52 protein-coding genes and 2 tRNA genes (2 of these 54 running past the window's edge) are annotated in these 56507 nt (G+C 62.8%); 15 read left to right on the top strand and 39 right to left on the bottom strand.

All coding sequences use genetic code 11. The features are described 5' to 3' along the window. The 3 genes from NKJ75_RS09920 to NKJ75_RS09910 form a co-directional block, all read right to left on the bottom strand. Positions 1-744: the start of an SPOR domain-containing protein gene (locus tag NKJ75_RS09920; protein ID WP_352499613.1), read on the bottom strand. 2634 nt of this gene lie to the left of the window's left edge; 744 of the gene's 3378 nt are visible here — the first part of the coding sequence; its start codon is at positions 742-744; its stop codon lies beyond the left edge, outside the window. A 103-nt stretch (positions 745-847) separates the two neighbouring features. Further along, positions 848-2611: an arginine--tRNA ligase gene (argS, locus tag NKJ75_RS09915; protein WP_023833793.1), complete on the bottom strand. Its 1764-nt coding sequence runs from the start codon at positions 2609-2611 to the stop codon at positions 848-850. A 62-nt stretch (positions 2612-2673) separates the two neighbouring features. Further along, positions 2674-3888, bottom strand: coding sequence for a deoxyguanosinetriphosphate triphosphohydrolase (locus tag NKJ75_RS09910; RefSeq protein WP_352499612.1), 1215 nt, complete (start codon positions 3886-3888; stop codon positions 2674-2676). 76 nt (positions 3889-3964) lie between these two features. Here NKJ75_RS09910 and erpA point away from each other — a divergent pair, with 76 nt between their 5' ends. From erpA to NKJ75_RS09890, 4 genes are all read left to right on the top strand, one after another. Continuing rightward, positions 3965-4312 (top strand): iron-sulfur cluster insertion protein ErpA, encoded by a 348-nt coding sequence (gene erpA / locus NKJ75_RS09905; RefSeq protein ID WP_352499611.1) that lies wholly within the window; start codon positions 3965-3967, stop codon positions 4310-4312. Positions 4313-4316: 4 nt separating this feature from the next. Next, the gene (locus NKJ75_RS09900) at positions 4317-4709 is read left to right on the top strand and encodes a VOC family protein (protein ID WP_023681658.1); all 393 of its coding nucleotides are present in this window, start codon (positions 4317-4319) and stop codon (positions 4707-4709) included. An 8-nt stretch (positions 4710-4717) separates the two neighbouring features. Continuing rightward, positions 4718-5512 carry an exodeoxyribonuclease III gene (gene xth / locus NKJ75_RS09895; protein WP_023667698.1) on the top strand — a complete coding sequence of 265 codons (795 nt, stop codon included), beginning with the start codon at positions 4718-4720 and terminating at the stop codon, positions 5510-5512. 114 nt (positions 5513-5626) lie between these two features. Next, a complete protein-coding gene (locus NKJ75_RS09890) occupies positions 5627-5881 on the top strand; it encodes a hypothetical protein (RefSeq protein WP_245259994.1) in 255 nt (84 codons plus the stop codon). A gap of 45 nt (positions 5882-5926) precedes the next feature. Here NKJ75_RS09890 and NKJ75_RS09885 read toward each other — a convergent pair whose 3' ends face one another. The 5 genes from NKJ75_RS09885 to NKJ75_RS09865 form a co-directional block, all read right to left on the bottom strand. Further along, positions 5927-6751 carry a tetratricopeptide repeat protein gene (locus tag NKJ75_RS09885; RefSeq protein ID WP_023714413.1) on the bottom strand — a complete coding sequence of 275 codons (825 nt, stop codon included), beginning with the start codon at positions 6749-6751 and terminating at the stop codon, positions 5927-5929. Further along, positions 6738-8462, bottom strand: coding sequence for a dihydroxy-acid dehydratase (ilvD, locus tag NKJ75_RS09880; RefSeq protein WP_023706010.1), 1725 nt, complete (start codon positions 8460-8462; stop codon positions 6738-6740). The genes NKJ75_RS09885 and ilvD overlap by 14 nt, the downstream gene beginning before the upstream one ends. 289 nt (positions 8463-8751) lie before the next feature. Beyond that, complete coding sequence (locus NKJ75_RS09875) at positions 8752-9966, bottom strand: OmpP1/FadL family transporter (protein WP_023701680.1); 1215 nt, start codon at positions 9964-9966, stop codon at positions 8752-8754. Positions 9967-10326: 360 nt separating this feature from the next. Next, positions 10327-13110: a valine--tRNA ligase gene (locus tag NKJ75_RS09870; RefSeq protein ID WP_352499610.1), complete on the bottom strand. Its 2784-nt coding sequence runs from the start codon at positions 13108-13110 to the stop codon at positions 10327-10329. A 266-nt stretch (positions 13111-13376) separates the two neighbouring features. Further along, positions 13377-14258, bottom strand: coding sequence for a PopZ family protein (locus NKJ75_RS09865; RefSeq protein WP_023833794.1), 882 nt, complete (start codon positions 14256-14258; stop codon positions 13377-13379). Between NKJ75_RS09865 and NKJ75_RS09860 the strand changes: the two genes are divergently transcribed. Further along, positions 14200-14439: a hypothetical protein gene (locus NKJ75_RS09860; protein WP_196814986.1), complete on the top strand. Its 240-nt coding sequence runs from the start codon at positions 14200-14202 to the stop codon at positions 14437-14439. The genes NKJ75_RS09865 and NKJ75_RS09860 overlap by 59 nt on opposite strands. 146 nt (positions 14440-14585) lie before the next feature. Here the strand turns inward: NKJ75_RS09860 and NKJ75_RS09855 are convergent, their stop codons facing one another. The 4 genes from NKJ75_RS09855 to NKJ75_RS09840 all read right to left on the bottom strand — a co-directional run bounded on the left by NKJ75_RS09855 (position 14586) and on the right by NKJ75_RS09840 (position 17611). Further along, positions 14586-15971 (bottom strand): TolC family outer membrane protein, encoded by a 1386-nt coding sequence (locus NKJ75_RS09855; RefSeq protein WP_023667706.1) that lies wholly within the window; start codon positions 15969-15971, stop codon positions 14586-14588. 184 nt (positions 15972-16155) lie between these two features. Further along, positions 16156-16830, bottom strand: coding sequence for a protein-L-isoaspartate O-methyltransferase family protein (locus tag NKJ75_RS09850; protein WP_023744773.1), 675 nt, complete (start codon positions 16828-16830; stop codon positions 16156-16158). 110 nt (positions 16831-16940) lie between these two features. Beyond that, positions 16941-17014 (bottom strand) — tRNA-Cys (locus NKJ75_RS09845). A gap of 336 nt (positions 17015-17350) precedes the next feature. Further along, a complete protein-coding gene (locus NKJ75_RS09840) occupies positions 17351-17611 on the bottom strand; it encodes a PGPGW domain-containing protein (RefSeq protein ID WP_031203994.1) in 261 nt (86 codons plus the stop codon). A gap of 234 nt (positions 17612-17845) precedes the next feature. Here NKJ75_RS09840 and NKJ75_RS09835 point away from each other — a divergent pair. The 3 genes from NKJ75_RS09835 to dhaL all read left to right on the top strand — a co-directional run bounded on the left by NKJ75_RS09835 (position 17846) and on the right by dhaL (position 19801). Continuing rightward, positions 17846-17920 (top strand) — tRNA-Asn (locus NKJ75_RS09835). 207 nt (positions 17921-18127) lie between these two features. Next, positions 18128-19135 (top strand): dihydroxyacetone kinase subunit DhaK, encoded by a 1008-nt coding sequence (locus NKJ75_RS09830; protein WP_023667709.1) that lies wholly within the window; start codon positions 18128-18130, stop codon positions 19133-19135. A gap of 24 nt (positions 19136-19159) precedes the next feature. Further along, positions 19160-19801: a dihydroxyacetone kinase subunit DhaL gene (dhaL, locus tag NKJ75_RS09825; RefSeq protein WP_023744772.1), complete on the top strand. Its 642-nt coding sequence runs from the start codon at positions 19160-19162 to the stop codon at positions 19799-19801. Positions 19802-19816: 15 nt separating this feature from the next. On the opposite strand, the gene derI is transcribed toward dhaL, so the two are convergent. The 15 genes from derI to oiaX form a co-directional block, all read right to left on the bottom strand. After that, on the bottom strand, positions 19817-20254 hold the full coding sequence (gene derI, locus NKJ75_RS09820; RefSeq protein WP_023672592.1) for a D-erythrulose-4-phosphate isomerase: 438 nt from the start codon (positions 20252-20254) through the stop codon (positions 19817-19819). Between the two features lie 26 nt (positions 20255-20280). After that, positions 20281-21048, bottom strand: a complete 768-nt coding sequence (locus tag NKJ75_RS09815; RefSeq protein WP_023744771.1) for a triose-phosphate isomerase — start codon at positions 21046-21048, stop codon at positions 20281-20283. A 78-nt stretch (positions 21049-21126) separates the two neighbouring features. Further along, entirely contained in the window at positions 21127-22065 is a 939-nt protein-coding gene (locus NKJ75_RS09810) for a sugar phosphate isomerase/epimerase family protein (RefSeq protein WP_023744770.1), read from the bottom strand. Then, positions 22065-23582 (bottom strand): glycerol-3-phosphate dehydrogenase, encoded by a 1518-nt coding sequence (locus tag NKJ75_RS09805; protein ID WP_023744769.1) that lies wholly within the window; start codon positions 23580-23582, stop codon positions 22065-22067. Before NKJ75_RS09805 ends, NKJ75_RS09810 begins: the two co-directional genes overlap by 1 nt. Next, positions 23579-25138 carry an FGGY-family carbohydrate kinase gene (locus NKJ75_RS09800; RefSeq protein ID WP_023744768.1) on the bottom strand — a complete coding sequence of 520 codons (1560 nt, stop codon included), beginning with the start codon at positions 25136-25138 and terminating at the stop codon, positions 23579-23581. Before NKJ75_RS09800 ends, NKJ75_RS09805 begins: the two co-directional genes overlap by 4 nt. Before the next feature lie 109 nt (positions 25139-25247). Next, a complete protein-coding gene (locus NKJ75_RS09795) occupies positions 25248-26189 on the bottom strand; it encodes a D-ribose ABC transporter substrate-binding protein (protein ID WP_081725422.1) in 942 nt (313 codons plus the stop codon). Positions 26190-26226: 37 nt separating this feature from the next. After that, positions 26227-27360: an ABC transporter permease gene (locus tag NKJ75_RS09790; RefSeq protein ID WP_023751559.1), complete on the bottom strand. Its 1134-nt coding sequence runs from the start codon at positions 27358-27360 to the stop codon at positions 26227-26229. 23 nt (positions 27361-27383) lie between these two features. Beyond that, positions 27384-28922, bottom strand: coding sequence for a sugar ABC transporter ATP-binding protein (locus NKJ75_RS09785; protein ID WP_352499609.1), 1539 nt, complete (start codon positions 28920-28922; stop codon positions 27384-27386). Beyond that, on the bottom strand, positions 28919-29566 hold the full coding sequence (locus NKJ75_RS09780) for a DUF2291 family protein (RefSeq protein WP_502903849.1): 648 nt from the start codon (positions 29564-29566) through the stop codon (positions 28919-28921). Before NKJ75_RS09780 ends, NKJ75_RS09785 begins: the two co-directional genes overlap by 4 nt. Positions 29567-29599: 33 nt before the next feature. Continuing rightward, entirely contained in the window at positions 29600-30664 is a 1065-nt protein-coding gene (locus NKJ75_RS09775; RefSeq protein ID WP_245263962.1) for a sugar-binding transcriptional regulator, read from the bottom strand. 273 nt (positions 30665-30937) lie between these two features. Next, positions 30938-32650 carry a glycerol-3-phosphate dehydrogenase/oxidase gene (locus NKJ75_RS09770; RefSeq protein WP_023815456.1) on the bottom strand — a complete coding sequence of 571 codons (1713 nt, stop codon included), beginning with the start codon at positions 32648-32650 and terminating at the stop codon, positions 30938-30940. Then, positions 32647-33423: a DeoR/GlpR family DNA-binding transcription regulator gene (locus tag NKJ75_RS09765; RefSeq protein ID WP_023672603.1), complete on the bottom strand. Its 777-nt coding sequence runs from the start codon at positions 33421-33423 to the stop codon at positions 32647-32649. The genes NKJ75_RS09770 and NKJ75_RS09765 overlap by 4 nt, the downstream gene beginning before the upstream one ends. Beyond that, a complete protein-coding gene (locus NKJ75_RS09760; RefSeq protein WP_352499668.1) occupies positions 33420-34937 on the bottom strand; it encodes an FGGY-family carbohydrate kinase in 1518 nt (505 codons plus the stop codon). Before NKJ75_RS09760 ends, NKJ75_RS09765 begins: the two co-directional genes overlap by 4 nt. A 234-nt stretch (positions 34938-35171) precedes the next feature. Further along, positions 35172-36506 (bottom strand): four-carbon acid sugar kinase family protein, encoded by a 1335-nt coding sequence (locus tag NKJ75_RS09755; protein WP_023725663.1) that lies wholly within the window; start codon positions 36504-36506, stop codon positions 35172-35174. A gap of 4 nt (positions 36507-36510) precedes the next feature. Then, positions 36511-37761 (bottom strand): 3-oxo-isoapionate-4-phosphate decarboxylase OiaX, encoded by a 1251-nt coding sequence (oiaX, locus tag NKJ75_RS09750; protein WP_023688192.1) that lies wholly within the window; start codon positions 37759-37761, stop codon positions 36511-36513. Between the two features lie 188 nt (positions 37762-37949). On the opposite strand from oiaX, the gene NKJ75_RS09745 reads away from it, so the two are divergent. Next, positions 37950-38663: a transcriptional regulator NanR gene (locus tag NKJ75_RS09745; protein ID WP_352499608.1), complete on the top strand. Its 714-nt coding sequence runs from the start codon at positions 37950-37952 to the stop codon at positions 38661-38663. A gap of 2 nt (positions 38664-38665) precedes the next feature. Here NKJ75_RS09745 and apnL read toward each other — a convergent pair whose 3' ends face one another. From apnL to NKJ75_RS09705, 8 genes are all read right to left on the bottom strand, one after another. After that, entirely contained in the window at positions 38666-40504 is a 1839-nt protein-coding gene (gene apnL, locus NKJ75_RS09740; RefSeq protein WP_023725662.1) for a D-apionate lactonase, read from the bottom strand. Continuing rightward, entirely contained in the window at positions 40501-41535 is a 1035-nt protein-coding gene (locus NKJ75_RS09735; protein ID WP_023681700.1) for a Gfo/Idh/MocA family protein, read from the bottom strand. Before NKJ75_RS09735 ends, apnL begins: the two co-directional genes overlap by 4 nt. A 2-nt stretch (positions 41536-41537) precedes the next feature. After that, complete coding sequence (locus NKJ75_RS09730) at positions 41538-42602, bottom strand: ABC transporter permease (protein ID WP_023688190.1); 1065 nt, start codon at positions 42600-42602, stop codon at positions 41538-41540. Continuing rightward, complete coding sequence (locus NKJ75_RS09725; RefSeq protein WP_023744758.1) at positions 42595-44151, bottom strand: sugar ABC transporter ATP-binding protein; 1557 nt, start codon at positions 44149-44151, stop codon at positions 42595-42597. The genes NKJ75_RS09730 and NKJ75_RS09725 overlap by 8 nt, the downstream gene beginning before the upstream one ends. Further along, complete coding sequence (locus NKJ75_RS09720) at positions 44148-44792, bottom strand: DUF2291 family protein (protein ID WP_352499607.1); 645 nt, start codon at positions 44790-44792, stop codon at positions 44148-44150. The genes NKJ75_RS09725 and NKJ75_RS09720 overlap by 4 nt, the downstream gene beginning before the upstream one ends. 95 nt (positions 44793-44887) lie before the next feature. Then, positions 44888-45829: a D-ribose ABC transporter substrate-binding protein gene (locus NKJ75_RS09715; protein ID WP_023823037.1), complete on the bottom strand. Its 942-nt coding sequence runs from the start codon at positions 45827-45829 to the stop codon at positions 44888-44890. Between the two features lie 324 nt (positions 45830-46153). Further along, a complete protein-coding gene (locus tag NKJ75_RS09710; RefSeq protein ID WP_352499606.1) occupies positions 46154-46981 on the bottom strand; it encodes a phosphogluconate dehydrogenase C-terminal domain-containing protein in 828 nt (275 codons plus the stop codon). A gap of 219 nt (positions 46982-47200) precedes the next feature. Further along, the gene (locus tag NKJ75_RS09705; protein WP_023681706.1) at positions 47201-47428 is read right to left on the bottom strand and encodes a KTSC domain-containing protein; all 228 of its coding nucleotides are present in this window, start codon (positions 47426-47428) and stop codon (positions 47201-47203) included. 151 nt (positions 47429-47579) lie between these two features. Here NKJ75_RS09705 and NKJ75_RS09700 point away from each other — a divergent pair, with 151 nt between their 5' ends. The 5 genes from NKJ75_RS09700 (at position 47580) to NKJ75_RS09680 (ending at position 50525) form a co-directional block, all read left to right on the top strand. Then, entirely contained in the window at positions 47580-48176 is a 597-nt protein-coding gene (locus NKJ75_RS09700; protein ID WP_352499605.1) for an alpha-ketoglutarate-dependent dioxygenase AlkB, read from the top strand. A gap of 64 nt (positions 48177-48240) precedes the next feature. After that, on the top strand, positions 48241-48627 hold the full coding sequence (locus NKJ75_RS09695) for a hypothetical protein (RefSeq protein WP_352499604.1): 387 nt from the start codon (positions 48241-48243) through the stop codon (positions 48625-48627). Between the two features lie 77 nt (positions 48628-48704). Beyond that, positions 48705-49139 (top strand): cupin domain-containing protein, encoded by a 435-nt coding sequence (locus NKJ75_RS09690; RefSeq protein WP_352499603.1) that lies wholly within the window; start codon positions 48705-48707, stop codon positions 49137-49139. A 109-nt stretch (positions 49140-49248) separates the two neighbouring features. Beyond that, positions 49249-50019 carry a copper homeostasis protein CutC gene (locus NKJ75_RS09685; RefSeq protein WP_488377191.1) on the top strand — a complete coding sequence of 257 codons (771 nt, stop codon included), beginning with the start codon at positions 49249-49251 and terminating at the stop codon, positions 50017-50019. After that, a complete protein-coding gene (locus NKJ75_RS09680; RefSeq protein ID WP_352499667.1) occupies positions 50019-50525 on the top strand; it encodes a GNAT family N-acetyltransferase in 507 nt (168 codons plus the stop codon). Before NKJ75_RS09685 ends, NKJ75_RS09680 begins: the two co-directional genes overlap by 1 nt. Before the next feature lie 66 nt (positions 50526-50591). Here the strand turns inward: NKJ75_RS09680 and NKJ75_RS09675 are convergent, their stop codons facing one another. From NKJ75_RS09675 to NKJ75_RS09660, 4 genes are all read right to left on the bottom strand, one after another. Further along, complete coding sequence (locus tag NKJ75_RS09675; protein ID WP_023710723.1) at positions 50592-51614, bottom strand: acyltransferase family protein; 1023 nt, start codon at positions 51612-51614, stop codon at positions 50592-50594. A 205-nt stretch (positions 51615-51819) separates the two neighbouring features. Then, entirely contained in the window at positions 51820-52617 is a 798-nt protein-coding gene (locus NKJ75_RS09670; protein WP_023710724.1) for an FAD binding domain-containing protein, read from the bottom strand. A gap of 98 nt (positions 52618-52715) precedes the next feature. Next, positions 52716-55061, bottom strand: coding sequence for a xanthine dehydrogenase family protein molybdopterin-binding subunit (locus tag NKJ75_RS09665; RefSeq protein ID WP_023829891.1), 2346 nt, complete (start codon positions 55059-55061; stop codon positions 52716-52718). A gap of 122 nt (positions 55062-55183) precedes the next feature. After that, complete coding sequence (locus NKJ75_RS09660) at positions 55184-55684, bottom strand: (2Fe-2S)-binding protein (RefSeq protein WP_023672624.1); 501 nt, start codon at positions 55682-55684, stop codon at positions 55184-55186. A 248-nt stretch (positions 55685-55932) separates the two neighbouring features. Here NKJ75_RS09660 and NKJ75_RS09655 point away from each other — a divergent pair, with 248 nt between their 5' ends. Continuing rightward, positions 55933-56507 carry the beginning of an FIST N-terminal domain-containing protein gene (locus NKJ75_RS09655; RefSeq protein ID WP_348524292.1) on the top strand. The gene runs 610 nt beyond the window's last position, so 575 of the gene's 1185 nt are visible here — the first part of the coding sequence; the start codon lies at positions 55933-55935; its stop codon lies beyond the right edge, outside the window.

Raw genomic sequence — 56507 nt, 5'->3', positions numbered from 1 at the left:
GGCATACTGGTCCTGCGCCGGCGCAGGACCGTCCAGCGTCAGCTCGTCTTCCAGCGACATCGAGACGGCATTGTCGAAATCATCGTCGAACGCGAGATCGTCGGCAGGCGCAGCAGCAACCTGCGCGACATCTGCGGCATGGGCGACGGTCGCGCCGTCATCGAGCAGCAACCCCTGCTCGAGCGAAGCGGCAAGGTCGTCATCCATCGGCAGGTCGTCTTCGAGCGGCGATACGTTTTCCAGCGAGCTGGCGACGGCATTGTCGAAATCATCGTCGAATGCAGCTTCGTCGAATGCGGGCTCGGCAAACGAAGGTTCGGCAAACGAGGGTTCAACGGGAGCAGCCGCAGCCTGCGGGGCAGCGCCGAAATCCAGATCGGCGGCATCGTCGAAGACGAAATCATATTCCAGCGAAGCAGCCAGCGCATCGTCCATCGCGGCATCGGTGGTTTCCGGCTCGCGAATCTCGGCAGCAGGTTCGTAGGGCTCAGCGGCAGGCTGGTGAACCTCGGGAGCTGGCTGGCTGGCCTCCATGGAACCGACTTCATCGCCGAATTCGCCCATCAACTCCTTCTCGAGGTCGATGTCGAAATCGCCCTCGTCCGCAGCCGTCTCGACGGCTGGCGCCTGCGGCTTGACCGGCTGGCGCGGATCGAAACCCATGATCCTGGTCAGTTCAGCGAACGGATCATCTTCGGCGATGTCGTTGTTGTCGGCTACTCTCAGCTGGGTTCTGTCTGCCATTATTGTTCCCGAACTCGCACTCATTCGGACGCCATGGACGTCGCGTAGGGTTGGCCCTTACCAGCGCAATGTGGGCAAATGGTGACAGGTGTTTTAGTTAAACCTAACGCATCTCAGTGGGCGCATCAGCCCCAATCAGCGTCAGGCCGGAGGTCAAAACATCCGAAACAGCCTGCACCAGCCCTAGTCTGGCATGAGTCAATTGTCGGTCGTTAACCTTAACAAAACGTAAGTCGGCATTCTCGGTGCCCCGATTCCAGTGTCCATGGAAGGTGGAAGCCAGATCGTAGAGGTAGAATGCCAGCCGGTGCGGCTCCAGCGCAAGGGCCGCGGATTCGATCAGCCTTGGATATTCAGCCAGCTTCCGGATCAGGCCAATCTCGCCCTCATCGGTGAGCGACGCCGAGGCCGCGGCCAGGCTGTTGCGGTCGAAATTGGCCTCGCCCAGTTGCTCGCTCGCCTGCCGGAACACCGAATGACAGCGCGCCGAAGCGTACTGCACGTAGAACACGGGATTGTCCTTGGACTGTTCGGTGACCTTGGCGAAATCGAAGTCGAGCGGCGCGTCGCTCTTGCGGTAGAGCATCATGAAGCGGATCGCATCGCGGCCCACCTCCTCCACCGCTTCGCGCAAGGTCACGAAGTCGCCCGACCGCTTCGACATCCGAACCGGTTCGCCATCGCGAAACAGCTTCACCAGATTGCACAGCAGCACCGTGAGTTGCAGCTTCAGATCATCGCCTGCAATCGCCCGCGCCAGCGCTTCCAGCCGCTTGACGTAGCCGCCATGGTCGGCGCCCAGGACATAGATCAGGCCGACGAAACCGCGGTCGACCTTGTCCTTGAGATAGGCGACGTCGGCGGCGAAATAGGTGAACGAGCCGTCGGACTTGACCAGCGCCCGGTCCATGTCGTCGCCGACCGCCGTCGAGCGAAACAGCGTCTGCTCGCGGTCTTCCCAGTCGTCCGGCTTCTCGCCCTTGGGCGGCGGTAGCTTGCCCTTGTAGATATGGCCTTTCAGCGTCAGATCGTTGATCGCCGAGCGGATTTTTTTGGCATTGTCGGCATGCAGCGTGCGCTCGGAGAAGAAAACGTCGTGATGCACATTGAGCAACGCCAGATCCTCGCGGATCATCACCATCATGGCGTCGATCGTGCGGTCCTTGACGATTGCCAGCGACTCATCGTCGGGCATCTGCAAGAGCTTGCGGCCAAATTCGGCAGCCAGCGCCTGACCGACCGGCACAAGGTAATCGCCGGGATAGAGGCCGGCCGGTATCTCGCCAATGTCGTCGCCCAGCGCTTCGCGGTAGCGCAGGAAGGCCGAACGCCCGAGCACGTCGATCTGCGCGCCGGCGTCGTTGATGATGTATTCCTTGGTGACGTCATAGCCGGCGAAGGCCATCAGATTGGCGAGCGTGTCGCCGACAACCGCGCCCCGGCAATGGCCGACATGCATCGGCCCGGTCGGATTGGCCGAGACATATTCGACATTGGTCTTCTTGCCGCCACCAATGGTCGAGCGGCCGTAGTTTTGCCCCTCGCCGAGCACCGCGGTCAGATGTGCCTGCCAGAAAGCGTCCTTGAGCCGGAGATTGACGAAGCCGGGACCGGCGACGTCGGCTTCGGCAACATCGGCGTCGCTGCGCAGCACTTCCACCAGCCGCTCGGCCAGCGCCCGCGGGTTGTGCCCTGTCGGCTTGGCCAGTACCATCGCCGCATTGGTGGCGAGATCGCCATGGCTGGCGTCGCGCGGCGGCTCGACGGCGATGCGCGACAGGTCGGGCGAAACGCCATTACTGTCTTTCAAATCAAGCGCTTCGACGGCTTTTGTGATTCGCGCGCTGAAATCGGCGAAGATGTTCATGGGTCTTGCTCTGGCGGACTGTGCAGGGGAACCGGCTCATTCGCCGGCAAATCGCGCCCGCCCTAGCTTAAATCGGGCGTATGGTCAAACAGACGGCGGTGTTCCTTCAAGGCGTAGGTATCCGTCATCCCCGCGAGGAAATCGGCGACGCTGCGCGCCCTGATGCGGTCCTCCGCCCGGTCGAGCCCCTCCCGCCAGCCGTCCGGCATGGCGCGCGGATCGGCGTAGTAGACATCGAACAGGTCGCGCACGATCTGCTCGGCCTGAGTGCGCACGCGCATCACCTCGTCATGCCGGTAGAGATGCTTGTAGAGAAAGGTCTTCAATTCCTTCTCGGTCGCCGCCACGTCAGCGGAAAAGGTCACCATCGTTTCGCCCGCCGCCCGCACCGCTTCGGCGCTGTCAGGCTTGATGCGCTCAAGATTGGCGCTGGTGGAAACAATGACATCCTCGACCATCATCGTGATCTGCCGGCGCATCAGCTCATGGCCGGTGCGCACATCGTCCAGGCCCGGATAGCGCGCGCGCACGCTTGCCAGGATCGATCCCGGCAGCGCCACCGTTTCCAGCATGTCCAAGGTCAGGAAGCCGGAGCGCAGGCCGTCGTCGATGTCATGGGTGTTGTAGGCGATATCGTCGGCGATCGCAGCACATTGCGCCTCGATGCCGGCGAAATGGTCGAGTTCGAGGTCGTGCAGCTCGGAATAGTCGCGGATCGCCTGCGGCACCGGGCCTTTGAGCCCTTTTCCCTTGGCATCTGTCAGCGGCCCATTGTGCTTGACCAGCCCTTCCAGCGTTTCCCAGGTCAGGTTTAGCCCGTCGAACTCGGCATAGCGCCGCTCCAGCCGCGTCACCACGCGCAGCGACTGCGCATTGTGGTCGAAGCCGCCCCATTGGGCCATCCGCTCGTTCAGCGCGTCCTCGCCGGTATGGCCGAACGGCGTGTGACCGAAATCGTGCACCAAGGCGACCGCCTCGGCCAGATCCTCGTCGCCGCGCAGCGCTCGCGCCAGAGCCCGCGCAATCTGCGCCACCTCGATCGAATGCGTCAGCCGGGTGCGGTAGTGATCTCCTTCATGGGCGACGAACACCTGCGTCTTGTGCTTCAGGCGGCGGAAGGCAGTCGAATGAATGATACGGTCGCGGTCGCGCTGGAATGGCGTGCGAGTCGGGCTCTCGACCTCGTCATAGAGCCGCCCGCGCGACCTGGCTGGGTCGCTGGCATAGGCCGCGCGCGGCCGATAGCCGAACCCAATGTCGCCAAGCTCATTTGTCATGGCTGATGCCGCCGCAGTTGACTTGCCCCTTCCCGCTTCATACCTATCATGTGAAACCGAAAGCAAGGTGACGCCCATGGGCGCTGATGCCAAGACTGCCATGAAAGTCGAGATGACCGGCGCCGCCGCCAAGCGGATTGCGAAAATCGTCTCTGGCGAGGCCGGCAAGACGGCGCTGCGCGTCTCCGTAGAGGGCGGCGGCTGCTCCGGCTTTTCCTACAAGTTCGACCTGGTCGATACGCGCAATGACGACGACGTCGCCATCGAAAAGGACGGCGCCACCGTGCTGATCGACGATTTGTCGCTGGTCTATATGGGCGGCTCGGTGATCGACTTCGTCGACGATCTGATGGGCCAGTCGTTCCAGATCCGCAACCCCAATGCAGTCGCCTCCTGCGGCTGCGGCACCAGTTTCTCCATCTAGGCAGATGTCCGGCGTCGGCGCGGTCCGTCAGGTCGCACTGTCGGCCGGGCGCGACCTCGACGTCACGCTAGCCTTCTGGCACGATGTGCTCGGCCTCAGCGTTCATGCCCGCTACGATCCGCCGGGCATCGCCTTCATCATGGCCGGTGATATCAGGTTGCTGTTCACCGATGGCGTTCCGGCCGGCACCGTCTATCTCGATATAGCCGGGCTCGAAGCCTTCCACGCCGAGGCGAAAGCGTCCGGCGTTCCCTTCACCGCACCGCCGGCGCTCGTCCACAACGACACCGAAGGCACGTTCGGAACGGCAGGGGAAAGCGAGTGGATGGCCTTTCTAAAGGACCCGGCAGGCAATACGATCGGGCTTGTCGAACGTCTTTCGCCCGAACATCCCTGAGGCCGCCCATGAAAATCGTTACCTGGAACATAAACGGCATTCGCGCCCGCATAGGCAACCTCACCCACTGGCTGAGCGAAAGCCAGCCCGACATCGTCTGCCTGCAGGAGATCAAGTCGGTCGACGAGCAGTTCCCGCGCGCCGAGATCGAGGCGCTTGGCTACAACGTGGAAACCCATGGCCAGAAGGGCTTTAACGGCGTCGCCCTACTGTCGAAACTTCCGTTCGACGAGGTTATCAGAGGCCTGCCCGGTGATGACGCCGACGAGCAGGCGCGCTTCATCGAGGGCGTGTTCTCGACCGACCAGGGCGCGCTGCGCGTCGCCTCGCTCTATCTGCCCAACGGCAATCCCATCGATGACGAGAAGAAATTTCCTTACAAGCTGGCCTGGATGGAGCGGCTGCATCGCTGGGCCGAGCAGCGGCTGCTTCTGGAGGAGGCGCTGGTGCTGGCCGGCGACTACAATGTCATCCCCGAGCCGGTCGATGCGCGCTTCCCCGAGAACTGGCTTGGCGATGCGCTGTTCCAGCCGCAGACCCGGCAGGCCTTCCGGCGACTGAAGAATCTCGGCTTTACCGAGGCGGTGCGCGCCGTCACCGATGCGGCCGATGTCTATACCTTCTGGGATTACCAGGCCGGCGCCTGGCAGAAGAACAACGGCATCCGCATCGACCATCTGCTGCTGTCGCCCGAAGCGGCCAACCGCTTTTCCTCGGCCTCGATCGAAAAGCATGTGCGCGCCTGGGAAAAACCTTCCGACCACGTGCCGGTGGCGATCGATCTGGCGCTGCTGCCGGCTTGATCAGCCGAAACCCTGATATCGCCACAATCGCGCCATTCAGTCAGAGATCAGCATGGCGGCTGGGGTTCCATGGCACTACGATTCCTCCTTTGTCCAATCGGCCTGGCATTTGCCATGGCCTCCCCTGCAGCGGCACTTGCCGACCAGCAGTGCCTGGCCAATGGCAAGTCCTACCAAGTCGGCCAGGTCACCTGCCTGACGGTTTCAGACAAGAGCCATATGGCCCGCTGCGACCTGGTGCTCAACAACACCTCATGGACCAAGATCGGCGATACCTGTCCCGACAGCACGATTAAGCCGCATCTGCACGTCACGCCGATCTCGATGCCGGTACACAGAGCGGTGCCGGCGGAACTCACCGAGAACTGATGGATGTGAGCTAATCTCCCCCCTCAAGGGGGGAGATTGGCAATTTCACTGGTCGTCACCACCCTTGGTGAGAAGATCGTCGGCAAGCGAAATCGCCGTGCGGCGGTCGGCTTCGCCGGCGGCGGCAAATGCCTCTTCCTGCATGCCGCGGATCCACGGCTGGTCGCTCGGCGAGGCGCGTTCGAGCGCGGCGGTCATCATGGCCAGCCCGCGCACGATCTTGCCGCTCTGGAACAGAAGATTGCCGAGCGTCGCCTGGGCGCCGGCATGGCCTTTTTCGGCGGCGAGTTGGAACCAGCGGCCGGCCTGCTTGACGCTGGCCTTGACGCCGCCCTCGCCCTTCAAAAACATCTGGCCCATCTCGAACTGGGCGTTCGGGTTGCGGTAGTTGGCGGCCGCGCGCATGTAATATTCCTGCGCCGCGACCTCGTTTTCCTCGACCGGGCTGCCGGGGATACCTGTCCGGAGATAGTCGCCCAGCGCCACCAGCGCGTCGGAGACATAGCTTTCCTCCGGCGATCCCGGCTCGACATCCTGATCGACGATCTCGGAGAAGAATTTGAAGGCCGCATAGTCGTCGCGCGTCACGCCGTCGCCTTCGGCGTACATGCGCGCGAGCTTCCAGGTGGCGCCGATCTGGCCGTTCTCGGCGGCGTATTTATAGGCCTCGACCGCCTGTTCCTTGTGGCCGCTCTTGTAAGCGGAGAAGCCGAACTGGAACACGGCCCATGGGCTCGATTGCGGCTTCACGCCGGTCTTGTCGTCGAACACCTTGTCGTCGAAGGCCATGGCCTGGCCCACGGCGCCAAAGATCGCAACAGCGACCAGTGCCGGAAGGACAGACGACCTCAACAACTCAGATATCCGCATAGCAATGTGTTTCTTTGGCACCGCCCGGATGGGTGACCGCGCCGTCGCGGGCAGGCCCTACCGTTTGTGCGTATTTCCAGATCGCGCCCGACTGATAGTCGGTCGTGCGCGCCTTCCAGGCCTTCGCCCGCGTTGCCAGTTCGGCCTCGGACAGGTCGACCTCGATCGTGCCTTTGGTTGCATCGATCGAAATCACATCGCCGTCTTTCAAGAGCCCGATCGGGCCGCCAACGGCAGCTTCGGGCCCGACATGACCGATGCAGAAACCGCGCGTCGCGCCCGAGAAACGACCGTCGGTGATGAGAGCGACCTTGCCGCCCATGCCCTGGCCGTAGAGCGCCGCCGTCGTCGACAGCATCTCGCGCATGCCCGGGCCGCCGCGCGGACCTTCGTAACGGATGACGAGAACCTCGCCTTCCCGGTAGTTGCGGTGCGTGACCGCCTCGAAACATTCCTCTTCCGAATCGAAACACCGTGCCGGACCTGAGAATTTCAGCTCCGTCATGCCCGCGACCTTCACGATCGCGCCTTCGGGGGCAAGGTTGCCCTTCAAGCCCACGACACCGCCGGTTTGGGTGATTGGTCGGTTGGCGGGACGGACCACATCCTGGCTATCATTCCAGGCAACATGCTCCATGTTTTCGGCCAAAGTACGGCCAGTCACGGTCATGCAGTCGCCATGGAGATAGCCGTGGTCGAGCAGCGTCTTCATCAACAGCGGAATGCCGCCGGCCTCGAACATGTCCTTGGCGACATATTTGCCGCCCGGCTTGAGGTCGGCGATGTAGGGCGTCTTCTCGAAAATCGCGGCAACGTCGAACAGGTCGAACTTGATGCCTGCCTCATGCGCGATCGCCGGCAGGTGCAAAGCCGCATTGGTCGAGCCGCCGGTGGCCGAGACCACGGTCGCCGCATTCTCCAGCGCCTTCAGCGTGACGACGTCGCGCGGCCGGATGTTCTTGGCGATCAGCTCCATGATCTTTTCGCCGGAGGCGAAATTGAAGCGGTCGCGCATCTCGTAGGGCGCCGGCGCGCCGCAGGAGTACGGCAGCGCCAGGCCGATCGCCTCGGCGACGGTGGCCATAGTGTTGGCTGTGAACTGGGCCCCGCAGGAGCCGGCGGACGGACACGCCGCCTGCTCGATCTCGAGCAGTTCGGCATCGCTGACCGTGCCGACCGAATGCTGGCCGACCGCCTCGAACACGTCCTGCACGGTGATCTGGCGGCCGCGATAGGAGCCCGGCAGGATCGAGCCGCCATAGATGAAGATCGACGGCACGTTGAGCCGCACCATGGCCATCATCATGCCGGGCAGCGACTTGTCGCAGCCGGCAAGGCCGACCAGCGCATCGTAGCAATGTCCGCGCATGGTGAGTTCGACCGAATCGGCGATGACATCGCGCGACACCAGCGACGACTTCATGCCCTGGTGGCCCATGGCGATGCCGTCGGTGACGGTGATGGTGCAGAATTCGCGCGGCGTGCCGTTGGCGGCCGCGACGCCTTTCTTGACCACTTGCGCCTGGCGCATCAGCGAGATGTTGCAAGGCGCCGCCTCGTTCCAGCAGGAGGCAACGCCGACCAGCGGCTGCGCGATCTCGGCGGCAGACAGGCCCATGGCATAGAGATACGAACGGTGCGGCGCACGCGCCGGACCGACGGTCACATGGCGGCTAGGCAGCTTGGCCTTGGAAATGACTTTGGCGTCCATTCTCTTCCTTGCCGCGGGCGGTGCGGCCTGCCTCATCGCCGAGCCTTGTGGCGCGTGTCCCGAGACGAATTCGAGGTGCGCCGGGTTTATGGCGGGAAATGGGCAATTTCTTCGGGCGAGGCTGTAGCGCGGGGGTTGGTCGGGAACTGTTGCCAAAACGTCACAATTGCGAGAGGTGAAAGTGATGCGACGGATTTGCAATACCAAGTTTTCCGTCATCGCTCGATGGTCCACCCACAAAACAAAAAGGCCGGGCTATACCCGGCCTTTCGTTATAATTTTCAGAGCCTTAGAACTTGATCTTGACGCCGCCCGAAATTGCCGTGACCAGATCGTTGCCGAAGTCGTAGCTGACGTCGGTACCGGCCTCATAGCCATTCTCGTCAGTCAACGTGCCTGAGTGACCACTGGTCAGTACACCAACCGCGCCGGCCAACCGCACTTCGATGTTGGCGGTTGGCGTGTAAGCGACGCCGCCACCGAGCGTCCAGGTATCGGTCTGCGAGCCAACACCGTGCGACGTGCCGCGATCCCAAGATAGCTGGGCGGCACCACTCCACTGCTCATTGAACTTGTGGCCGATGCCGGAGGTCACCGTCCAGCCATCGCGGTACATCAGGTCGAGCGAGGTTAGCCTAACTGGAAATGGGGAAATCGTCGTGCAAGGTGCAAGGCCCTTGGTTGCTTGCGAGCAGATCGGAATGCTCTGCAGCACACTCCAGTTGACCCATTTGATCGAGCCGAAAGCGAGCCAGCCAGGCGCGATGCCTGACTGAAGCTTCAATTCCACCGAATCCGGCATAGACGCGGAACCGTAGATGTCAGGTTTACCCTGGCCGACTTGCGATAGGTCGAGCGTACCCTCAAGATTGTCCAACTTGACCTGCGAGTTATAAACGAGGCTGGCACGCAGCGCGATTTCGGGGATCTCATAAGCAAGGCCGGCGCGCCAGCCCCAGCCGGTACCCTTTAGGTCAACGCGGCCAACGGCGCCAGGCGCCAGCGGCGTGATGAAGCTTTCCTTGAAACCATAGACTTCTTGGTAAAAGACACCGCCGATAAAACGTAGCTGGCCCTTGCCGGCATCCATTTTGTAGGAGCAGGTGGCTGCGTAATTATTGCTCTTGATATCGGTTTCGATGTTGGAGAAAGAGCCGTTCCAGATGCCAGGATTCGTATGCGCGCCCCAAGGCTGCGAATAGTCAGCCATGCAGTCGACGTCTTTAACCACCTCGGCCTTGAAGCCTATGCGCGGCACCCAGTAGCCTTCGCTGTCATCAGCTGTGCTTTTGAAGTTGAGCGTCGCGTTGCCGTCGACGGCATTCTTGAGCTTGCGCTCAGGCATCACGTAGGTCGCCTCGGCTTCGGTGGCGAAGCGCGCCGGATCGAACAGAAGGTCGATGTCGTAGCCACCGCGCTCGATGCCGCCGGCATGTACGGAACCGATCAAGCCCAGCGAAAAACACCCCGCCCCCAGCAGTGTTTTAAAACGCAGATTGTTCATGGATATCCTCCCCGAAATACTAGTGGGTCAAGCTAGAACCAATTCGGGTTAACGGCGCAACAATGAATTCACATAGCGTACATGTACACCTGAGGCGGCTGCCTTTCCGGCACAGCGGCTGGTTCCGAAGCAAGGCCGAAAAACGACTTTCCGGGGGCAGATCAGCGAAAGAATTCTGTGAAACCCGTCACAAAAACCTCAAAAACAAGCCCTTTCGGAGCTATTTGGCCCGATTGTTACATTATGGCAACAATGGGGCTGAAACTTTCCGTTTACGTCAATATTAACCTTACGGAATGCCTGTTGTTCGAGCAAAAGAACCGCCGCCAAGCACTTGCCGGCGCCTTGCGAATCCAGCGCTCAACCAGCGTCGCGCACCCTGGTCAACGCCACCGAAAGCTTCTCCTGCTGATCGCGGTATTCGTCGAGTTTTTCGCGCTCGGCCGCGACGATCTCTTCCGGCGCGCTGGCGACGAACCGTTCATTCGACAGCTTCTTGTGCAACCGCGCGATTTCCTCGGTCACCTTGGCCAGTTCTTTCTGCAGCCGCGCCGCCTCGGCGGAGAGATCGATCAGGCTGCCGAGCGGCAGGCAGACCGTCGCCTCGTTGACCACGATCTGGGCCGAGCCCTTGGGTGCCGCGTCCTCCAGCGAGATATCGCCGACCCGCGCCAGCCGCTTGATGGCGGACGCATGGCGGTCGAGCCTCTGCCGGGTCTCGACGCTGGCGCCAACCACCACCAACGGTGCGATCGCCGCCGGCGGCACGTTCATTTCGGAGCGCACGGAGCGGATGCCGGACACCAGATCGACCAGCCAGTTGATGTCGGCGGCCGCGTCCGCGTCCTCGAAGTCCGGCGACGGCCAGGCGGCGTGGCAAAGCAGCGTTGCGCGCGTCCGGCCCTCGCCCGCCGTCTGCGCCCACAACTCCTCGGTCATGAACGGCATCATCGGGTGAAGCAGCTTGTAGATCTCGTCGAGCACGAAGGCGACGCAGGCGCGGCTTTCGGCTTTGGCCGCCTCGTCAGTGCCCATGAACACCGGCTTGAGCAGTTCGAGATACCAGTCGCAAAACAGGTTCCAGACGAAGCGGTAGGCAGCCCCTGCCGCCTCGTTGAAGCGGTATGAGGTGATGCCCTCGGTGATCGCGTGCGACGCCCGGGTCAATTCGGTCAGGATCCAGCGGTTGACCGGCAACTTGGCGTCGTTCAGCCAAAAATCGTCATTGCGCGCGACCTCGTTCATCTCGGCAAAGCGTGTCGCGTTCCACAGCTTGGTGCCGAAATTGCGGTAGCCGGCGATGCGCGCCGGATCGAGTTTTACGTTGCGCCCCTGCGCCGCCATCACCGTCAGCGTGAAGCGCAGTGCGTCAGCACCAAACTCGTCGATGAGGTCGAGCGGATCGATGACGTTGCCTTTCGACTTCGACATCTTCTGCCCGTTCTTGTCGCGCACCAGCGCATGCACATAGACGGTGTGGAACGGCTCCTCGTGCATGAAATGCAGGCCCATCATCATCATCCGGGCGACCCAGAAGAAGATGATGTCGAAACCGGTCACCAGCACGTCGGTCTGGTAATAGGTTTTCAGCTCCGGCGTGTGATCCGGCCAGCCCAGTGTCGAGAACGGCCAAAGCGCCGACGAGAACCAGGTGTCGAGCACGTCCTCGTCGCGGCTCAGGATCTCGCCCGGCTTGAAGGTCTCGAGCTTGTCCTCGACCCAGGCCTTCCATGGACCTTCCAGCGCCAGATAATATTCGATCGCGGCGCCCAGCGCCTCTTCCTCGGTCTTCTCGACGAAGACCCGGCCGTCCGGCCCGTACCAGGCCGGGATCTGGTGACCCCACCATAGCTGGCGTGAAATACACCAGGGCTGGATGTTCTCCATCCAGTCGAAATAGGTCTTTTCCCAGTTCTTGGGCACGAAGTTGCTACGGCCTTCGCGCACCGATGCGATCGCCGGCTTGGCCAGCTCGGCGGCGTTTGCATACCACTGCTCGGTCAGAAACGGCTCGATCGGCACGCCGCCGCGGTCGCCATGCGGCACGGCGTGGCGATGCGGCTCGATCTTGTCGAGGAAGCCGCCGGCCTCCATCAGCTCGACGATTTTCTTGCGCGCGACGAAACGGTCGAGACCGTCGAGCTCGTCCCAGACGGCCTGGCGCTCCGGCGTCACGTCGAGCCCGGCGAGAAAATCCTCGTTATCCCTGAGCGTTATTGCCGCCTCGATGGTCAGGATGTTGATCGCCGGCAGCTTGTGGCGCTTGCCAACCTCGAAATCGTTGAAGTCGTGCGCCGGCGTGATCTTGACGGCGCCGGAACCCTTTTCCGGGTCGGAATACTCGTCAGCCACAACCGGAATTTTCCGGCCGACGATCGGCAACACGACATTCTTGCCGACCAGATGCCGGTAGCGCTCGTCGTCCGGGTGCACGGCGACTGCCGTATCGCCCAGCATCGTCTCGGGCCGTGTCGTCGCCACGGTGATGAATGTCCCAGGATTTTCCGGATCGAAAATCTCGCCCTCGATCGGATAGCGGAAGTGCCAGAGATTGCCATTGACCTCCTGCGGCTCGACCTCCAGGTCGGAGATCGCCGTCAACAGCTTCGGGTCCCAGTTCACAAGGCGCTTGTCCTTGTAGATCAGCCCTTCCTTGTAGAGGCTGACAAAAACTTCGAGCACGGCCTTGGACAGGCCTTCATCCATGGTGAAGCGTTCGCGCGACCAGTCCGCCGAGGCGCCGAGCCGCTTCAGCTGGTTGAAAATGGCGCCGCCGGACTCGGCCTTCCACTCCCAGACCTTGTCGATGAACTGTTCGCGGGTGAGATCGCGGCGATGTATCTGCTTTTCCATCAGCTGGCGTTCGACCACCATCTGCGTGGCGATGCCGGCATGATCCATGCCGGGCTGCCACAGCACGTTTTTGCCGCGCATGCGCTCGAAGCGCACGAGTATGTCCTGCAGCGTGTTGTTGAGTGCATGGCCCATATGCAGCGAGCCGGTGACGTTGGGCGGCGGGATGACGATGGTGAAGGCCTCCGCCCCCTCCTCGGCGCCGGCGCCGGCGCGAAATGCGTCCGCCTCTTCCCAGATTTTGGCGATCCTGGGCTCGACGGTCTTGGCGTCGTAGGTCTTTTCAAGCATGGGAAAATGGTCCGCGCGGTCGGGAGTTTTGCTGACCCGGTGTAAATCGGAAGGTTTTGGCCAAGTCAACCGCGAGGGCGGCCTCAGTCCTTCAACGCAAATAGGCGGGGCCCTGGTCATTTCAACGGGAAGGCCATGCCTGCACCTTCATCGTCAGCGATCCCGACGGTAACCTGATCGTGTTCGCGACATCGGCCGGAAGCTGACCTGCAGCGAAAGCGTCGCCCGAAGGCGGCGCCTTAATCCGGAACGGGCTATGGTGATGTCTACTGCGCGCCGCGCGCGACGCGCTCGATTTCTTCGCGTACCAGGCGCTCGACCAGCGTCGGCAGATTGTTGTCCAGCCAGTCCTGCAACATCGGCCGCAGCATCTCCTCGGCCATCTCGTCGACGGTCTTCTTGCTGCGGCTGGCGAAGGCGTCGGAGAGCTCGCCGAAGGCGGCTGCGACCTGCCGTCCCGTATGTTCCGAAACGATCGCCGACCGAACCGGAGTTGTATCGGCCGGGCGCGCGTGCTCGCTGCGCGAAGGATGAGCCTCGAAAGCCGGCTCGGCAGCGAGATCGTCTTCGAAAGCCTCGACCTCCGCGATTGCTGCCTGCCGATTTTCAGTCTCTGGCTGCCTGATCTCCGGCTGCCGTACTGTCTCAGCCGGTTTTGTCTGATTGCCAACCGCCGCGATTTCGCGGCGCCAATCAGTGACGATCGAGTCGGTGGTTTCCGCCTTTGCCCGCACTGCAGCTTCTGCCCTGACGGCGGGAGCAGGCTCGCTGGCTATCCTGGCGCTCACTTCCGCCAGGGTCATCGGAGCATGCGCGGGTGGCGCGGCGGTCGTGGCATTTGCCGCAATGGCAGGCTTCACTGGCGACGGCTCGGAGCGCGGCTCCGGCCGCGCAACCACCGGCTCGGCCAGTTGGGCCTGCACCTCGGCCAGCGTCACCGGCTTCTTGCTTTCGGTCGAGCTGTGCAATTCGCTGCGGAATGCCTCGACATCCGAAACAGGCCCGGCGGCCGGCACAAGGTCCTGGCGCAACTCATCGGCGTCGCCCGGCAGCTTGCGGCCGGTGTCGCTGTCTTCGATGATCCTCCTGATGGAAGCCAGTATTTCTTCCATGGAAGGTTCGCGCTGTGCGCTGCTTGCCGTCGCCATCGTCACATCCGCCGCCCCCGCGCATGATCCCGAAAATCGATTTTCGATTTTCGAAGAGGATCAGGCGCAAATCAAAGTTCTACAGCGTCCTTTGCGCATCCATCGGACGCGTGGCGCTGTAGTGACCCGTTCCTGGATTCCTGTCCGGCAAAGCCGGATACGAATCATGGCGACAGCGTAGCCGACGGATCGCCATCCGAGAATCCCCAATCTCGGAAGACGCCGGATTTCAACAATTTAGGCTACAAAAGACAAACGCCGCGCATCCATGGGAAGCGCGGCGTGAAATGCTTCAACCCTGGCGGGATTTGAGCCGCCCAGGTGGGCTCAACGACCGTCCGGCGTACGCAGCCCGATCCATTTGTCCTTGACGGCTCTGTAGTGCTCTTCAGGCTTGTACTTCACCACATTCAACGCCAGGCGATCGGCCGACAGGCGGCCCATGGCCGACAGGATGGCGTAGCTGGCTACAACCACATCGCGCTCGGAGCTGGCGAGGTCGATCTTTGCCGAGATGACGGCGTTCTGGGCATTCAACACGTCGAGCGTGGTGCGCTGTCCGACATTGCGCTCCTCGATGACGCCGTTGAGCGCCAACTGTGCGGCCGCGATCACCTGCCGATTAGCGTCGACGCTTTCCCGCGCTGCGATGTATTGCGTCCATGCCGAGGTCACGGCCTGGCGCACCGAGTCACGGCTGACATCCACCTCGATGCGAGCCTGGCTGAGCGATTCCTTCGACTGACGAACGAGTGCGGAGGTACGGCCGCCCGAATAGATCGGAACGGTCAGCGTCGCGCCGACCGTGGCGGCATTGGAGTCGCCGTCCGAATTCCCCGCGCCAGGTACAGTATTTTGATAGGCATGGGAAAGGCCGGCACTGGCAGTCAACTGCGGCAGCAACGCACCTTCCTGCGTCTTTACATCAAATCCCGCTGCATCGACGGAATGTAGGGCGGCCAGGATGGCCGGATGCTCGTTCGATGCAATGCCGATCGCCGCCTCGAGACTCCTCGGCAACAGCTTCGCCAACGGCGACGCGGCCTTGAGCTTGCCCGGCTCGTCACCGACGATCTGATGATAGGTTGCCGCACTGGCCAGAGCCTGCGCACGGGCAGCACTCAATTGCGCCACCGCGGCCGAACGAGACGCGTCGGCCTGCGCCACATCGGTGCGCGTGCCCTCGCCGACCTCGAAGCGCGAGCGTGCCGCGCGCGCCTGCTCGGTCAGGAACTGCAGATTCTGTTCGGTCAGCACCGCCACCTGGCGGTCGCGAATCACGTCCATATAGGCGCTCGCCGCGTTGAACAGCGTGTTCTCTTCGGTGTTGCGCAGGCCCTCGACCGAGGCCCTCACCTGTGCAGCGGCCGACGCGACCCTGTTCTTGGTCTGGAAGCCGTCGAACAGCGTCTGGTCAATCCGAACGCCGAAGCTGCCGGTGGTCAATGCCAGGCTCGCGTTCCTGCCGTTTAGGTGCCTGGAGGTGTAATCGATGTCAGCCGAACCAGTGATCACCGGGCGATAGCCCGACTTGGCGATCGCCACGCCCTCATCGGTGACGCGCACGCCGGCACGGGCCGAATTCAGCGAGGAATTGTTCTGGTAGGCCTTGGAAAGCGCGCCGAGAATGGTTTCCGCCGAGGCGGCTATCGGCGAAAGCGCTGTCGCGGAAATGAGGACGGTAACAAACAGACTCTTGGCTAAGGACGGCACTTTATATCCCTCATTCGTTTTGCACGGGAACCACGCCACGCCAGCCCATCCCTAGGGATCGGCCAGCGCCGCGTCGATCTATCGTTCCCCCGCTGACAGCTCCCGAAACCCCGGTTAACCAATCAGCAACGATTGTTCAATCGTAAGCCAACATGACAGAGTCTTTGCTGCAAGGCAAAATCACTTAGAACTCGAAGGCATGAATGCGTTCAAATCCGGGTAGTGGCTTAATTGCCGCATTAAATGCCCGTCTTCCGGTTACAACCCCCCCTGCGTTGAAAAAGAGCCGGGCTACGCCCGCATTGCCCTGCCCTTCCACAGCCACCAGCCGGCCGCCTTCGGCAAGCTGGTCAAGCAGCGCCGCAGGCACTTTCTCGACGCTGCCGCCGATGAGAATCACATTGTAGGGCGCCTTGGCGGCATGACCTTGCGGCAGTGGGCCGGTGACCACCGTGACGTTATCGCAGCCCTGCGCCGAAAGCGCCGCTTTGGCTGCTTCCGCCAGTGCTGTATCGCTTTCCAGCGCCACGACGGATTTGGCCAACCTGGACAGCAGCGCCGCGGAATACCCGGTGCCGCAGCCGACATCGAGCACCGAATCGCCAGCGTCGATCTCGGCCAACTGCAAAAGCTTGGCCAATGGCGACGGCTCCATGAGGTAGCGCGCACCGCTGCCATTGGTGCCGTCGGAGATGCGGATATCCTCGTCAATATAGGCGAGAGCCTGTTGGCCGGCCCCGACAAAGGCCTCGCGCGGCACGGCAAGCATGGCATCGAGCAATGCTGCGTCGGTCACATCCGTGGTGCGGACCTGGCCGTCGACCATCTTGACGCGAAGTTCGGAAAAATCAGCGCTCATGTCCCAACCAATCCGTCAAAAAGCCAATGCGCTGAAATGCGCTTGTCGCGCCGACACTGCGGCGCATTCGCCCGGAACTCAAGCCCCCGACATGCGGGAGCTGAAGCGACTGGAGGCCTCGCCCGGAATCGAACCGGGGTGCAAGGATTTGCAGTCCTCTGCGTAACCACTCCGCCACGAGGCCTCATCGCTCCCGGCGAGCGAACTCAATATGGTGGCAGCGAAAGGTCGTCAAGCGTCCGCGCGGCATTCCGGCGCGCTTTCCTCATCAGCCGCCGCAACGTGGTTCCCGAGCGATTTCAGCGCTTGGCGCACCGGCATATTGGCCGCTCGTCAAGCATGGCTGCGCGACCGGCGAAACTCGAACCCGCAGCTTTACGCAGCGGGTGCAAACCGGCTTTCACCGCATATCGCGCGCGGCTGGCACCAGCAGTTGCCGTTCTCAAGGAGATCTTGAGGGGGAAATCTGCGACGGGCTGGAAAAGCGAAGCGGCCGCTCCGGGATCGCGCGCCATCGCTTTCAACTTGGCCGGCGACGCCGTTCCCACCAGACGACGAACCGGCGCCGCAGGCGGCGCACCGCGGCAAATTCGTAGGAAAGCACCAAAAGGCCGAGCGGAATCATCCAAAAGCCGAGAATCGGCAGGAAGCCGAGAAGGCCGAAAAACACCAGAACGATACCGATGGCGATCCTCAGCCCGCGCGAGCGCGGCATGGTGAACTCGCGCCCGAACACCGAGATTTTCCGCGCCGGTGCCTGGTTTTCGTCTGCTGCAGTCATGTCGAAAGTCGATCCGGTTGCCTTCGATAAAGCCATATGCGCTAAAGGCTGCAATCGCCGTTCAGGTTCCGCCGACCAAGGTCCGACGGCGCCCAAGACGGCTCATATGTGGTGTCATCCGGCGATTGCCCCCAGAAACCATTGGGTGAAAATGCGCTAAAAAATGCGAAATGCTTCTTTGCAAAGCCGAAAAGGGTTTGCTATAGGCTGCGCCACTCACATGAGAGCCTCTATTCCCCGGTAGCTCAGTGGTAGAGCAACCGGCTGTTAACCGGTTGGTCGCTGGTTCGAATCCGGCCCGGGGAGCCACCGCCTTTTCTAAGCCGTGGTGCGATCTTGTACACTACAGCGCCATTGTCCGCGCACTTCGGTCCGCTTAGCTTCTGCCAGAACGGCTGGTAACAGCTACGAAGCCGATCGAGGCAGTTTGGTGGGCATCGCGCCCCTGCCCTCGCCCGAAGGCAGCCTGATAACGCCCGGTATCACCTATGAAAATACCAAATCGGGAGGACGTTGGTGCAAACCAAGAAGATCATCAATGACGGCAATCGGGCCGTCGACGAGATGCTGGAAGGCATCCTGGCTGCGCATCCCCGCCATCTCAAAGCCGTTGACGGAAGCCCGCGCTCGATCATCGCCCGCGATGGACCGCGCCAAGGCAAGGTAGGCCTCGTCATTGGTGGCGGCTCGGGCCACGAGCCGAGTTTTCTCGGCTTCGTCGGCAAGGGGCTGGCCGACGCGGCGGCGATCGGCAATGTCTTCGCCTCTCCGCCGCCCGACCCGATCCTCGAATGCGCCAAGGCGGCGAGCGGCGGCGCCGGTGTGCTGTTCATGTACGGCAACTATGCCGGCGACGTCATGAATTTCGACATGGCGGCCGAGATGGCCGCGATGGACGACATCGAGGTGCGCACGGTGCTGAGCACCGACGACGTCGCTTCCGCGCCCGTTGGTGACAGGCACAAGCGGCGCGGTGTCGCAGGGAACTTCTTCATCTTCAAGGCGGCAGGCGCCGCCTGCGACCGCATGTTGTCTTTCGATGAATGCGAACGCATTGCCGGGAAAGCCAACGACCACACCTTTACCATGGGCGTCGCATTGGCGCCCTGTTCGTTGCCGCAAACCCGCCGGCCGAATTTCGAAATCGGACCCGACGAGATGGAGATCGGCATGGGCATCCATGGCGAACCCGGCATCGCACGCGGAAAACTCAAAACGGCCGACGAGATCACCGACGAAATGTTGGACAGGATTCTCGCCGAGATGGCGCCGGCACGCGGCGAGAAGGTCGCCGTGCTGGTCAATTCGCTGGGTTCGACACCGCTGATGGAACTCTACATCATGAACCGGCGCGTGAAGCAGCGGCTTGACGATATCGGTGTATCCATTCACGCAAGCTGGGTCGGCAATTACTGCACCTCGCTCGAAATGGCCGGCGCTTCGATCACGCTGCACCACCTCGACGACGAGTTGCAAACGATGCTCGACCACCCTTGCGACTGCGCCATGTTTCGCGCCGGGTAAACTGGGGACGGCAAGGAACAACAGATGACAACAATCGACACCACCCGCCTTGCCGCGATGTTCGTTGCCATCGCCGACGCCATGTCAGCCGACCGGGACCGGTTGTGCGCGCTTGACGGGGTGATCGGCGATGCCGACCACGGCATTGCCATGGAGTTGGGATTTGCCGCGGCACGCGACGCGGTGGCCGCATTGGACGACGGGACCACCGATCCGACCATCTTGCTGAACACGGCGGCGAAGTCGTTCCTCAACGCCGTCGGCGCCTCCTCGGGCCCGCTCTATGCCACGGCATTCATGCGCGGCGCGGCCGCCGTCAAGGGCAAGGCGACGCTCGACGACGCCGACGCGGTCGCTATGTTCCAAGCGATGGCCAGAGGCATTCAGGATCGCGGCAAGGCCGAGCCTGGGGAAAAGACGATGATCGATGCGTGGGCGCCGGCCGCGACGGCTGCGGGCGAGGCACTGGCCGCCGGCAAGGGGCTGGCCGGCAGCCTCGCGGCTGCAGCCGAGGCGGCAAAGGCCGGCGCGGAGGCGACCAAGGCGATGATCGCCACCAAGGGCCGGGCCTCCCGCCTCGGCGAACGCTCGCTTGGCCATATGGATCCAGGCGCGGCGTCCGCCGTAACCGTCATCGAGGCGATGCGGATCGCCTTGACCGGCTAGGTCGGGAGCGGATCCTCAGCGCTTCGCGTCGAGCTTGTCGACAGCCTGCACGTTGGCGGCAGAGGGACCGTTCGGATCGAACTCCGAGGCCAGCCAGGCGTCGGCGATCGATTTGGCCAGTTCGGGGCCGATGACGCGCGCACCCATGGTGATGATCTGGGCATTGTTGGATTTCGCAGCGCGTTCCGCCGAATAGGTGTCGTGGGTTAGCGCGGCACGGATTCCGGGCACCTTGTTGGCCGAGATGCTGACGCCGATGCCGGTGCCGCAAAACAGGATGGCGCGGTCGTAATTGCCGTCGACAATTTCGTGGCCGACCGCAGCGGCAATATCGGCGTAGAATCCGGCCTGGCTGAGATCGACGACCTGCAGTTCTGGCTTGGTGGCGAGATGCTTGGCGATGACATCGAGCAGCGGCTTGCCGGCGCTGTCGGCTCCGAGTGCGATCTTCATGGCAATGAACTCCTTCGTTTTCGTGGTCAGCGCGCGATGGCGGCCGACGCCTTTTTGAGAATGTCGATATAGCCTTCCGCTTGCCATGCCGAGCGGCCGATGAACAGCCCATCGATACGCGGCTGGCCAATCAGTTCAGCCGCGTTGCCGGGATTGACGCTGCCGCCGTAGAGCACAAGCGGGGCGGTCGGCAACCGGGTTGCTGCGACCTGCTTGATCAGCGCCTGCTGCTTGTCGGCATAGTCGGCGCTGGCCGGAATGCCTTTCTCGCCGATCGCCCACACCGGTTCATAGGCAAAGAGTATCTCTGCCGACAACTCATTGTTTGCGAGACCCTGCAGCGCGCCCAAGACCTGCGCGGTCAGAATTGTGTCGGCGCGGCCGCCCTCGCGCTCGGCCAGCGTCTCGCCGACACAAATCAAGGGTACGAAGCCGTGCTTGACTGCCGCTGCGGTTTTCAGTCCCACGGTCTTGTCCGTTTCGCCAAAATGCTCACGACGCTCGCTATGGCCGAGTTCGATCAGGTCGAGCCCGCAATCCCTCAGCATCACCGGCGAAATCTCGCCCGTCCAGGCACCGGCATCGGCCCAATGCATGTTCTGGGCGCCAACCTTGACGCGGGTGTTGGCGAGCGCCGCCTTGACCTGCCGCACCGCGGTGAAGGGCGGAATGACGAAAGGCTGTATCGCCGGATCGAAGCCCGGCACGAACGCCGCCAATGCCTCGGCGAACTGCAGCGCCTCCGCCAGCGTCTTGTTCATCTTCCAGCTCGTGCCGACCCAATACGGGGCCATTCTTCTCTCCTTCGATCCGAAATTCGGATGATGCGTGTTTCCGGGTCTACGCGCCGGCCTTCGGGCCGACGCTTTCCCTCAAGCGCGAGGCGTGAGACTTTCGCGGCCGCTGTCGATGTAAGGCGCCCAGAAATCCACCGACTCGCGGATCATTGCAATAACCTGATGATCGACCGGCTCCCTCTCCCGGAAGGAAAGTTCGAGGCAAATCTCATTGTCGGTTCCGCCACCCGCCCGCACTGCATCGAGCAGCTTCTGCGGGATGATGCGGCCATCCTTGTTGTATGCGGCCGTGAACGGCCAGTGCCCGCCCTTGTTCATCGACGACTGCTTGATGTGGATGATCGGCGATCGCAACGGGAACGCTTTCGCCCAGGCATAGGGATCGGTGTCGTCAGGATTGGGCGAGGTCACGTCGCCATGGTCGATGTCGACCATCATCTGCATCGGGATCGGCAGCTTGGCCGTATCGATGGCGCCCTGCAATTCGACGCAGCTTTCGATCGTGTGGCCGAACTCCCGCCCCACCGACATCGGTTCCCAGAACAAATAGGTCAGGCCCGCCGCCTTGGCGTGCTCGGCCACTTCGCGCCAGCATTCGAGCGCGATGTCGAGAAGCGCCGCGCGCCGCTGCGGATCGTCAAAATCCTTGTAGGTGAATATGGCGAACTGCGTGCCCATGCCCGACGCGCCAAGCTCGGCGGAAATGTCGGCAAAGGTCTTGAACCAGTCGACATAATAGCGGCGCACATCCGCGTCCGGATGGCCGAAATGGTTGAGCCGGCCATAGGGACCGGTCATGCCGGAGGTGATCCGCACGCCAGTCCGCGCCAGCGCGCTGTTGAACAGGCGAACGAACTTGACGATCGTTGCCGCCGGCCAACCCGGATTGACGAATTCATGCGTCAGCTGCACGTCGCGGATGCCGATGCCATAGGCAATGGCGTCGATCAGATCGTCGGGATCGGCGAAGCGATTGACCAGCGGGTTGGTGTTCAGCGAAAGCGTGAAGGCCATCAGTTCACCGCCGCCATGGTCTTTGTGCACCAGTCTTCGAATGTCTTCCGCTCGGCCGCATTGATATGCAGCCCGTGTTTGGTCCGGCGTTCGAGAACGTCGGCGGCGGTCATCGCCCATTCGGTCTCGAACAGGAAGACAACTTCCCGCTCATAGAAATCCGGGCCGAAACGCCGGCCGAGATCGGCTTCGCCTTTTACCCCTTTCAGCAGAGCGCGCGTGCGCGTGCCGTAGCTTCGAGCATAGTGCTTCACCAGCGACGGGCTAAGCCACGAGAACTCGGCATGCAGATCGCCCAGGAACTGCTCGAAATCCGCGTTGGGCAGGTCGCCTCCCGGCAGGGGAATTTTGGCCGTCCAGGCCTTCTTCATGGTCGGAAAGAAGGGCTGGATCTTTTCCAGCGCATGTTCGGACAGTTTGCGGAAGGTGGTGATCTTGCCGCCGAACACAGAAAGCAGCGGCGCGCCACCGTTCGGGGCGTCGAGTTCGAAGATGTAGTCGCGCGTCACCGCGCTTGGATTGTCGGCATTGTCGTCATAGAGCGGACGCACGCCCGAGAAGCTGTAGACCACGTCTTGCGCGGTGAGCTGTCGCTTGAAGTAGCGATTGACCACCTTGATCAGATAATCGATTTCGCTGGCCTCGGCCGCCACTTCTTCGGGCCGGCCCTCGTAGGGAATGTCCGTCGTGCCGATCAGCGCCAGATCGTTCTCATACGGGTTGACGAAGATCACCCGCTTGTCGTTGTTCTGGATAAGATAGGCCTGCCGCCCCTCCCAGAATTTCGGCACGACGATATGGCTGCCCTTCACCAGGCGAACGTTGCGGGTGGAATTCTGCCCGGCGACGCGGCTGACGATGTCATTCACCCACGGCCCAGCCGCATTGACCAGCCCGCATGCGCGGACCTTCGTCACCGCACCGGTGCGGCCATCCTGCATGTGGATCGACCACATGCCGCCTTCGCGCCGGGCAGCAATACAGGCGGTGCGGGTGAAGACTTTTGCGCCGCGCTGACTGGCATCGAGCGCATTGAGCAACACCAGCCTGGCGTCATCGACCCAGCAGTCGGAATATTCGAAGCCGCGCTTGAATTCGTCCTTGATCGGCGCCCCTTCCGGCGCTGTTCTCAAGTTCAGCGTCCTCGTTCCCGGCAGCCGCTCGCGGCCGCCAAGATGGTCGTAGAGAAACAGCCCGAGCCGGACCAGCCATGCCGGCCTGTCCTCGGGGCTGTGCGGCAGCACGAAGCGCATCGGCCAGATGATGTGCGGCGCCGCCTCAAGCAGCACCTCGCGTTCGATCAGCGCTTCGCGCACCAGCCGGAACTCGTAATATTCGAGGTAGCGCAGACCGCCATGCACCAGCTTGCCGGAACGCGAGCTGGTGCCTTGCGCCAGATCGTCCTTCTCGCACAGGATGACCGACAGCCCACGGCCGGCGGCATCGCGCGCTATACCGGCGCCGTTGACGCCGCCGCCGATCACGAAGAGATCGACAATATCCGTTGTATCGCTCAAGACTTAGCTCCTGTGCGGTGCGCCATCGATTTCCACACCGGATGCAGCGCCTGACGCGCCGCGACAAAAGACGGAAACAGCGCATCGTAGGTTTGCGAAAGCGCCTCGTCATAGGCGTCGCATTCGCCCAGCAGCGGCGTCACCCACTCGGCGCAGCAATCATCCATCGAGCGATAGACGCCAAGCCCGACTGCGGCCATCATCGCCGCACCCGCGGCGCCGGCTTCCTGGCGGCTGCTGGTCCTGACTTGCGCGCGGGTCGCCGCAGCGATGATACCGCGCAGCGACGGGCTGCGCGCGGCGCCGCCAGACAGGCGGATTTCGCCGGGCACGCTGCCCATTGCCTGGTAGCAATCGCGGGCCGCGAAGGCCAATCCTTCAAGAACCGCGCGTGCCAGATCGCCAAAACCGTGCTTGACGGAAAGCCCGATGAAGCCGGCGCGCGCGTCTGGATCGACGAACGGGCCGCGTTCGCCGGCAAGCGAGATATAAGGCTGATAGACCAGCGACCCCGGTTCCGATCCTTCGACCCAGACATCGAGCGCTTTCAGCAATTCGTCGCCCGAAGGTTTTGCGCCGCTGGCGGTCAGCAAGTCGCGCGCCAGGCCGAGCAGCCAGTCGATGTTGAGCGTCGCCGCCATATTGGATTGCAGTTGCGCATAGGCGCCGGGAACCGGCATGGCGATCGTGTAGCCGGACGCGTTGTCGTTGAGGATGACATCGTCGGCTGTGCGCGCCAGGCGCGTGTGGATGCCGGTCGAGCCGATGACCGTGCAGCCAACATTGCCGCTTGGATCATAGAGGCCGGCGCCGAGCGCGGTGCTGACCATGTCGACGTAGCCCAGCACCACCGGCGTGCCCGCAAGCAGGCCGGTCTCGCCTGCTGCCGACGCAGAAAGCGGATGATGGTCGGTCGTGCCTTCGAGCATGGGGGGCAGCAGGCGGCGGTGCGACGTCAGATCGAGAATGTCGAGCACCTCGTCGGAATAGCTGCGCGAGCGGAAATCGCCGAAGGTGAATGTTCCCTCCGAAGGATCGGTGGCGCGCTTGCCGGTCATCTTGAAATAGAGCCAATCCTTGCAGTGAAAGGCATTGGCGGCGCGCTCCAGGATTTCCGGGCTGTTTTTCTTCAGCCAGCTGAGCTGAGCGCCCTGCTGGCAGGCGTTGAGCCCGGTGCCGGTGATCGCGAACCGCGTGCGATCCCGGGGATCGCCGCGCATCTCGTCCACCAGATGTCCGGCGCGCGCATCGAGCCAGAGCCAGGCGCGCCCGACCGGCATGCCGTCGCCATCGATCAGCCAGGTGCCGTCGCCCTGCCCGGTGACCGCGACGGCCGCGGTTCGCCGCGCGAGGTCTGGAATTTTCGTCGCCAGATCGAGGACGGTCAGCACCATGTCGCGCCAGGTCTGATTAAGGTCCTGCTCGGCGCCGCCGCCTTCCAGCGTGACGAAGCTGTTGGTCACCGACGCCATGGCAAGCTGCCGCCCCGACAGATCGAAAGCGACCGATTTGATCACGGACGTTCCCGCGTCGATCCCGATCAGCAGGTCTTTCATGCCGCACGTTCCGGATGGTTATGAAGGCAATTCACAAGGAGCAGTCTTTATTGTCTGGAGCCGTGGAAGAGCCAGGGAGTGTCCGCAAAGGACACCCCCTGAGCACGTTTTATTCCGACAGCACGAAGGGTGCGGTGTACTTGTCCACATTGTCCTTGGTGATGAGCAGGCAATCGAACAGCTGCTTCTCGCTGGTGGCGCCGGTAGCGCCCGACTTGATGAACGAGTCGGCCTGCTGCACAGCCTTGGCCGAGAAGATGGCCACCGGCTGAAGCACGGTGTACTGCAGTTCGCCGGACTTGATGGCCGCAACCGCATCCGGGGAACCGTCAAAGCCGCCGACCTTGATGCCGGCGAGCTTGCCAGCTTCCTTCAGCGCCGCAACCGCGCCAAGCGCCATTTCATCGTTGCCGCTGATCACCGCGATGATGTCGGGATTGGCCTGCAGCATGCTCTGCATCTTGTCATGGCCCTGGGTACGATCCCAGTTGGCGACCTGCGAAGCGGCCTTTTCGAGATCCGGATACTGGCTGAGCACAGTCGCGTAGCCGTTCGAGCGCGTGGCGGCGTTGTTGTCCGACGGGGCGCCGAGCAGTTCGACATACTTGCCCTTTTCACCGACCGCCTGCACCCACTGCTGGGCACCGAGAGCCGCACCCTGGGCGTTGTTGGAGACGAGCTGTCCCTTGGCAAGACCTTCCTGGTTGATCTCGGCATTGACGAGGAAAACCGGGATGTTGGCGGCAATCGCCTTCTTCACCGCGCCGACCGAACCATCGGCATTGGCCGGGTCGAGGATGATCGCCACCGACTTGTTGGTGATGGCGGTGTCGATCAGATTGCTTTCGGTATTGGTGTCGCCCTTGTGGGCGGCGACGTTGGCTGTATAGCCAAGCTTTTCGGCTTCGGCCTTGGCAACGTTGCCTTCGGTCAGCCAGTAGGGGTTGGCCGGATCGTTGACGATGATCGAGATCAGGCCCGCGGCCGATGCGGCTGCGCTAAACCCGACCACCATCGCGGCGGCAAGCAAACTTCTAAGCACGATTTTCATGTACATTCCTCCAATGATTACGCGGTGTTGCTGCCAGTCAGCTGGCAGTCTTCCCTTGGGCAGGATTGGCCGGTTCGGCCTTCCCCCGTTTCTGAGAAGTCGGTTGGCCGCCCGTCGAAGCTGGAAGCTTGCTACGGCGGCGATACTGAACGGCATTGAGGAGCACGGCGAGCACGATGACGGCGCCGGTGAACACTGTTTGCCAGTAGGATGAGATGCCGATGATCACCAGACCATCCGACAGGAAGCCGATGACGAAGGCCCCGAGCAATGTGCCGCGGATGTTGCCGCGTCCGCCGGTCAATGCCGCGCCGCCGATGACGACGGCGGCGATGGCCGTCAATTCGTAAGTGGTGCCGGCGGTCGGTCCGGCCGAAGTAAGCTGCGATGACAGGATCAGGCCGGCAATGGCGGCGCAGATACCGGAAAGCACATAGACCGAAATCTGCACGGTCTTGACCGGAACGCCGGAGAGTTCGGCGGCGCGCTCATTGCCGCCGGAGGCGTAGAGCCAGCGCCCGAAAGCGGTGCGGTTCAACACGATGCTGCCTATCAGCGCGATCACCGCCAGCACCACTACGCCGGTCGGCACGCCGAACAGGCGGTTGAAGCCGAGCGCGTCGAAACCGGTGTTGCCCAGCTCCGGCTTGCCGCCGAGATTGTTGTAGGTCAGGCCGCTGGTCATCAGCAACGCCAGGCCGCGCGCCATGTACATCACGCCGAGCGTGGCGACGAAAGCCGGAACCTTGAACCGCGCGATCAACACGCCGTTGACCAGACCGACAGCGGCGCCCAGCATGCAGGCCAGCACCGCCACCACCCAGACCGGCGGGTAGAGAACGACGCCCAGCCAGGTCAGCGTCACGCCCTGCATCAGAAAACCGGCGACGACGCCCGCAAGCCCGAGCGTGGAGCCGACCGACAGATCGATGCCGCCATTGAGGATGACGAGCAGCATGCCGACGGCGAGAATCCCGAAGATGGCGACATGCGAGGCCATGGTCAGGAAATTCGCCACCGAAAGGTAGTAGGGCGACAGGATCGAGAAGACGACGATGATGACGATCAGGGCAAAGAAGGCCCGGCCTTCGAGCAGCAGCTTGGCCACGTCGAAGCCCTCGCCGCCCGCATTGGGGCTGGACTGTTTGCTGGCCTGGCTGACATCGCTCATGATCGGGGCTCCGGAATCTATGATCAGGCGACCACGGCTTCGCCGGAGGCGGCCATGATCTGCTCTTTGGTGGCGTTGGCGCCGAATTCGGCGGAAATCTTGCCGCGCCGCATGACGACGATGCGGTGAGCGATGCTGAGGCACTCATTGACCTCCGAGGTCGAGAAGACGACCGCCAGGCCTTGCGCGGCACGCTCGCTGAGCAAGCGAAAGACTTCGGCCTTGGCGCCGACATCGATGCCGCGGCTCGGCTCGTCGAGAAGGATGACCTTGGGATCTGTCGTCAGCATCTTGCCGATGACGACCTTCTGCTGGTTGCCGCCCGACAGCGATCCGATCATGGCGTTGCCGCCCGCGGTCTTGATGGTCACCTTGCGGATCGAATCGTCGATCAGTGCGCGCTCCCTCTGCCGGGAGAGGAAGAGCCCCTTGGCGAATGCCTCGATGCTGGCAAGCGACAGGTTGCGGCCGACGGTCATGGTCTGAACCAGGCCGTCGCGCTGGCGATCCTCGGGGACCAGAACCAGACCTCGGGCGATGCGCTGGGCAATGGTCAGTCCCGAAACGTCCTCACCCTCCAGCAGCGCCCGCCCGTCCGCCATGGGCACACGGCCGGCGACGGCCTCCAGCAATTCCGTGCGGCCCGCGCCCATCAGCCCATAGATGCAGACGATCTCGCCCGCTTTGACATCCAGCGACAGATGATCGACGACGTAGCCTGAACCCGAAGCGTCGGTGACGCTGACATCCTCGATCGACAGCGCCACCGCGCCGAACTCGTGGCCGGTCGGCGGCGAGCCGAGATCGAAATTCTCGCCCACCATGTTGCGGACGATCCATTCGAGGTCGATGTCCTTGGCCTCGGCCGTCGCCGTGATCGCCCCGTCACGCAGCACGACGGCGTAGTCGGTGATCTGCAGCGCCTCTTCGAGGTGATGCGAGATGTAGACGATGGAGACGCCGCGGCTGGTCAGGTCGCGGATCACCTTGAACAGCACTTCGACCTCCGTGGCGCTCAGCGCGGAGGTCGGCTCGTCCATGATCAGGATGCGGGAATCGACCGACAGCGCGCGTGCGATCTCGACGATCTGCTGCTGCCCCAGGCGCAGGTCCTCGACCAGGGTCATCGGATCGATGTCTTCTTCGAGGTCGGCCATCAGCGCCCGCGCCTGGCGCGACTCCTCGGCGAAGTCGAGGCCGGTTCTGGTGCGCAGTTCGCGGCCCATGAAGATGTTGTCGCGAACGCTGAGGTTCGGCGCCAGGCTGAGCTCCTGGTGGATGATCGAAATGCCGCGATCGCGCGCGTCCGAAGACGAGGCAAAGCTGACGAGATTGCCGTCGAGCACGATGTCGCCGGATGTCGGCGTCACCACGCCGGACAGGATCTTCATCAGCGTCGATTTGCCGGCGCCATTCTCTCCGAACAGGGTGGTGACCTTGCCGCGATGGATGTCGAAGTTGACGCCCTTGAGCGCGTGAACGCCGCCATACGACATGACGACATTGCGCGCCGAAAGCACGGCGTCGCCAGCTGCGGGTTCTGTGCCGAAAGCCGAATTCATTTGACCTCCAGCCTCACCGGCGTGACCAGCCAGCTCTTCGGATTGACCAGCTTGAAAGCGCCAACCACCGCTATTGTCTTGCCGGTCAAGGCACTGGTATCGACTTTCGCCAGCACCTCCTTCTTCATCTCGTTGTTCAGCGCCGAGCCGGCGTCCTGATACTCGATCTGGTTGGTGAACTGACCAAAGGTGATCTTGCCGGTGGCGTCGCGAAGCTCGGTTCCGTTGATCGCCGGCCCAGTCTGCACGCGGACCGTCAACGTGTCCGGCAAACCGTCGACGGCGACCTTGTAGATGCCCGATTTTCCCTCGCCGACGACGCCGGTGAACTTGACCGAGATGACCGGTCCGACACCCGCCGGCACGCCATATTCCTTTTCGGCCGTCGCCCTGTCCTTGGCGATCGCCGTCGCCACCGTCACGGCGTCCGCGGCACGCGCTTCGACATCGGCTTGCACCTTGGGGAATTCAGATTTGCCGTAGTCGGCCGCCGAAAACACGGCGTTGCGAACATCGCCGGCAGAGCCGATCTTGATCACCTTGGTATCGAGCGCCATGGCGCCGAGCAGAACCACAACCGCAGCGCCGGCAAGCACCCGGCGCAGGCCGGGCGAAGCTTGCCGGGCGGTGGCCTTCGCGCTCATGATGCAACCACCAGCGGTGCGGATTGTCCGTTGTCACGCATTCGAAGTTCCTCCGTTCACGCAGCGCTTCGCGGTCCCGGCTGCATCGTCGAGCTCGACCAGCGCGCGGGCCGTGCATTCGTCGGTGATCAGGCCGCTGAGATAACGGCTTTCGAGTACTGCCTTGATGGCGCGCACCTTCACCTTGCCGCCGGCGACGGCAACGATCCTGCGGCCCTTCAACTGATCGCGCGGAAGCGCCAGTATTCTTTCCGACAGCGCCGTTTCGACCGGACGCCCCTTGTCGTCGAAGAAATGCGCCAGCAATTCACCAACGCCGCCGTCACGCTTGACCTCGTCGATTTCGGAAGGCTCGATCATGCCGGTGGCGACCAGCGACGCCTCCCGCTCGGCCGTGCCTATTCCGACGAACATCAGGTCGGACCGGCTGGCGAGAGCGAACACATCGCTGATGCCGCGCTGGCCAAGCAGCACTTCGCGGTCCTCGGCGGTATTGGCGACAAAAGGCACCGGCATGACGAAAGCCTGCGCGCCGGTCCGCTCTGCCAGGCGATGCATGACGTCGTGCGGGTTGGCGGCGAATTTGCGCGTCACGCCGCCAAGCAGCGAGACGAAACGGATGTGAGCAGCAGTTGCGCGCGTCAGATATTCGACGCTGGCGGCAAGCGTGCGGCCATGGCCGACGCCGATCAGCATGTCTTCGCCGCGATCGATTTCGCGCTTCAGGAACTGGGCGCCGGCAATGCCCAGCCCCTTGAGCGGCAGTTCGTCCTGATCGAGATCGGGAACCACCTCGCAATAGTGGAGCCCATAGGCGGCGATCAGGCGCTGTTCCAGGTCGACGCATTCGGCGACGTCGCCGTCGATGAAGACCCTGACCAGACCTTCCTGGTTGGCCTTGGTGATCAGCCTATGCGCCTTGAGGCTGGTCAGGCCAAGCCGCTTGGCCACCTGGGCCTGGGTCAGACCACCGGCATAGTGCAGCCAGGCCGCGCGCGTGGCGAGGCTGGATTCATGGTCGCGGTTTGCGCTTCCGCCGGAATTCAAGCCATCCCTCCCCAGGGTGATAATATTATCTTTGTGTGCAAAAATTTTCATACCTTTGCACCGCTGTCAATCCCTCCGCAGATGGTTGCCTCAGCCGACGTTCGGCAGCCAACGCGAGCCTATTAGAAGGTAAGCATACAATATGACCATACGGTAGTGTTAATTTAACGTCAATTTGTGTTACCGTATCCAGTGACGGCATGAGCCCGTAGGCGCCGGCAAATCCCAATCCGGGTGCAAAATGGGAAGGTTGATGCACAGGGCGCAACAAGGGCAAATCGATCGGATTGCCTCAGGAAAAGCTAGGCGTCGGCGATCAAGCGATCAGTCCAGCCGCATCAGGTTCCTGCCTTCGAGCTCGACAACAGCGGCTTCGACCTCCCGCGTGAGGCGCTCGGTGCTCCACCCCAACGCCCGCCCCGCGATCGCGGCAATCTCCTGCAGGTCGCGGCTCGTCAGCGAGCCGCCTATCGCCAACGTGCTGCGGCGCATAACGACATCGGCCAGATGTTCGACGAACTCGTTGCGCGCGATGTAGTCGATTTCCGCCTTGCCGTAGCCGCCGGAGTCCGGCAGGCAACCCTCATCATCCGACCCGTGCCTGGCGATCTCAACGGCTCTGGTCCCGTAGCGCGACAGCAATTGATCAAGGCGCCCTTCCCCGGCGCCCGTTGCCTGCTGTGCCTCAGCCAGCCAGTCCGCGCGCGCGGCGGCATTGGCCGGAAAATCCCGCCCACCGCCGATCGGCATCGACTGAGTCGACATCTTGCGGCTGCGCTGCAAGCGCTTGAGTACGGTATCAGTGACTTCCTCGGCAAAGCCGCGGAACGTCGTCCATTTGCCGCCGACCAGCGAAATGACTGCAAAGGGCCTGTTGCCGTCCGGCTCGGCAACGGGCGCCGAATGATCGCGGCTGATCAGTCCGGGCGTCGCTGCTTCAGACGTCGGCAGCGGCCGGATGCCGCTATAGGCGTAGACGATCTGGTCGCGCTCGAACGCCATGCCCGGCAGCAGCGTTCGCACGCTGTCGAGCAGATAGTCGACTTCTTCGGGTTCGCAGCGGACCGCGTCCGGATTGTCGGCCTTGATGTCGGTCGAGCCGACCAGCGCCAGGCCGAGATAGTCGTAGACCAGGCAGATGCGGCCGTCATCGGCCTCGAAATAGAGCATGCGCCCGGCGAGGCTTTTGACCAGTTCGTCATGCCTTAACAGGATATGCGAGCCCTTGGTGCCGCCGATCATCTTCGATGGAGCACCAAGCAGCGCGTTGACGTCGTCGATCCACGGACCGGCGGCGTTCACCACCAGCTTCGGCCGCACCGAAAAGGCCGCGCCGTTTTCCGGCTGGAAGGTGAGCACGCCATTGGCTGAAGCCGCCAGTGTCGTGTAGTTGGCACCGGCAGACGCCGCGTGAGCCTGCAAGCCGTCGAGGATCAGTTCCAGCACCAGCCTTTCCGGGTGACTTATCTTGGCGTCGTAGTAGGTGCCGGTGGCGACGATCGCCGGATTGAGCGCCGGCATCTCAACAAGCGCCTGCCGCCGCCCGACCATGCGGTGGCGCGGCATGACCTGGTTTCGTGAACCGTAGAAATCGTAGATCATCAAGCCGATCTTGATCAGTATGGCGCCGCGGCTGCGCGGCGCGCTGGTCGAGCCGAACAGCGTTCGCAACGCCGCGAGCATGCCCTTGCTCCACGAGAAGATCGGGATGACGGTCGGCAGCGGGCTGACATAGTGCGGCGCGTTTTGAAGAAGCAGATTGCGTTCGAGCGTCGACTGCGCCACCAGCCCGAACTCGCCGGTCTCGAGATATTTCAAGCCGCCGTGGATGAGCCGCGACGGCGCGGCACTGGTGCCCGAGCCGAAATCGGCCTTTTCGACGATCAGGCAGCTGACACCTTGCGCGCACAGATCGCGAAACAGCCCAGCCCCGTTGATGCCGGCGCCAAGAATGACGACGTCGACTTCGCCGGTCCCGGCCATCGCGGCGAGACGCCCGGCGGGATTGTCCGCCCCGGCTCCATCTGCTGGGTTCATGGCGCCTTCGTCTTGACGATGCGCAACTTCACCCCCGCCCGTTCGAGGCTCTGCGCCTGCGCATCGCCGAGGCCCTCGGTCACCAGCACGGCGTCGAAACTGGTCAGATCGTCGAAGACATGCAGCGCGATCCGGTCGAATTTTGCGTGGTCGACCAAAAGGATGCGCTTCACGGAGGCGGTCATCATCGCCTGCTTGACCCGCACGACATTCGGATCCTGGATGAAAGCAGTGGTTCCGGTGACGGCCGAAGCCGAACAGATCAGCACATTGGCGCGCAACTGCGCCACGGCGTTCTCGCAGACAATGCCGATATAGGCATTGTAAGTGGGATGATACTGGCCGCCGAGGCAGATGAAATCGATATCGTCCACATTGATCAATTGGCCCGCCGTCGAGACGCTGTTGGAAATGACGGTCAGCGGCTTGACGTCGAGCAGCAGCGTCGCGACCGCGTTTGCCGTCGATGAATCGTCCAGCATCACCACCTGGCCGGCCTCGATATAATCCAGTGCCGCCCGCGCCAGTGCATCCTTCTCGGCTCGATTGACGGTCACCCGGTAGCGGAAAGCGCTCTCGTAGAGGCCGGAAGGCTGGACCGTCACCGCACCGTGCAGCTTGCGCAGCACGCCCTGCTGCGCCAGCCGGTCGATATGCCGGTGGATGGTCATGCGCGACACGCCGAAATGCTCGACCAGATCATCGATGCGCACCTGGCCGAGCTTGATCACATAATCGGCGATCTCTTCGCGTCGTTCGTCGGCCTTGATCATGCGTTTACCCCCGCCAGCCTTTCGATATCAGGCCAATGCGACTTCAGCTGCTCGGCTATGCGGCAGTAGAGCGAAAACCGCTCATTGAACACAGCACTGGAGGCGGGCACGGGTTGATACGTCCGCTCCGTCATCCCGACCTGCCTGGCGCCCTGTTGCGGCGTCGCGAAGATCCCGACCGCGGCACCTGCGCAAAGCGCGGCACCGAGGGCCGCGGTCTCATCCGTCGAGGTGACGGTGACCGGGGCGTTCAGCACGTCGGCAAACATCTGGACGAAGGCAGGATTGCGCGAACCGCCGCCGGTCAGGCGGATCTCGCTGACGGCAAAGCCGTCGCGCAAAGCCTCGACATGGGTGCGGTGATTGAAGGCGATGCCTTCCAGAACCGCCTTCAGCATGTCGCCGCGATTGTGCCAGCCATGCAGGCCGACAAAGCTGCCGCTGGCCAAATCGCCATAGGGAGAGCCGAACAGATAGGGATGAAACAGGATGGTCGAAGGCTTCTTCAACGCCGCGTCGATCTCTCCCGCCAGCAATTCGTGGAGGGAGCCGCCATCCGTCCTGTCCTGCTCCGCGCGGCAAAACGTGTCGAGAAACCAGTCGTAGTTCGCGGTCGAGGCCGGCGAGATCGACATGTTGTTCCAACGGCCCGCGTCGATGGCGTTGCGGCAGAACCAACGCCGGTCGACGCGCGGTTGCGAAGAGACGACTTCATTGATGGAATAGGTGCCGGCGACGATGGCGAGCACGCCGTCTTCATGGCCGCCCATGCCAAGCGCCGAGGCGGCCACGTCGTGCAGGCCGCAGGCGACCGGTGTTCCCTTGCGAAGGCCGGTCTTTTCGGCGGCATCGGCTGTGACTTGACCGGCGATGTCAGCGGAATGCGCCACCGGCGGCAGCGCGTTGAACAGATCCTCCAACCCGAAGATGCGCAGCGCTTCAGGCGCATAGGCTTGCGTGCGAAAATCCGTGAATGAGGTGCTTGCCTCCGTGCGGTCGGTCCCGATCGTGCCGGTCAGGCAAAAGCGCAGCCAGTCCTTGCAGGCCAGCACATGGCCGATGCGGCCATAGCGATCAGGATCGTTCTGCTTAAGCCACGCCAGCAGCGCCGACGGCGCCGAAACATGCGGCGTCTGGCCTGTCGTCGCCAGCGCATCGGTGAAAACGGTAGCGGCGGACCACCTTTCGACAATGTCGCCGGCGCGGCTGTCGAGCGACAGGATGCCTGGTCCCAAAGGCTGACGATCATGATCGAGCAGATAGAGACCATCGCCATGCGCGGTCGCCGCCACCGCCTTGATGTCTTCCGCCGGCCTGCCGGAGAGCGCGATCGCCTCCTTGATGGCGTCGGCTGTTGCTTGCCACAGGCCTGACATGTCGCGCTCCACCCAGCGCGCGTGGGGCATCGATTGCGGCACCCGGCGACGCGCCACGGACAATTGCGTGCCGTCGGCATCGAAGATGACCGCCTTGGTGACCGTGAGGCCGTTATCGATTCCGAGCAGGCTGGGCATGATCACCGCCTCTTTCAGCATTGGCGATTGCTACAGGGCGATCCTGCAGTCTGATGCAAGGGCGAAACACATGGCGACAACCCCGATAGAGCAAGGGGGACAAACGGCAAAAGCACCTCGCCGCAACAAAGAACTCATATCTTTATGTGAATTTAACGTCAACATGCGCGACAAAACCGCCACGGCGCCGTTAGAGGGCATGAATGGATCTCGCCGTTGCCAGGCGACGCGTAATCAGCTGCTAAGGCCGTCACGGATGGCGCTGAAATAGCGGTCGGTTCCAACCTGCCCGCCCTTGAGTGCCACCTCCAGCCCATCGATCGCCTTGACGCGCGAGTGAGCGACGCAAAGCGGCGAGCCCGGCGACGCCGGCAACGGCATCCGCACGGTCAGCGCATCGACACCCATCTGGCCGAGCGCGTGGCTCGACGTATCGCCGCCGGCAACGACCACGCGCTGCAACTTCTGCTCGATGGTCAGCGCGCGAAGCAGTTCGCCGAGGCCCCGCCCGAGCTTGTGGCGGGCGCCTTCCTGGCGGTCGATTTCGCCCCCCCTATCGGCCGCGGGTCCAAGGGCCGTGTAGAGAACGACGCTGCGCCCGGCTTCCAGACTGGCGCGACCGGCTGCCGTCGCGCGTGCGATCGCATCTCCGGAAGCTTCGGAGATCAGTTCGACGGGATCGACCTCGATGCCGTCGAAGCCGTCAGTCAAAGCGTGACGGATCTGTCGTTCGGTCGTCGGCGAACAACTGCCCGAGACGACCGCGATCCGGTCGGCGGCACCCGGCGGCGAAAATTCTGGTTCAGCTCTGACCGTCCCGTTAGACACCCATTCGGCCAGCAGCGCATATTCGATCCCCGACGAGCCGACGACGAACGAACCGCCCGGCTTGCGGACGCGCCATATCTCCTTGCCGGCAAGCGCCTGCGTCTCGCGGCTGTCGACATCGACAAGTACGATGTCGGTGCCCTCTGCGAGCAAGCGGTCGAAGGCCTCCGAGCGCGCCACCGACTGCAACGTCGCGAGGTCGACCAGCCCCGATGTGAGCTCCGTCTGCCGCGACAGATGGATGAGCAGGTCGGATTCATCCATCGGCGTCGTCGGGTGGCGGCTCATCACCGGATGGCGGTCGATGCGGAAATACTTTTCACGATAGGCCGCGAACAAATGACCGAAGGCCGTGTAACGCTTGAGCTGCGGCGCCCCGACCAGCAGCGGCACGCTGTCCTGCGCGAAGACCGAGCGGCCGATCTCGATGGCGCGACCGATGCTGCCGATCGTCGGACTGGAATCGAAGGTCGAGCAGACCTTGTAGTGACAGATCGCGGCATTCAGCGTCTTCAGCCAAGCGAAGGCATCGCTCAGATGCGTGTCCATCCATTGTGGCGTCTCGCTGCGGCTGGTGCCGGCCAATCCAATGGCGCGGCAGTGGCTGAACTGCGCAAGCATGGCCGCGTCCGGCTGGCGCATGAACAGCACGGTCGGCACGCCGCCGAGTTCGAGCGCTTCCATGGCGTCGGTCGAGCCGGTGAGGTCGTCGCCATAATAGCTGAGAAGCAGGTCTTGCATTGCTTCAGGCCGCTTTGCCGTCGCCGAATTTTTCGATCGACCGCGCCAGCTCCGGATGGCTCAAGGCGAAATCCGCCAGCGGAATGCCGTCGACCGCCGCCTGCCAGGCTTGCTGCACGGCACGCACCCCGGCGCCCGGTCCATCCGGATGGCTGACGATGCCGCCGCCGCACAGATAGAGCAGATCGACCGTCCGGCCGGTCCGTTCATAGGTCTCGGGTGCTTGCCCGCCCCATTGGCCGGAGCCCGCCACAGGCAAGGCGCAATCCTCAGGCGCAAAAATCGGCGTCGTCACCGCCTTGAAGGACTCGACGAAAGACGCGTCCGGCTCCCAGTATTTCGATTGGATGCCGTTGATCTGGAACTGGTCGACGCCGAGCAGCCGCCAGAACTGTTGCCAGACCTTGAAGTTCATACCGAGGCCGGGATGGCGGGTGAGGATGTCCCAGCCGTTGCGATGAGCGTGAAGCACCAGGCTGGAGCGTTTTCTCAAGAAGGCCAGGCCACCGAAACCGACGGAGTTGATGTTGACCACCGCGCAATTGCCGCCGGCCTTGGCCACCAGATCGTGTTTGCGCATCATCTCGTCCGGGTCGGCATGCGAGATGCCGAAGGCATACATCACCTTCTTGCCGGTCCTCTGCTCGTGGTCGAGGATCAGCGGCATGATTGCCTTTACCCGCTCCGCCAGCGGCGAATAGGCTGGGCTCATCAGCTTCTCATCGTCCTTGATGAAATCGACACCGGCGGCGATCAGCTCGCCCACCATCGCGGCGGTCTCGGGGGGCCGCAGCCCCAGCGCCGGCTTGACGATGGTGCCGATGATCGGCCGATCCGTGACACCTGTCAGCCTGCGGCTGCCGGCGACGCCGAATTGCGGACCTGGATGCGCGCCGCGGAATTGCTCCGGCAGCTTCATGTCGACAACGCGAATGCCGGACAGGCCCTTGATCGAATAGGCGCCGCCGATGGCAATGGTCATCAGAGCCGACAGGTCGTGGCCGATGGCATCGAATGGAAAGGCGATGTCGACATCCGCGCGCTTGAACGGCCCGTTACCGGCCTCGGGAATGGAGGGGCGAAGTGCGTCCGGCAGGTGCCGAATGGCCAGGACACGCGCGGCCACCCGGGCTTTCAGTTCCTCGGTCTCGCCGGGCAGCGCGACGAAGGTTCCAGTCGACTGGTCGCTGGCGATCTTGGCTGCCAGCCTCTCGATGCTGCCTGATGTCTCGATGCGGTAGGTGAACGTGATCATGGTTCGTTGTCTGAGGCCGCAGGGGGTTCGAAAAGAGTTCCTTGATCGTCGAAACCTGGTATAATGAGTACATAAGCTTTGCAAGTGATATCCTGTCTGGCGGGGTACGGTCGAGCGGTCAGACAGGCGTTCCGAAAATCGCGGTGGCAGTGCTAGATAGACACAGGTCAAGGGAGTGATTCGCGACGATGAACCGTTCGGAGCCGATCGTCCGGCGCAAACTTTCCGACGAAGTGTTTTTGCGGCTGAAGCGCCTGATCACCAGCGGAGAATTGACGCCGGGCGACGACATGCCGTCGGAGCGCGAGTTGATGGAGCGCTTCGAGGTCGGCCGTCCCGCGATCCGCGAGGCGATGCAGGCGCTGAGCAATATGGGCCTCGTCGCGATCTCGCATGGGGAACGCGCCAAGGTGCTGCAGCTGACCGCCAAGTCGATCATCAAGCAGGTCGATGGCGCAGCCAAGATCATCCTGTCGTCGTCGAAGGACACGTTGGAACACCTGAAAACGGCGCGCATCTTCTTCGAGCGCGGTATGGTCAGGGAAGCCGCCGAAAACGCCACTGCCGAGGACGTTGAGCAGCTGCGGGCCACAATTGCCGAACAGCGTGGCTTTCGCGGCGATTCCGAGGCTTTCATTTCAGCCGACATGAAGTTTCACACCCAGATCGCGGCCATTTCAGGCAACCCGATCTATGTCGCCGTCAGCGAGGCGATGCTCGGTTGGCTGAAGGAATATCACACCGAAATGCTGATCTGGACCGGCAAGGAACAGTTCACGCTGACCGAGCATGAAGAGATCATCGGCCGCATCGAGAAGAAGGATGCCGACGGCGCCGAGAAGGCGATGATCAAGCACCTCGAGCGCTCGCGCGCGCTTTATGTGATGAACTCCGGCAACTGATTTCAGCTGATCCGCGTGATCGCGTAAGGGGTCATCACCAGTTGGCCTCGGCCAAGCGCTGAGATGTCGACCGTCACGTCGTCCGCCGTCAGGTTCGCCAGCCACGCCACGGTCTTGCCCGAAGCGGAGCGGCCGGCCAGCGCCAGCACCTTGGTCTCGTCGCTCGTTTTCGTCGCCACATACGTAAGGCCGGCCAGTTCGCAAAGCCCCTTGATGGCATCGAAGATCGGCCGAGGCGATCCTTCCGCGACGGGTTCGCCGGATGCTGCGAGCACGCCGAAGGGCCCGGCGAAGCCGGACAGCGTGAGCAGTTCCAGCCCGGCCGGCGCGACACGCGCGGCATAGCCGATCGTCCATGCGGCAGCGAACAGGCCGGCATGACGAGGGTCGCGATCGGCCATGGCGATGCGCTGTCCCCCGGGATTGCCCTTGGTCGCGCCGCCATAGGGGTTCTGGCGCATGGCGAGCGTCGACGGACCGATGCGGTAGGGCTTTGCCCCGAAGATCGCCCGCGTCGACGCGGTGATGAAGGGCAGCGCCTCCAGCGACTGCATGACGCTGAGATCGTCGGCAGCGTGCACGATCGGGCACGTGCAGTGGGTGACGAAATCGAGCAGGCCCCCCGGCACGCGCTTGCGGTTGAGCTCGGTGAAATAGCTGAACATGCCGCCACCAAGCCGGATATCGGGAAAGGCGCGCCGCGCCGCGTCATAGACGTCTTCGAGCGGCGGACAGTCCGGCCACGCACTGCCCGGCGGTGTCGACTGCCGGTCAACCGAAGGCGAGACGGCAATGGCCGAAAGCTTCAACCCGGCTTGACGCACCATGTCGGCAACGCCTGACAGCTCGGCATCGAGGTCGCCCGCGCAGGCAACGACGCATTCCAGCGTCGTCTGCACCGGATAGGCGGCGGTGAGCCTTGCATAAGACTGCAATGCTTCGAGACCGTGGCCGCGCGTCGGATCGTAGTGGAAGACAAGTTGCTGCGGGCCGAGCTCGGTCAATGTCGAAAGATTTGCGAGCGCTGCTTCGACCTCATCCGGGTAGATGATCACGCCGAGATCCGGCAGCCTCTGCCCGGTCTCGCCGAGTTCGACGCTGACCGGTTCGGCGGCAGATGCTGCGGCCGGCATTCCCCCCTCGCCGGTGATGCGAAGCCTGACCGTCTGGCTTACAGTTTGGCCGGCCGGCAGCACATAGGGCCAAGGCAGCGCCAGTGGCCGCACATAGGTCTTGTAGGACGCGTCCGACCAGTTACGCTGGTCCTCCATCTCGAAAGTGTCGCCCTCCATCCGGCATTCGGCAGTGATGCCCGGCCGGACCTCATGGGTGATCGCGCGCAAATCCTTGAAAGGCTGCCAGGGATCGATCAACAGCGGCAGTTTCGTCGCCACCACGCTGCCGTCGGTATGCTCGACCGTCACCGCACTGCCGGCGAGGCCGGCGATCGGATGCAGGATGCAGAAACCGCAACGGTTGGTCTCGAAATCGCTTTCAGGGACCGCGCAGACGTCGAACACCAGGTTACCGTTGGCGGAGCCCTTGATCGTAGCGCGAAAGTCTAGCCGGCTTCCGCCCGGCGCTAAGCAAGTTGCGGAGTAGCTGACGGAGAAGCTGTCGGCGTCCTGATCGACGGCAAGGTCCGTCAGCGCCGGTTCATAGGTGCCCCAGTCGCGGTCGCGCACGATGTAGGCGATGGCGCGCAACACTTCGATGCCACCGTAACGGATGGTGCGCAGGTTGCCGTTGACAAAGTCGGCGCTGAGCAGACCGGCATTCAGCCTGACCGGCTCCGCCTCGACGGCATGCGTACCGTAGAGGAGGAAGGCGTCGGCTGTCATGTCAGCAAGCCATCCAGGTGGACAGGTTCGTGGCTCGCGGCGCCCAGATAGGCCGCCTCGACCAGCGCGAATGTCTTGAGGTTGTCGGCGCCCGAGGTCGCCGGCTCGGTTCCCTTTGCCAGGCAGTCGACCCAGTGCTGCTGGATGGCGACGACGCTCTCCTGGATGTTGTGCCATGGGCGCGATGCCCAGGCGAGTACGGGCGGCGAAACGTCGGTGATCTTCGTGCCGCTCCTGCCGGTGACGGTGAGCCGATATCCCTGCGCCAAGCGGATCGTGCCGTCGCTGCCGTCGATCTCGATCAGCGTTTCGGGAAACGGTTCGGTGGCGAGCTTCGTCGCGTAGCTACAGTCGACCACTGACGTCGCCCCGCTCTTGTGGTCCATCAGCATCGTCGCGACATCTTCGCCCGCGATGCCGGGGTTGATGCGCGCGGTTCGCGTCGTGATCGTCGACACGTCGCCCAGTAGAAAACGGGCGATGTCGAGACTGTGGATACCGAGGTCCTCGATGATGAAGCGCTTTCCCTTGGCGAGATAGGGCTGGCCGGAAAACACGTCATAGGCAGAGCGGAAGGAGATGCGCCCGAAGAACGGCGTGCCGATCTCGCCGCTGTCGAGCACGGCACGCACCGCCTGGATCGCCGACTGCCAGCGAAAATTCTCATGCACCATCAGCGGTACGCCGGCTTCCACGCAGGCCCTCACCATCGCCTTGGCGTCGGCAAGCGTCGGCGCGAACGGCTTTTGGCAAATCACCGGCACACGGTGCAGCGCCGCCATCTCGACCAGCGGACGATGGCTGGGAACGGTGGTGGCGATATCGACGAAGTCGAGGCTTTCGCTTGCAAACATCTCTGCCGCGTCGGTGTAGCGCTTCGCAATGCCGAACTGGTCGCCGATGATGCGCAGCCGCTCCGGGTCGCGGTCGCAAATGGCGACCATCGCGGCGCCTTCAATGTCGCGCCAGGCATGCATCTGGTTGATGGCAAAGAAGCCGCAGCCGATGAGCCCTCCCCGCAACTCCGCCATGCTCAGCCTGCCTTTGCCATCTGCATCAGCGTCACCCGGCTCTGCAGCCGGCGCTGCGCTTGGTCGACGACGACGGCGACGATGATGACAAGGCCCTTGATCACCATCTGCCAGAAGGAACTCACGCCCATCATCACCAACCCGTCCGAAAGAATGCCGATGACGAAGGCGCCGACAATGGTGCCGCCGATCGTGCCGCGCCCACCCGACATCGAGGTGCCGCCGAGCACCGCCGCCGCAATGGCGTTGAGCTCGAAACTTTCGCCTGTTGCCGGGTGCGAGGCCATCAGTTCGGACGAGATGATCAGGCCGACGATCGCCGCGCAGAAGCCGGAGAACATGTAGACGAACATTTTCACCATGTTGACACGAACGCCCGAAATTCGCGACGCCCGTTCATTGCCGCCGACGGCGAAGATGTGGCGGCCGAGCGGGGTGTATTTGGCGAGGTAGGCCGCCGCCAGCGCAACGACGATCAGTATCCAGATCGCCACCGGCAGGCCGAGCAGCCGCCCGGCGCCGAGGAAACCAAACCCGGTGGTGCCAAGCTCCGGCTTGCCGACGAGGTTGGGGAAGGTGCGGCCGTCCGACGACAGCAACGCCAGGCCGCGCGCGACATAGAGCACGCCGAGCGTGGCGATGAACGGCGCGACGTTCAGCCTGGTGATCAGCAGTCCGTTGACGGCGCCGATCAATATGCCGACCGCCAGCGTGATCAGCGCGATCTCGACGACGTTGAAATAGACGGTGTAGCCGAATTGCAGGTCGATGCCGTTCAGCACGAGGTAGCCGGCGACCATGCCACACAGGCCGACGATCGAGCCGACCGACAGGTCGATGCCGCCGGTGATGATGACGAAGGTCATGCCCATGGCGAGGAAGGCGTTCAGCGCCACATGTTTCGACATCAGGATCAGGTTGGCGGTCGACAGGAAATTCGGCGCCGCGATCGAAAAGAAGATCAAGACGGCGATCAGCGCGATGAACGTCCTCGCCTTCATCAGCGTCAGCAGCAGCGAGCCGCTCGAGACGGAGGAGACAGCCGCCTTGGCCGGGATGTCAGTCATGGGCGCTTTTCTCCGTGTGCGGGGTCGGTCCGTGGCCAAGTGCCGAGGCGGCGACAAGGGCTGCCTCCGTCGCCTCGGAGCGATCGAACATGCCCGTCAGTTTTCCATTGCTCATCACCGCGATGCGGTCGGACAGCGCCATCACCTCATCGAGATCCGAGGTGGCGAACAGAATGCCCAACCCGTCGCGCGACAGTTTGCGCATGGTGCGGAAGACGTCGGCCTTGGCGCCGACATCGATGCCGCGGCTGGGCTCATCCATCAGCAGCACCTTCGGCCCGGTGAGCAGCGCCTTGCCGATCACCACCTTTTGCTGGTTGCCGCCCGACAGCGACGACACCTCCTGCGCCGGGTGGGCGACCTTGATCGCCAGTTCCCGCACCATCTGCATCACCGCCTGCTTCTCGTGGCCGCCGCGGATGTGGAACAGGCGGACAAAGCGCGACAGGCTGGCCAGCGTCAGATTGCTGGCGACGGAGAGGATCGACACCAGCCCTTCGCGTTGGCGGTCTTCGGGGATCAGCGCCAGCCCGCGCCGGATACGCCGCGTCGTGTCGCGCTCCTTGACCTTTTTGCCGGCGATGAAGATCGCGCCGGTAGCCTGGCCATGGCGGCCCATGATGCAGTCGAACAGCTCGCTCCGCCCGGCGCCCATCAGGCCGTATATGCCGAGGATCTCGCCGGCGCGCAGCGACAGCGAGACGTGATCGACCGCCAGCCCGCCGGTGGCGCGCGGCAGGCAGATGTCCTCGGCGCGGAATATTTCTTCGCCGGGAACATGGCCGTCGGCCTTGGCGAAATCCTTGGCGTCGGAGCCGATCATCTGCCGCACGATCCACCGCGTGTCGACGTTTTTCATCTCTTCCTGGCCGGTGATGTGTCCATCGCGCAGCACCGTGATGTAGTCGCCAATGCGGATCAGCTCTTCCAGCCGGTGCGAGATGTAGACGATCGCCACGCCGCGCGCCTTGAGGTCGGCGATCACCTTGAACAGGATCTCGACTTCGGCCGCACTGAGCGCCGAGGTCGGCTCGTCCATGATCAGGATGCGCGCATCGAGCGAAACCGCCTTGGCGATCTCGACCAGCTGCTGCTGGCCGATGCGCAGATCCTCGACCAGCATGTCGGGCCTTATCCCGGCCTGCAGGCGTTCGAGAAATTGCGCCGCGCGACGCTCCTGCTCCTTGCGGTCGATCTTGCGGAACCGGTTGGTGATCTCGCGCGTGGCGAAGATGTTCTCGGCGACGGTCATATTGCCAAACAGGTTCAGCTCCTGGAACACCATGCCGATGCCGCGGTTCACCGCGTCGCCCGATGACGAGAAGGAGACCTCCTCCCCTTCCAGGAGGATCCGGCCGAGCGTCGGCTGTTCGACGCCGGCGATGATCTTCATCAGCGTCGATTTGCCGGCGCCGTTTTCGCCGACCAGCACATTGACGGCGCCCTTGCGCACCTCGAAATTCGCGCGCTTGACCGCGACGGTGCCGGAATAGACCTTGGAGACGTCCTCCAGCTTCAAGACGACATCGTGAGCAACCGCAGCGCTCATGGCTTCCGCCCGATTTCTGCCTCCGCCGGCGTCACCAGCGGCAGGTCCTGGCCGCTCTCGAGCGTATAGGCGCCGAGAACCTTGGCGGTCCGGCCTTCCAGCGCGTCACGCGGCAGTTTGGCAAACAGGGCCTTGACGGCATAGGCGTTGAACGCCTTGCCGAACTGGGCAAAGTCGATCTGATTGGTAAAATCGTTGAACTGGATGAAATCGAGGCTGTCGCGCAGCGCGGTTCCCCGCATCGCCGGTCCGATTTGCACCCGCGCATCGGCCTTGCCGTCGCCGTCGACATCGACATCCATGGTCGCTGCCCGCGACTGCGTGTTGGCGGCGATGATCTTGCCCTCGACGCGAACCGCGAAGGTCCAGGGCGAATTCGCCTGCTTCTTCGGATTGCCATATTTGGCGCCGGCGGAAGCAGGATCGGTTTTTGCCAGAGCGTGGACTTCGGCAAACGGCCCGGCTTTCTGCTGGAGGTAAGGCACGACCTTCGCCGCCCATATCTCCTCGACCATCTTGTCCGGGTTGAAGACGGCGGCATTGCCGCTGTCCCCCGAAGGGGTCGGGAGGATCTTGCAGGCGGTCAGGCTGATGCCGACTGCAACGACAAGGATCGGCCAGTTCGGCTTGTTGTTCAGCATGATGGTTTGTTGTTCAGCATGGTGGTCGGCACCCACGGAAAATGGCGGCGAGGGACGACCCTTGGGTCGCCCCTCGCTGTTCATGTCACGCCGGCTCAGTTGGTCAGCGCAAACGTTTCCAGCTTGGCAGCATTGTCACCATTGACCAGAACGCAGTCCATCAGCTGCTTTTCCTTGGCCGGCGACTTCTTGTTCTTGATGAAGTCGTTGGCCTGCTCGACCGCCATCTGCGCCTGCGCATAGGCCGGCTGCAGGACGGTTGCCTTGATGCCGCCCGCGGTGATGGAGTCGCGCACGTCGTTCGATCCGTCGAAGCCGACGACGATGACGTCCTTGCGGTTTGCCGCGACCAGCGCCGCATAGGCGCCCATCGCCATCGTGTCATTGCCGGAGATGACGCCCTTGATGTCAGGGTTGGCCTGCAGGATCGATTCCATCTTGGCGTAAGCCTCGGTCTGGCTCCAGTTGGCCGATTGCTGGGCGACCATCTTCAGGTCCGGATAGTCGTCGATGACGTCATGATAGCCCTTCGAGCGGATGCCGGCATTTGTGTCGGATTCCTTGCCGACCAGCTCGACGAAATTGCCCTTCTCGCCCATCAGCTTGACGAACTCCTGCGCGCCGAGCTGGGCGCCCTGGTAGTTGTTGGAGACGATCTGAGCCACGGCGACGCCGGTGGCGTTGATCTCGCGATCAATCAGGAACGACGGCACGCCCGCGTCCTTGGCCTTCTGCACGGCAGCGACAGTGGCGTCGGCGCCGGCATTGTCGAGGATGATCGCCTTGGCGCCGCGACCGATCGCCGTATCGATCAATTCGGATTGCTTGTTGGCGTCGTCGTCATGGACGAGCACAAGCGCTTCGTAGCCGAGTTCCTTGGCCTTGGCTTCGGCGCCGACGGCTTCCGCCTTGAAGAACGGATTGTCGTGCGAGGGCGTGATGATGGCAATCAGGTCGGCCGCATAGGCGGGTACCGCCGTGCCAAGTGCCAGCATGCCGGCGAACGCCGCAAGTGTCATTCTGCGTGTGAGTTTCATGATGTCCTCCCGTTTGAAAAATTGCCTTGATAAATCAAGGCCTCTGCATTCGAATTCATCGCGCAACGCGGGCCGCCGATCGGTTCAGGCTGAATGCCGTTGCCGGCTTCCCAAACGGTCGTTGCTCCCCCGCCCCTCCACCCGTCCAGGCTCGAACTCCCTGCGAAACCTTGTGGATCCGAGTCAAGAACAGCTAAGCCAACTGGTATGATGAGTCAATCACTAATTGAGGTGACATGTGCCGCTGAGCAAAAAACATCTGGCTGTCATAGCGGGTGTGTCGAGCGATCGAGGCACTCCGGCCAGCGCCCGACTCGGCCAATCTCAGGTAATGCGCCGAATGCTCGCGGCGATCTCTTCCGGCTCGAACACCCGCTTCCAGTCGTCGCGCATCAGCACCGGCTTGCCGAACTCGATCGCCTTGTTGCAAGCGTCGGAAAACACACCCTTGGTCTCGCCGAAAATGACGGCGCCGAGCACGTTGATGTGGCCGAGCAGGAAGTCGAGCGCCGCCTGTTGGTCGACGCCACGCGCGACGACCTCGTCGACGGCTTCCTTCATGACGACAAGCAGTGACGCGCACACCGTCTCCGATAGACCGGGCTCCAGCAGCGCCATCTGTTCGACAGTGACACGGTGCGAGCGCATGACCGGCGCCCAGATGATTTTCGCGACCGCCTCGCCCTTGGCGTAATCCGCTTCCGGTCCCTGCATCAGCGCGCTGACCATATGCTGCTTGGCCTTGACGCCGCCAAAATAGTCCTTCTTGGCCGCCATGTCGGTCTCGTCGTTGAAGATCGGCGGATGACAGGGATGGGTGACGAAATAGGTCAGGTCCGGCCGGTTGGGCAGATGGCCGGCGAAGGGTGCGGCCGCATCGAGCACTATCACCATTGTGCCTGGCGCCAGTTTGCTCTCGATATCAGCCGCCACCTTGCCGATATGCGTGTCGGGAACGGCCAGGATGACAATATCCGCCCCGTCGAGCGCCGCATCGGCACTGACCGCGTCGAAGCCCAGTCCGGTCTTCAGCCGCTCGCGGCCGGCCTCGCTGACCTCGACATGGCATACCGTGTAGGGCGATCCGCGAAAATTGGTCGACAGGCGGTAACCCATTTTGCCGCCGGCACCGAACAGCGCAATCGTCGTCATCTATCCCTACTCCCGCATTAAACGACGGCCGCGCCGATCGTCATGTTATTAACTGGTATAATCACCTTACCACGAATTGAGGAGTTGAACAGGGCTTTGATGAGGCCATGCGGTCGTCTGTTTGGCATTCCGCTCGCACGTGGCGGGCCTATAGCTGCCTGGGTCCCTGGTCTTCCCAGCCCGAAAACTATCCCTGCGCCGCGAGTTCTCGTAGCGCCTTCAGGATCCAGTCACGCGCCGGCGTCCTTCTTCAACCAGGTGAAACCGGTAGCGATCGCGTATGAACTCGTTGAAAAATTGCCCTTTCGAGAAGGCGGCGCGGAACGCCGCATAGGTCTCGGGCTCGACCTCTTCATAGTCGTAGCGGGCTCCGCTCGGGACGAACCAGACCGAGAGGATTTTCGTCGACGGGTCGTAGTGGGTGTTGCGAATGGCAGTGGACGGCATGTCGAAAATCCTGCTTCGTCCCCAAATCTTTCGCCCCAAATCCTGCTTCGAACATGCGTAATGCCGCAACGATGCGGAGGTTCCGTCAGGGAGGCGCACCACAACGCCGAAAATCTTGCCCGGGCCGCGAGGCTTCCTATCTCTCCGTCAGATGTCACAGACGAAATCCAGTACAACAGCGTATGCCAGCCAGGGCGATCTCTTCGGCGCGGCCGACACGCTGCCGGAAGGATTTTCTTACCGGCCTAGCCTGATCACAACGGACGAAGAGGCGGAACTGGTCCGTCACCTCAATGAACTGTCCTTCAAGCCGTTCGATTTCCATGGCCATATTGCCAACCGGCTGGTCGCCGGCTTCGGCTGGCGCTACGACTACGACCGGCGACAGGTCGTCGAAGCGCCGCCCATCCCGAAATTCCTGCTGCCGCTTCGCGACAAGGTCGCGGATTTTGCCGGCAGGCAGGCCACGGAATTCGCGCAAGTGCTCATCAACGAGTATCGGCCGGGCGCGGGCATAGGTTGGCATCGCGACAAGCCGCATTTCGATCTCGTCGCCGGCGTCTCGCTGCTGGCGCCCTGCAGCTTTCGGCTGCGCCGCAAAAAAGGCTCGAAATGGGATCGCGAGACGATCGAGGTCGAACCGAGGTCCCTCTATCTCATGGACGGTCCGGCGCGCCACGAGTGGGAGCACAGCATTCCGCCGGTCGCCGGGCACCGCTATTCGATCACGCTGCGCACTCTGAAATAGACGATACTCCAAGCCACGCAGCAGCCGCTCTGGAAGGCAGCACGCAGTTGTGCTTCGATTGCATATGAGCGTTGATCGCAGCAAAATCCCGGCCATCCGCGTGGCGCTCTTTCTGTGGGCATGCCTGTCCTGCGTTCTGGCTCTGCAGTGGCTCGTCGACCTCGGCATGGTCGGCTTTCCCGACGGATACATAACGCCCTATGCCCGAGCAACGAGCACGCTGTTGCATGTCCTTGTCTGGGCATGCCTGGCTCAAAGTCTCTACTTCGCTTGCCGAGCCTTGCTTGGCAAACGCTTCGAGCCTGCTCCTCTCTTCCTGCAAATCCTGATCGCCGCCGCACTGACTGTCGTGCCGGCATTCATCGTAAAACACTGTCCGCGGTCTCAGGTATGCAGCAACATCTATGAAGCGCTCACGAATACGATGATGGACGACGGCACCGGCGGATGACGTTGTGTCTCCAGTAGCTGACGAGAGTTAGAACTTTGGCGTCGCGCCGCGCGGTGGCGGTAAAACCTGGAGGAACCATGCGAAAGATCCTGGCATCGATGCTGCTGTTCGCGGCAGCGCTATCTGCAAACCCCGCTCGGGCGCTGGACAGTACCATCCCGCCGGTTGTCGTCACACCGCTTGCCGATCGCAGCCAGACGGCGTCCGGTCAGCCGATCGTGCTGCCGCAGAAAAATGTCCAGGTCCTGGTTTCAACCTATGACATTGCGGTCGGCGCCACTCTGCCGGTGCACAAGCACCCGTTTGCCCGCTACGCCTATGTCGAGGCCGGGACACTCAAAGTGACGAATGTCGAGACCGGCAACAGCAACACCTACAAGACGGGCGATTTCATCATCGAGATGATCGGCCAATGGCACCAGGCCACCAACATCGGCGACGCCCCGGTCAAGCTGCTGGTCATCGACCAGGTCGAACAAGGCGCCAAGAACACGGTGCTGCAGAAACAATAGATCTCTCGCTACGGACCTAGGCAGGGTTGCCGGGCTGGCCCAAGCAGCGACTGGCTGTTCCGGCTTCCCCACCAACCGAGCCGATGCTAGGGCTGGCCGTCATGCAATCATGAAGGATCGCCCCTTGGCAGGAAATGCTCGCCCCCTGATCGAAATCTGCGTCGAAGGCATCGATGGACTGCTGGCCGCGCAGGCCGCCGGCGCCGACCGGGTCGAGCTCTGCGCCAGCCTGGTCGAAGGCGGCATCACGCCCAGCCTCGGCACGGTGCGCGCCGCACTCGAGAGCGCGACCATTCCCTTCCATGTCATCGTGCGGCCGCGCGGCGGCGATTTCCTCTACAGCGAGGCCGAATACAGCTCGATGCTCGCCGATGTCGCAGCGCTTCGTGACCTCGGCGTCGCCGGTGTCGTCGTCGGTTGCCTCAATGCCGACGGCACCATCGATGAAACCCGCATGGGCGCGCTGGTCGATGCCGCCGGTCCGCTCGCCGTCACCTGCCACCGCGCCTTCGACATGACGCGCGACCCGGCCGAGGCGCTGGAAGCGCTGATCCGCTGCAAGGTCGGCCGCGTGCTGACCAGCGGCCAGAGGGACACCGCGGTGGAAGGCGCCGGCCTGTTGGCGGATCTCGTCCGCCAGGCCGACGGCCGCATCATCATCCTCGGCTGCGGCGCGCTGGACCCCGAAAACATCGCCGGGGTGCTGGCATCAACCGGGCTGACGGAACTGCATTTCGCCGCGCTCAAGGACGTACCGAGCGCCATGGCCTACCGCAACCCGCAAGTCGGCATGGGCGGCGGCGATCTGGACCGCGAATACCGCACCACAGTCACCGATGGGGCGCTGGTTGCAGCGACGATTGCGGCGGCCAGAGCATGATGAGCGAAGCCGTGACTGGGCCGTCGCCGATCAGCCGTGTCTCGCCTCAGGACGAAGCGGCCATCCTCGCACTCAACAATGAGCACGCCGCCGAACTGTCATGGCTCGACCCCGAACGGCTGTCTTTCCTGCTTGGCGAAGCGTTTTACGTCAGGCGCATCGGCACGCTCGAAGCCTTCATCATGACCTTCGACCAGAATGCGGCCTACGACAGCCCGAATTTCCTCTGGTTCCGCGAGCGCTATCCACGCTTCGTCTATGTCGACCGCGTCGTCGTCGCGGCGCAAGCGCGCGGCCGCGGCCATGCCCGCCGGCTCTACGAGGATCTGTTCGGGGAAGTCGCACGCGCGGGCCACAGCATCGTCACCTGCGAGGTCAATGTCGAACCGCCCAATCCGGCTTCGGACGCCTTCCATGCGGCGCTTGGCTTTGCCGAGGTCGGTGACGCGGTGATCCATGGCGGCAAGAAGGCGGTGCGCTACTACCTCAAGGAGATCGCCGGCTGATGGGTCGCTGGCTGATGATCGGCAAGCAGATCGCCACGGCAGCATAAGATTAGGAGTCCGTAGCCCTCACCAATTCCGGTTCAGCCAGGCCCGCGCGGGCTTCTCGACCAGATAGTAGCTGCATAATGCACAGGCGAAGACAGCCGCCAGCATCGGGATCGGCGCACTGCCCTGCTCGGCGACGAATTTGTAGAAGGGCTGTTGCCAGAGATAGAGCGAGTACGACCATAGCCCGATCATCACCATCGGCCTGGATGAAAGCAGGCCGGTAAGATGCCAGTTGCTGGTGTCCAGCGTATTGACGGCAAGCGCCAGCAACGGCACCGCCAGTAGGTAATGGATCGGCGTCGGCACCGGATCGAGGAACAGCAATATAGCCGCCGCCGCCGACACGAGGCTGACATAGGGGCTCTTCAGGAATGCCGGCAGCCGGTCATCGTGCTTGAGCAGGCAGATCGATGCCGACAGCAGGATCGAGGCGATATGCACATCGGTGCGCCAATAGCTGTGCTCGTAATCCATGCCGAGTGCCCAGTACGAAATGGCGCCATTGGCCATCGCCAGCAGCGACAGCGTCACCAGCAGCCGAACGACATTACCCCGCCCGGTCACCACCACGCTGATCAGCGCCAGGATGATGTAGGCATGCTCTTCCACGCATAGCGACCAGATGTGGTCGAGCGCGCCGGCGCGGGTGATGAGAATTCCGGCATAGTTGTAGGTGAATGTCAGCGCCGTCAGCGCCGCCTTCCATTTGAAGCCGATAAAGGTGCCGGAGAGCCCGATCATGGCTGATGTCACGAACACCAGCAGCGCGGGATAGATGCGCGAAAAGCGGCGCTTGAAGAATTTTTTCAGCGGAAAGCGTTCGATGAACAGTATCTCGCCCATCAGCCGGCCTGAGAGCACGAAGAAGAACTCGACGCCGAGCACGCCGAGATTGATCCCGGGAACGGGGAAGAAATGGCCGATCAGCACCAGTGCGATCGAAAGCCCGCGCCAGCCATCGAGATAGGCCAGTCTTGCTCTGGCTGCTTTGTCGGCTGTGGCCCGCGGCAGGGCAACAGACGCTGCGGAGATGTCGGCCATGCCCGTCCTTCGCACTCAAGAACCGATGCAGCGCGCATCGCTGCGCCACGGATTCGCCTCGTATTCCCGCCCAGTTTATATTGCAGTGCGGGATAACTTTGTGCAAGTGCGAAGCTTTGAGATTGGCGCGTGTTGGCGCCAACGTTTGTGATCGCAAAAAAGAAAGGGGCCGCAATGGCCCCTTCCCGTCTCGAATTGGCACTGTTCAAGCGTTGGCGGCGTTCACCGCGCGCTTGGCCATCACGGCGATCAAATTGGCGCGGTATTCGGCCGAAGCGTGGAGGTCGGTCATCAAATTCTTCGCCGGCACTTTCACGCCGTCGAGCGCCGATGCGGCAAAATTCTTCGCCAGTGCTGCTTCGATCTCCTTCGAGCGGAACACACCGTCATCGCCGGCGCCGGTAACGGCAACGCTGACCCCGTCCTTGCCCTTTGCCACGAACACGCCGACGATCGCATAGCGCGAGGCCGGGTTGCGGAATTTTTCGTAAGCAGCCTTGGCCGGCGCGGTAAAACTCACCGAGGTGATGATCTCGCCTTCTTTCAGCGCCGTTTCGAACAGCCCGGTGAAGAATTTCGCGGCTGAAATCTCGCGCTTGTTGGTGACGATGGTGGCGCCCAGCGCCAAGAGCGCCGCCGGATAATCGGCGGCTGGGTCGTTGTTGGCGACCGAGCCGCCGATCGTGCCCTTGTGGCGCACCGCCGGATCGCCAATCAGCGACGCAAGGTGGGCAAGCGCCGGACAGGCCTTCCGCAGCTTCTCGTCATTGGCGACGTCGTAATGGGTTGTGGCGGCGCCGATGGTGACGGTCTTGCCCGACACCTTGACGCCTTGCAGCTCCTTGATCCGCGACAGGTCGATCAGGTCGGACGGTGCGGCGAGCCGCGTCTTCATCGCCGGGATCAGCGTCATGCCGCCTGACAAAAGCCTGGCGTCGCCGCTCTTCACCAGCTTGGCGGCGTCGGCGACCGAGGCGGCGCGGTGGTAGTTGACTGCGTACATGTGATCCTCCCCTGAAGTGGTTAGGCAGTAGTGAGTAGGGAATAGGGACGCTGTCATCTCCGGCGATGCCCATTCCCTACTCACTACTCCCTACTCACTCATTTCTTCGCCCGTATCGCCGCCCACACCGTCGACGGCGAGGCCGGCATGGCGATGTCCACAATCCCCAAAGCGTCGGTGATGGCGTTGATGACCGCTGGCGGCGAGCCGATGGCGCCGGCCTCGCCACAGCCCTTGATGCCGAGCGGATTGCTCGGACACGGCGTGTTCGAGGTCGACACCTTGAATGACGGCAGGTCGTCCGCGCGCGGCATGGTGTAGTCCATGTAGCTCGCCGTCAGCAGCTGCCCGCTATCGTCATAGTGCGCGCCTTCCAGCAGCGCCTGGCCGATGCCCTGGGCGATGCCGCCATGCACCTGACCCTCGACGATCATCGGGTTGATGATGTTGCCGAAATCGTCCGCCGCGACGAACTGGACGATCTCGGTCGTGCCGGTTTCCGGATCGATCTCGACCTCGCAGATGTAGCAGCCCGCCGGGAAAGTGAAGTTCGCCGGATCGTAGAAGGCTGTTTCCTTCAGTCCCGGCTCCATGCCTGCCGGCAGATTGTGAGCGGTGTAGGCGGCAAGCGCCACCTGGAACCAGGGCAGGCTCTTGTCGGTGCCGGCAACCTTGACCTCGCCATTCTCGATGACGATGTCGCCCTCGTCGGCCTCGAGCAGATGGGCGGCGATTTTCTTGGCCTTGGCCTCGACCTTGTCGAGCGCCTTGGCAATTGCCGACATCCCGACCGCGCCCGAGCGCGAGCCGTAGGTGCCCATACCCATCTGCACCTTGTCGGTATCTCCATGGACGATCGAGACCGAGTCCAGTGGCACGCCAAAACGCTGGTTGACGAGTTGCGCGAAGGTCGTCTCATGGCCCTGGCCGTGGCTGTGCGAGCCGGTCAGCACCTCGATCGTGCCGACGGCATTGACCCGCACTTCGGCGGATTCCCACAGACCGACGCCGGCGCCGAGCGAACCGACCGCCGCCGACGGCGCGATGCCGCAGGCCTCGATATAGCAGCTCATGCCGATGCCGCGCAGTCTGCCCTGGCTGCCGGCCGCCGCTTTGCGCTTGGCAAAGCCGGCATAGTCGGACGCCTGTGTCGCCGCATCGAGTGAAGCTCCATAGTCGCCGGCGTCATAGTTCATGATGACCGGCGTCTGATGCGGAAACTCGGTGATGAAATTGGCGCGCCGCAACTCCGCCGGCGAGACCCCAAGTTCACGCGCGGCCGTCTCCATTGTCCGTTCGAGCAGATACGTGGCTTCCGGCCGCCCTGCCCCGCGATAGGCGTCGACGGGTGCCGTGTTGGTGTAGACGGTGCGCACATTGGCGTGGATCGTCGGGATGTTGTACTGGCCCGACAGCAGCGTCGCGTAGAGATAGGTCGGCACGCAAGACGAGAACAGCGACATGTAGGCGCCGAGATTGGCGATGGTGTCTACCTTGAAGCCGGTGATCTTGTTGTTCTTGTCGAACGCCATTTCGACCGTCGAGACATGGTCACGGCCATGCGCGTCGGTGAGAAAGCTTTCGGTACGGTCGGCGACCCATTTGACCGGGACGCCGGTCTTCTTCGACGCCCAAAGGCAGACGATCTCTTCGGGATAGATGTAGATCTTCGAGCCGAAGCCGCCGCCGACATCGGGCGCAATGACGCGCAGTTTGTTTTCCGGTGCGACATTGTAGAAGGCGCTCATCACCAGCCGCGCGACATGCGGGTTCTGCGACGTCGTCCAGCAGGTAAAATGGTCCTCGGCCTTGTCGTAATGGCCAAGGGCCGCGCGCGGCTCCATGGCGTTGGGAACCAGCCGGTTGTTGACGATCTTCATGCGGGTGACATGGGCCGCCGCCTGGATCGCCGCATCGGTCGCCTTGGCATCGCCGATCTCCCAGTCGAAGATAAGATTGTCCTCGGCTTCGGCATGGACCTGCGGCGCACCTTTTTGCAGCGCCTTGGTGGCATCGACCACCGCCTTCAATTCCTTGTAGGTGATCTCGACCGCTTCGGCCGCGTCGCGGGCCTGGCCCTTGGTTTCCGCCACCACGATGACGACCGCGTCGCCGACATAGCGCACCTTGTCGACGGCCAGCGGCGACCACGCGCCCATCTTCATCGGCGAGCCGTCCTTGGAATGGATCATCCAGCCGCAGATCAGGTTGCCGATGCCGTCGGCCTTGAGCTCCTTGCCGGTCAAGACGCCGATGACGCCGGGCATCGCCTGCGCTCGTCTGACGTCGATCTTCTTGATCTGAGCATGCGCGTGCGGGCTGCGCACGAAAGCGGCATGCTTCATGCCGGGAACCACCATGTCGTCGACATAGCGGCCGGCGCCGGTGATGAACCGTTTGTCTTCCTTGCGCACGACCCGAGCGCCGATGCCTTCAATGCCCATAGGAATTCCTCCGGAATAGCGAATAGTGAGTAGCGAATAGTGAACAGTGAGTAGGGAATTGTGCTCGGAGCGGTTCGGCTAAACCGACTACTCGCTATTCACTATTCACTACTCGCTTCTTTCTACGCCGCTTGTTTCACCCTGCCCTTCGGCGCCTTCGCCATCGTTTGCGATGCGGCAAGGATCGCCTTGACGATATTGTGGTAGCCGGTGCAGCGGCAGATGTTGCCTTCGAGCTCGGCGCGCACCGTCGCCTCGTCAAGGCCTTCGGGATGGCGCGCGATCATGTCGGTCGCGGTCATGATCATGCCCGGCGTGCAGAAGCCGCATTGTAGCCCATGATGTTCCTTGAACGCGGCCTGCATCGGATGCAGGTCGCCGCCATTGGCAAGCCCTTCGATCGTCACCACGGTCGACCCGGAGGCCTGCACAGCCAGCATCGAACAGGACTTCACTGCCCTGCCGTCGACATGCACGACGCAGGCGCCGCATTGAGAGGTGTCACAACCGACATGCGTTCCGGTGAGACCAAGATTTTCGCGCAGGAAATGAACCAGAAGCGTTCGGTCCTCGGCAGCGCCGCTGATCCGTTTTCCGTTCACGACAAACGAAACGTCCGACATGCATCCTCCCTGGGTATGACCTTGGTAGTCATGCTGCCGATGCGGCTTTGGCGCTCGGCCATGCCCTATTGGTACACTGCACAAAGCGCAAAAAACACACGGCGCTCATTGTACTTTCGGTCATGGACAAAACGAAAATCATGGGCCTGTCCGCCCCATTGCCAAAGAGCGAATAGGGGGCAACAATGCCCTCGACGCCAGCGCGCCGAGAGACATAAAACGGGCGCGCGCAGGAAGCGTCGGAGGATATCGGGAGGAAGCCTCTGGCCAGTTCACGGACGAGCTATGCATCCGGTCTGTCGGCGCTCACCACCGACGAGCCCGACGCCGATGCATTCGCCCGAGCGGTCGCCGCCGAGGCCGCAGCCATCGATGCCGGCTTTGCCCTGCTGTTCTTTTCCCAGAGCCTGCTTGATGCGAGCGTCCTTTCGCAAGCGCTGAAGACCCAAGCGCCGACGCTGGCCTACGCCGCCTGCTCGACCGCCGGCGAGATCACCCCGCAAGGCCTGGAGGAAGGTCATGTGCTCGCCATGCTCTTTCCCTCCGCGTCGTTTTCGGCGGTCAGCACCATGGTCGACAATCTCTCCTCGTCGGGCATGGACAGGATCACTGATGAAGTCGAGGCCTTGCGGCGGTTGCTGCGCGGACGCACCGGCAGTTGCCATGCCAAAAGCACCTTCGCGCTCTGCTTCATCGACGGCCTGTCCTTTGCAGAGGAAGCGGTGACCTCGGCCATCCATTGGGGGCTGGACGACATCCCGCTGATCGGCGGTTCGGCGGGCGACGATTTGAAATTCGAAACCACCAGGCTGATTTCGAACGG

Source organism: Mesorhizobium sp. M0058 (genome assembly GCF_040323095.1).
GTDB lineage: Bacteria > Pseudomonadota > Alphaproteobacteria > Rhizobiales > Rhizobiaceae > Mesorhizobium.
The sequence above is the reverse complement of the archived record's forward strand: the minus strand, read 5'-3'. Positions and strand labels throughout refer to the sequence as shown.

Excerpts from the sequence above, each read along its gene's own strand:
- argS (WP_023833793.1), bottom strand. The coding sequence starts at position 2,611 with ATGAACATCTTCGCCGATTTCAGCGCGCGAATCACAAAAGCCGTCGAA.
- NKJ75_RS09910 (WP_352499612.1), bottom strand. The coding sequence starts at position 3,888 with ATGACAAATGAGCTTGGCGACATTGGGTTCGGCTATCGGCCGCGCGCG.
- erpA (WP_352499611.1), top strand. The coding sequence starts at position 3,965 with ATGGGCGCTGATGCCAAGACTGCCATGAAAGTCGAGATGACCGGCGCC.
- NKJ75_RS09900 (WP_023681658.1), top strand. The coding sequence starts at position 4,317 with ATGTCCGGCGTCGGCGCGGTCCGTCAGGTCGCACTGTCGGCCGGGCGC.
- xth (WP_023667698.1), top strand. The coding sequence starts at position 4,718 with ATGAAAATCGTTACCTGGAACATAAACGGCATTCGCGCCCGCATAGGC.
- NKJ75_RS09890 (WP_245259994.1), top strand. The coding sequence starts at position 5,627 with ATGGCCTCCCCTGCAGCGGCACTTGCCGACCAGCAGTGCCTGGCCAAT.
- NKJ75_RS09885 (WP_023714413.1), bottom strand. The coding sequence starts at position 6,751 with ATGCGGATATCTGAGTTGTTGAGGTCGTCTGTCCTTCCGGCACTGGTC.
- ilvD (WP_023706010.1), bottom strand. The coding sequence starts at position 8,462 with ATGGACGCCAAAGTCATTTCCAAGGCCAAGCTGCCTAGCCGCCATGTG.
- NKJ75_RS09875 (WP_023701680.1), bottom strand. The coding sequence starts at position 9,966 with ATGAACAATCTGCGTTTTAAAACACTGCTGGGGGCGGGGTGTTTTTCG.
- NKJ75_RS09870 (WP_352499610.1), bottom strand. The coding sequence starts at position 13,110 with ATGCTTGAAAAGACCTACGACGCCAAGACCGTCGAGCCCAGGATCGCC.
- NKJ75_RS09860 (WP_196814986.1), top strand. The coding sequence starts at position 14,200 with ATGGAAGCCAGTATTTCTTCCATGGAAGGTTCGCGCTGTGCGCTGCTT.
- NKJ75_RS09865 (WP_023833794.1), bottom strand. The coding sequence starts at position 14,258 with ATGGCGACGGCAAGCAGCGCACAGCGCGAACCTTCCATGGAAGAAATA.
- NKJ75_RS09850 (WP_023744773.1), bottom strand. The coding sequence starts at position 16,830 with ATGAGCGCTGATTTTTCCGAACTTCGCGTCAAGATGGTCGACGGCCAG.
- NKJ75_RS09840 (WP_031203994.1), bottom strand. The coding sequence starts at position 17,611 with ATGACTGCAGCAGACGAAAACCAGGCACCGGCGCGGAAAATCTCGGTG.
- dhaL (WP_023744772.1), top strand. The coding sequence starts at position 19,160 with ATGACAACAATCGACACCACCCGCCTTGCCGCGATGTTCGTTGCCATC.
- derI (WP_023672592.1), bottom strand. The coding sequence starts at position 20,254 with ATGAAGATCGCACTCGGAGCCGACAGCGCCGGCAAGCCGCTGCTCGAT.
- NKJ75_RS09815 (WP_023744771.1), bottom strand. The coding sequence starts at position 21,048 with ATGGCCCCGTATTGGGTCGGCACGAGCTGGAAGATGAACAAGACGCTG.
- NKJ75_RS09810 (WP_023744770.1), bottom strand. The coding sequence starts at position 22,065 with ATGGCCTTCACGCTTTCGCTGAACACCAACCCGCTGGTCAATCGCTTC.
- NKJ75_RS09800 (WP_023744768.1), bottom strand. The coding sequence starts at position 25,138 with ATGAAAGACCTGCTGATCGGGATCGACGCGGGAACGTCCGTGATCAAA.
- NKJ75_RS09795 (WP_081725422.1), bottom strand. The coding sequence starts at position 26,189 with ATGAAAATCGTGCTTAGAAGTTTGCTTGCCGCCGCGATGGTGGTCGGG.
- NKJ75_RS09790 (WP_023751559.1), bottom strand. The coding sequence starts at position 27,360 with ATGAGCGATGTCAGCCAGGCCAGCAAACAGTCCAGCCCCAATGCGGGC.
- NKJ75_RS09785 (WP_352499609.1), bottom strand. The coding sequence starts at position 28,922 with ATGAATTCGGCTTTCGGCACAGAACCCGCAGCTGGCGACGCCGTGCTT.
- NKJ75_RS09780 (WP_502903849.1), bottom strand. The coding sequence starts at position 29,566 with ATGAGCGCGAAGGCCACCGCCCGGCAAGCTTCGCCCGGCCTGCGCCGG.
- NKJ75_RS09775 (WP_245263962.1), bottom strand. The coding sequence starts at position 30,664 with ATGAAAATTTTTGCACACAAAGATAATATTATCACCCTGGGGAGGGAT.
- NKJ75_RS09770 (WP_023815456.1), bottom strand. The coding sequence starts at position 32,650 with ATGAACCCAGCAGATGGAGCCGGGGCGGACAATCCCGCCGGGCGTCTC.
- NKJ75_RS09765 (WP_023672603.1), bottom strand. The coding sequence starts at position 33,423 with ATGATCAAGGCCGACGAACGACGCGAAGAGATCGCCGATTATGTGATC.
- NKJ75_RS09760 (WP_352499668.1), bottom strand. The coding sequence starts at position 34,937 with ATGCCCAGCCTGCTCGGAATCGATAACGGCCTCACGGTCACCAAGGCG.
- NKJ75_RS09755 (WP_023725663.1), bottom strand. The coding sequence starts at position 36,506 with ATGCAAGACCTGCTTCTCAGCTATTATGGCGACGACCTCACCGGCTCG.
- oiaX (WP_023688192.1), bottom strand. The coding sequence starts at position 37,761 with ATGATCACGTTCACCTACCGCATCGAGACATCAGGCAGCATCGAGAGG.
- NKJ75_RS09745 (WP_352499608.1), top strand. The coding sequence starts at position 37,950 with ATGAACCGTTCGGAGCCGATCGTCCGGCGCAAACTTTCCGACGAAGTG.
- apnL (WP_023725662.1), bottom strand. The coding sequence starts at position 40,504 with ATGACAGCCGACGCCTTCCTCCTCTACGGTACGCATGCCGTCGAGGCG.
- NKJ75_RS09735 (WP_023681700.1), bottom strand. The coding sequence starts at position 41,535 with ATGGCGGAGTTGCGGGGAGGGCTCATCGGCTGCGGCTTCTTTGCCATC.
- NKJ75_RS09730 (WP_023688190.1), bottom strand. The coding sequence starts at position 42,602 with ATGACTGACATCCCGGCCAAGGCGGCTGTCTCCTCCGTCTCGAGCGGC.
- NKJ75_RS09725 (WP_023744758.1), bottom strand. The coding sequence starts at position 44,151 with ATGAGCGCTGCGGTTGCTCACGATGTCGTCTTGAAGCTGGAGGACGTC.
- NKJ75_RS09720 (WP_352499607.1), bottom strand. The coding sequence starts at position 44,792 with ATGCTGAACAACAAGCCGAACTGGCCGATCCTTGTCGTTGCAGTCGGC.
- NKJ75_RS09715 (WP_023823037.1), bottom strand. The coding sequence starts at position 45,829 with ATGAAACTCACACGCAGAATGACACTTGCGGCGTTCGCCGGCATGCTG.
- NKJ75_RS09710 (WP_352499606.1), bottom strand. The coding sequence starts at position 46,981 with ATGACGACGATTGCGCTGTTCGGTGCCGGCGGCAAAATGGGTTACCGC.
- NKJ75_RS09705 (WP_023681706.1), bottom strand. The coding sequence starts at position 47,428 with ATGCCGTCCACTGCCATTCGCAACACCCACTACGACCCGTCGACGAAA.
- NKJ75_RS09700 (WP_352499605.1), top strand. The coding sequence starts at position 47,580 with ATGTCACAGACGAAATCCAGTACAACAGCGTATGCCAGCCAGGGCGAT.
- NKJ75_RS09695 (WP_352499604.1), top strand. The coding sequence starts at position 48,241 with ATGAGCGTTGATCGCAGCAAAATCCCGGCCATCCGCGTGGCGCTCTTT.
- NKJ75_RS09690 (WP_352499603.1), top strand. The coding sequence starts at position 48,705 with ATGCGAAAGATCCTGGCATCGATGCTGCTGTTCGCGGCAGCGCTATCT.
- NKJ75_RS09685 (WP_488377191.1), top strand. The coding sequence starts at position 49,249 with ATGAAGGATCGCCCCTTGGCAGGAAATGCTCGCCCCCTGATCGAAATC.
- NKJ75_RS09680 (WP_352499667.1), top strand. The coding sequence starts at position 50,019 with ATGAGCGAAGCCGTGACTGGGCCGTCGCCGATCAGCCGTGTCTCGCCT.
- NKJ75_RS09675 (WP_023710723.1), bottom strand. The coding sequence starts at position 51,614 with ATGGCCGACATCTCCGCAGCGTCTGTTGCCCTGCCGCGGGCCACAGCC.
- NKJ75_RS09670 (WP_023710724.1), bottom strand. The coding sequence starts at position 52,617 with ATGTACGCAGTCAACTACCACCGCGCCGCCTCGGTCGCCGACGCCGCC.
- NKJ75_RS09665 (WP_023829891.1), bottom strand. The coding sequence starts at position 55,061 with ATGGGCATTGAAGGCATCGGCGCTCGGGTCGTGCGCAAGGAAGACAAA.
- NKJ75_RS09660 (WP_023672624.1), bottom strand. The coding sequence starts at position 55,684 with ATGTCGGACGTTTCGTTTGTCGTGAACGGAAAACGGATCAGCGGCGCT.